This is a genomic window from Shimia ponticola, from assembly GCF_007995215.1.
Classification (GTDB): domain Bacteria; phylum Pseudomonadota; class Alphaproteobacteria; order Rhodobacterales; family Rhodobacteraceae; genus Shimia_B; species Shimia_B ponticola.
In genome coordinates this window covers 1-54,394 of record NZ_VCDK01000009.1, presented here as the reverse complement: position 1 = coordinate 54,394, position 54,394 = coordinate 1, and the positions used below count along the sequence as shown (strand labels likewise).

General features: G+C 60.0%; 53 protein-coding genes. 38 read left to right on the top strand and 15 right to left on the bottom strand.

Annotated features, from left to right (window positions below; genetic code table 11):
• Positions 1-81 precede the first annotated feature (81 nt).
• Both hemA and FE702_RS17785 read left to right on the top strand, forming a co-directional pair.
• Positions 82-1,293, top strand: coding sequence for a 5-aminolevulinate synthase (hemA, locus tag FE702_RS17790; protein ID WP_147127689.1), 1,212 nt, complete (start codon positions 82-84; stop codon positions 1,291-1,293).
• Between the two features lie 101 nt (positions 1,294-1,394).
• Positions 1,395-1,943, top strand: coding sequence for a plastocyanin/azurin family copper-binding protein (locus tag FE702_RS17785; RefSeq protein WP_147127688.1), 549 nt, complete (start codon positions 1,395-1,397; stop codon positions 1,941-1,943).
• A 21-nt stretch (positions 1,944-1,964) separates the two neighbouring features.
• On the opposite strand, the gene FE702_RS17780 is transcribed toward FE702_RS17785, so the two are convergent.
• Positions 1,965-2,567: a hypothetical protein gene (locus FE702_RS17780; protein WP_147127687.1), complete on the bottom strand. Its 603-nt coding sequence runs from the start codon at positions 2,565-2,567 to the stop codon at positions 1,965-1,967.
• A gap of 147 nt (positions 2,568-2,714) precedes the next feature.
• Here FE702_RS17780 and FE702_RS17775 point away from each other — a divergent pair, with 147 nt between their 5' ends.
• Positions 2,715-3,227, top strand: a complete 513-nt coding sequence (locus tag FE702_RS17775) for a c-type cytochrome (protein WP_255449728.1) — start codon at positions 2,715-2,717, stop codon at positions 3,225-3,227.
• 63 nt (positions 3,228-3,290) lie between these two features.
• On the opposite strand, the gene FE702_RS17770 is transcribed toward FE702_RS17775, so the two are convergent.
• On the bottom strand, positions 3,291-3,983 hold the full coding sequence (locus tag FE702_RS17770; protein WP_147127686.1) for a DnaA N-terminal domain-containing protein: 693 nt from the start codon (positions 3,981-3,983) through the stop codon (positions 3,291-3,293).
• 443 nt (positions 3,984-4,426) lie between these two features.
• On the opposite strand from FE702_RS17770, the gene FE702_RS17765 reads away from it, so the two are divergent.
• Positions 4,427-5,719, top strand: coding sequence for an AAA family ATPase (locus tag FE702_RS17765; RefSeq protein WP_147127685.1), 1,293 nt, complete (start codon positions 4,427-4,429; stop codon positions 5,717-5,719).
• Between the two features lies 1 nt (position 5,720).
• Entirely contained in the window at positions 5,721-6,779 is a 1,059-nt protein-coding gene (locus FE702_RS17760) for a ParB/RepB/Spo0J family partition protein (protein WP_147127684.1), read from the top strand.
• A 35-nt stretch (positions 6,780-6,814) separates the two neighbouring features.
• On the opposite strand, the gene bchO is transcribed toward FE702_RS17760, so the two are convergent.
• Genes bchO through crtA form a run of 4 tightly spaced genes read right to left on the bottom strand, consistent with a single transcriptional unit; the run spans position 6,815 to position 11,032 of the window.
• Positions 6,815-7,663 (bottom strand): alpha/beta fold hydrolase BchO, encoded by an 849-nt coding sequence (gene bchO, locus FE702_RS17755; RefSeq protein WP_147127683.1) that lies wholly within the window; start codon positions 7,661-7,663, stop codon positions 6,815-6,817.
• Entirely contained in the window at positions 7,663-9,321 is a 1,659-nt protein-coding gene (locus FE702_RS17750; protein WP_147127682.1) for a magnesium chelatase subunit D, read from the bottom strand. Before FE702_RS17750 ends, bchO begins: the two co-directional genes overlap by 1 nt.
• Positions 9,318-10,322 (bottom strand): magnesium chelatase ATPase subunit I, encoded by a 1,005-nt coding sequence (gene bchI / locus FE702_RS17745; RefSeq protein WP_147127681.1) that lies wholly within the window; start codon positions 10,320-10,322, stop codon positions 9,318-9,320. Before bchI ends, FE702_RS17750 begins: the two co-directional genes overlap by 4 nt.
• Positions 10,319-11,032 (bottom strand): spheroidene monooxygenase, encoded by a 714-nt coding sequence (crtA, locus tag FE702_RS17740; RefSeq protein WP_147127680.1) that lies wholly within the window; start codon positions 11,030-11,032, stop codon positions 10,319-10,321. Before crtA ends, bchI begins: the two co-directional genes overlap by 4 nt.
• 151 nt (positions 11,033-11,183) lie before the next feature.
• On the opposite strand from crtA, the gene FE702_RS17735 reads away from it, so the two are divergent.
• The 5 genes from FE702_RS17735 to FE702_RS17715 are packed head-to-tail and all read left to right on the top strand — an operon-like array spanning position 11,184 to position 14,997.
• Positions 11,184-12,737, top strand: a complete 1,554-nt coding sequence (locus FE702_RS17735) for a phytoene desaturase (protein ID WP_147127695.1) — start codon at positions 11,184-11,186, stop codon at positions 12,735-12,737.
• Entirely contained in the window at positions 12,734-13,762 is a 1,029-nt protein-coding gene (crtB, locus tag FE702_RS17730; RefSeq protein ID WP_147127679.1) for a 15-cis-phytoene synthase, read from the top strand. Before FE702_RS17735 ends, crtB begins: the two co-directional genes overlap by 4 nt.
• A 43-nt stretch (positions 13,763-13,805) precedes the next feature.
• Complete coding sequence (gene tspO, locus FE702_RS17725) at positions 13,806-14,276, top strand: tryptophan-rich sensory protein TspO (RefSeq protein WP_147127678.1); 471 nt, start codon at positions 13,806-13,808, stop codon at positions 14,274-14,276.
• Positions 14,277-14,332: 56 nt separating this feature from the next.
• Positions 14,333-14,587 (top strand): type II toxin-antitoxin system Phd/YefM family antitoxin, encoded by a 255-nt coding sequence (locus tag FE702_RS17720; RefSeq protein WP_147127677.1) that lies wholly within the window; start codon positions 14,333-14,335, stop codon positions 14,585-14,587.
• Positions 14,587-14,997 carry a type II toxin-antitoxin system VapC family toxin gene (locus FE702_RS17715; RefSeq protein ID WP_147127676.1) on the top strand — a complete coding sequence of 137 codons (411 nt, stop codon included), beginning with the start codon at positions 14,587-14,589 and terminating at the stop codon, positions 14,995-14,997. The genes FE702_RS17720 and FE702_RS17715 overlap by 1 nt, the downstream gene beginning before the upstream one ends.
• Here FE702_RS17715 and crtC read toward each other — a convergent pair.
• Together crtC and crtD are read right to left on the bottom strand one after the other, a co-directional pair.
• Positions 14,994-15,836, bottom strand: coding sequence for a carotenoid 1,2-hydratase (gene crtC, locus FE702_RS17710; protein WP_147127694.1), 843 nt, complete (start codon positions 15,834-15,836; stop codon positions 14,994-14,996). The genes FE702_RS17715 and crtC overlap by 4 nt on opposite strands.
• A 26-nt stretch (positions 15,837-15,862) precedes the next feature.
• The gene (crtD, locus tag FE702_RS17705) at positions 15,863-17,389 is read right to left on the bottom strand and encodes a 1-hydroxycarotenoid 3,4-desaturase CrtD (RefSeq protein ID WP_255449727.1); all 1,527 of its coding nucleotides are present in this window, start codon (positions 17,387-17,389) and stop codon (positions 15,863-15,865) included.
• 142 nt (positions 17,390-17,531) lie between these two features.
• On the opposite strand from crtD, the gene FE702_RS17700 reads away from it, so the two are divergent.
• From FE702_RS17700 to dxs, 13 genes are all read left to right on the top strand, one after another.
• On the top strand, positions 17,532-18,401 hold the full coding sequence (locus FE702_RS17700) for a polyprenyl synthetase family protein (protein ID WP_147127674.1): 870 nt from the start codon (positions 17,532-17,534) through the stop codon (positions 18,399-18,401).
• Positions 18,402-18,428: 27 nt separating this feature from the next.
• Positions 18,429-19,568 (top strand): methyltransferase, encoded by a 1,140-nt coding sequence (locus FE702_RS17695; RefSeq protein ID WP_147127693.1) that lies wholly within the window; start codon positions 18,429-18,431, stop codon positions 19,566-19,568.
• Positions 19,569-19,715: 147 nt separating this feature from the next.
• Positions 19,716-20,660, top strand: a complete 945-nt coding sequence (bchC, locus tag FE702_RS17690) for a chlorophyll synthesis pathway protein BchC (protein ID WP_147127673.1) — start codon at positions 19,716-19,718, stop codon at positions 20,658-20,660.
• On the top strand, positions 20,657-21,655 hold the full coding sequence (locus FE702_RS17685; protein ID WP_147127672.1) for a chlorophyllide a reductase iron protein subunit X: 999 nt from the start codon (positions 20,657-20,659) through the stop codon (positions 21,653-21,655). Before bchC ends, FE702_RS17685 begins: the two co-directional genes overlap by 4 nt.
• 3 nt (positions 21,656-21,658) lie before the next feature.
• A complete protein-coding gene (gene bchY / locus FE702_RS17680; RefSeq protein ID WP_147127671.1) occupies positions 21,659-23,236 on the top strand; it encodes a chlorophyllide a reductase subunit Y in 1,578 nt (525 codons plus the stop codon).
• Positions 23,236-24,771: a chlorophyllide a reductase subunit Z gene (gene bchZ, locus FE702_RS17675; protein WP_147127670.1), complete on the top strand. Its 1,536-nt coding sequence runs from the start codon at positions 23,236-23,238 to the stop codon at positions 24,769-24,771. The genes bchY and bchZ overlap by 1 nt, the downstream gene beginning before the upstream one ends.
• On the top strand, positions 24,768-25,022 hold the full coding sequence (gene pufQ / locus FE702_RS17670; protein ID WP_147127669.1) for a cytochrome PufQ: 255 nt from the start codon (positions 24,768-24,770) through the stop codon (positions 25,020-25,022). The genes bchZ and pufQ overlap by 4 nt, the downstream gene beginning before the upstream one ends.
• Before the next feature lie 210 nt (positions 25,023-25,232).
• Positions 25,233-25,388 (top strand): light-harvesting antenna LH1, beta subunit, encoded by a 156-nt coding sequence (gene pufB, locus FE702_RS17665; RefSeq protein WP_147127668.1) that lies wholly within the window; start codon positions 25,233-25,235, stop codon positions 25,386-25,388.
• Positions 25,389-25,403: 15 nt separating this feature from the next.
• The gene (gene pufA / locus FE702_RS17660) at positions 25,404-25,559 is read left to right on the top strand and encodes a light-harvesting antenna LH1, alpha subunit (RefSeq protein WP_147127667.1); all 156 of its coding nucleotides are present in this window, start codon (positions 25,404-25,406) and stop codon (positions 25,557-25,559) included.
• 122 nt (positions 25,560-25,681) lie between these two features.
• Positions 25,682-26,512 carry a photosynthetic reaction center subunit L gene (pufL, locus tag FE702_RS17655; protein ID WP_147127666.1) on the top strand — a complete coding sequence of 277 codons (831 nt, stop codon included), beginning with the start codon at positions 25,682-25,684 and terminating at the stop codon, positions 26,510-26,512.
• A 13-nt stretch (positions 26,513-26,525) separates the two neighbouring features.
• Positions 26,526-27,476, top strand: coding sequence for a photosynthetic reaction center subunit M (gene pufM, locus FE702_RS17650; protein ID WP_147127665.1), 951 nt, complete (start codon positions 26,526-26,528; stop codon positions 27,474-27,476).
• A gap of 12 nt (positions 27,477-27,488) precedes the next feature.
• Positions 27,489-27,728, top strand: coding sequence for an RC-LH1 core complex protein PufX (pufX, locus tag FE702_RS17645; protein WP_147127664.1), 240 nt, complete (start codon positions 27,489-27,491; stop codon positions 27,726-27,728).
• A gap of 237 nt (positions 27,729-27,965) precedes the next feature.
• The gene (dxs, locus tag FE702_RS17640) at positions 27,966-29,882 is read left to right on the top strand and encodes a 1-deoxy-D-xylulose-5-phosphate synthase (protein ID WP_147127663.1); all 1,917 of its coding nucleotides are present in this window, start codon (positions 27,966-27,968) and stop codon (positions 29,880-29,882) included.
• Here dxs and FE702_RS17635 read toward each other — a convergent pair.
• From FE702_RS17635 to chlG, 5 genes are all read right to left on the bottom strand, one after another.
• Complete coding sequence (locus FE702_RS17635; protein WP_147127662.1) at positions 29,879-30,424, bottom strand: glycine-rich domain-containing protein; 546 nt, start codon at positions 30,422-30,424, stop codon at positions 29,879-29,881. The two genes, dxs and FE702_RS17635, sit on opposite strands and share 4 nt — an antisense overlap.
• A gap of 214 nt (positions 30,425-30,638) precedes the next feature.
• Positions 30,639-31,169 carry an isopentenyl-diphosphate Delta-isomerase gene (gene idi, locus FE702_RS17630; protein WP_147127661.1) on the bottom strand — a complete coding sequence of 177 codons (531 nt, stop codon included), beginning with the start codon at positions 31,167-31,169 and terminating at the stop codon, positions 30,639-30,641.
• A complete protein-coding gene (locus tag FE702_RS17625) occupies positions 31,166-32,347 on the bottom strand; it encodes a geranylgeranyl diphosphate reductase (protein WP_147127660.1) in 1,182 nt (393 codons plus the stop codon). The genes idi and FE702_RS17625 overlap by 4 nt, the downstream gene beginning before the upstream one ends.
• Position 32,348: 1 nt before the next feature.
• A complete protein-coding gene (locus FE702_RS17620) occupies positions 32,349-33,629 on the bottom strand; it encodes a BCD family MFS transporter (protein ID WP_147127659.1) in 1,281 nt (426 codons plus the stop codon).
• Entirely contained in the window at positions 33,626-34,528 is a 903-nt protein-coding gene (chlG, locus tag FE702_RS17615; RefSeq protein ID WP_147127658.1) for a chlorophyll synthase ChlG, read from the bottom strand. The genes FE702_RS17620 and chlG overlap by 4 nt, the downstream gene beginning before the upstream one ends.
• A 237-nt stretch (positions 34,529-34,765) precedes the next feature.
• Between chlG and FE702_RS17610 the strand changes: the two genes are divergently transcribed.
• Both FE702_RS17610 and FE702_RS17605 read left to right on the top strand, forming a co-directional pair.
• Positions 34,766-36,142 carry a hypothetical protein gene (locus FE702_RS17610; protein ID WP_147127657.1) on the top strand — a complete coding sequence of 459 codons (1,377 nt, stop codon included), beginning with the start codon at positions 34,766-34,768 and terminating at the stop codon, positions 36,140-36,142.
• Between the two features lie 85 nt (positions 36,143-36,227).
• Complete coding sequence (locus FE702_RS17605) at positions 36,228-37,292, top strand: hypothetical protein (protein WP_147127656.1); 1,065 nt, start codon at positions 36,228-36,230, stop codon at positions 37,290-37,292.
• A gap of 9 nt (positions 37,293-37,301) precedes the next feature.
• Here the strand turns inward: FE702_RS17605 and ppsR are convergent, their stop codons facing one another.
• Together ppsR and FE702_RS17595 are read right to left on the bottom strand one after the other, a co-directional pair.
• Complete coding sequence (gene ppsR, locus FE702_RS17600) at positions 37,302-38,696, bottom strand: transcriptional regulator PpsR (RefSeq protein WP_186827155.1); 1,395 nt, start codon at positions 38,694-38,696, stop codon at positions 37,302-37,304.
• Positions 38,697-38,749: 53 nt separating this feature from the next.
• Entirely contained in the window at positions 38,750-39,550 is an 801-nt protein-coding gene (locus FE702_RS17595; RefSeq protein ID WP_186827154.1) for a cobalamin B12-binding domain-containing protein, read from the bottom strand.
• Positions 39,551-39,873: 323 nt separating this feature from the next.
• On the opposite strand from FE702_RS17595, the gene bchF reads away from it, so the two are divergent.
• The 13 genes from bchF to puhE form a co-directional block, all read left to right on the top strand.
• Positions 39,874-40,383: a 2-vinyl bacteriochlorophyllide hydratase gene (bchF, locus tag FE702_RS17590; RefSeq protein ID WP_147127654.1), complete on the top strand. Its 510-nt coding sequence runs from the start codon at positions 39,874-39,876 to the stop codon at positions 40,381-40,383.
• The gene (locus tag FE702_RS17585) at positions 40,380-41,693 is read left to right on the top strand and encodes a ferredoxin:protochlorophyllide reductase (ATP-dependent) subunit N (RefSeq protein WP_147127653.1); all 1,314 of its coding nucleotides are present in this window, start codon (positions 40,380-40,382) and stop codon (positions 41,691-41,693) included. Before bchF ends, FE702_RS17585 begins: the two co-directional genes overlap by 4 nt.
• Positions 41,690-43,264 carry a ferredoxin:protochlorophyllide reductase (ATP-dependent) subunit B gene (gene bchB / locus FE702_RS17580; RefSeq protein WP_147127652.1) on the top strand — a complete coding sequence of 525 codons (1,575 nt, stop codon included), beginning with the start codon at positions 41,690-41,692 and terminating at the stop codon, positions 43,262-43,264. Before FE702_RS17585 ends, bchB begins: the two co-directional genes overlap by 4 nt.
• Complete coding sequence (locus tag FE702_RS17575; protein ID WP_147127651.1) at positions 43,254-46,793, top strand: cobaltochelatase subunit CobN; 3,540 nt, start codon at positions 43,254-43,256, stop codon at positions 46,791-46,793. The genes bchB and FE702_RS17575 overlap by 11 nt, the downstream gene beginning before the upstream one ends.
• A 175-nt stretch (positions 46,794-46,968) precedes the next feature.
• Entirely contained in the window at positions 46,969-47,892 is a 924-nt protein-coding gene (gene bchL, locus FE702_RS17570; protein WP_147127691.1) for a ferredoxin:protochlorophyllide reductase (ATP-dependent) iron-sulfur ATP-binding protein, read from the top strand.
• Entirely contained in the window at positions 47,892-48,662 is a 771-nt protein-coding gene (gene bchM / locus FE702_RS17565; RefSeq protein WP_147127650.1) for a magnesium protoporphyrin IX methyltransferase, read from the top strand. Before bchL ends, bchM begins: the two co-directional genes overlap by 1 nt.
• A gap of 38 nt (positions 48,663-48,700) precedes the next feature.
• Entirely contained in the window at positions 48,701-50,098 is a 1,398-nt protein-coding gene (locus FE702_RS17560) for a PucC family protein (RefSeq protein WP_147127690.1), read from the top strand.
• Between the two features lie 19 nt (positions 50,099-50,117).
• Positions 50,118-50,900 carry a photosynthetic reaction center subunit H gene (gene puhA / locus FE702_RS17555; RefSeq protein ID WP_147127649.1) on the top strand — a complete coding sequence of 261 codons (783 nt, stop codon included), beginning with the start codon at positions 50,118-50,120 and terminating at the stop codon, positions 50,898-50,900.
• 50 nt (positions 50,901-50,950) lie between these two features.
• Complete coding sequence (gene puhB, locus FE702_RS17550) at positions 50,951-51,613, top strand: photosynthetic complex putative assembly protein PuhB (RefSeq protein ID WP_147127648.1); 663 nt, start codon at positions 50,951-50,953, stop codon at positions 51,611-51,613.
• Positions 51,614-51,618: 5 nt separating this feature from the next.
• A complete protein-coding gene (gene puhC, locus FE702_RS17545) occupies positions 51,619-52,104 on the top strand; it encodes a photosynthetic complex assembly protein PuhC (protein ID WP_147127647.1) in 486 nt (161 codons plus the stop codon).
• 29 nt (positions 52,105-52,133) lie between these two features.
• Positions 52,134-52,430: a hypothetical protein gene (locus FE702_RS17540; RefSeq protein ID WP_147127646.1), complete on the top strand. Its 297-nt coding sequence runs from the start codon at positions 52,134-52,136 to the stop codon at positions 52,428-52,430.
• Positions 52,431-52,579: 149 nt separating this feature from the next.
• Positions 52,580-53,596, top strand: a complete 1,017-nt coding sequence (gene acsF, locus FE702_RS17535) for a magnesium-protoporphyrin IX monomethyl ester (oxidative) cyclase (protein WP_430303262.1) — start codon at positions 52,580-52,582, stop codon at positions 53,594-53,596.
• Positions 53,597-53,675: 79 nt separating this feature from the next.
• A partial coding sequence (gene puhE, locus FE702_RS17530; protein WP_147127644.1) for a putative photosynthetic complex assembly protein PuhE occupies positions 53,676-54,394 on the top strand: 719 nt, incomplete at its 3' end.

Below are 54,394 nucleotides of genomic sequence, written 5' to 3'. Positions count from 1 at the left end.
GCCACTGGCGGACACGAAACTCTGGCGCTGGCTGACGCCCGCGCCCCAACACGACAAAAAGACGACTGAACTGGGGGAAACATGACCTTCGACCATTACTTCAACGCCCAACTGGACGCCCTCAAGGCCGAAGGGAATTACCGTTATTTTGCCGAGCTGGAACGCTGCTGCGAGAAGTTTCCCAAGGCCGCCAATCACGGGCCAGAGGGCGTGCGTGATGTCACCGTGTGGTGTTCGAACGACTATCTGGGGATGGGCCAGAACCCCAAGGTCATAGAGGCGATGCAAGAAGCCGTTGCCCGCTGCGGCACTGGCGCTGGCGGCACGCGCAACATCAGCGGCACGAACCACGATCACCTGCTTTTGGAGCGTGAAGTCGCAGACCTGCACGGCAAGGAAGCCGGTCTTCTCTTTACCTCCGGCTACGTATCGAACTGGACCGCGCTCAGCACATTAGGCGCACGCATCCCGAACGCGGTTATTTTCTCTGACAGTGAAAACCACGCCTCGATGATCGAAGGCATCCGCCATTCCAAGGCCGACAAGGTGATCTGGAACCATAACGATGCCGAAGATCTGGACCGCAAGCTCGCCGCTGTCGGCGACCGCCCCAAGATCGTAGCGTTTGAGTCCGTCTATTCCATGGACGGCGATATCTGCCCGATGGAAGAAATCGTTGAGGTCGCCGAGAAACACGGCGCGATGACCTATCTTGATGAGGTCCACGCCGTCGGCATGTATGGCGCGCGCGGTGGCGGTGTGTCCGAGGAGCTGGGTCTGGCCCACCGCATCGACCTGATTGAGGGTACGCTGGGCAAGGCATTCGGCTGCGTTGGTGGCTACATCACAGGCTCTGCTGCAATGTGCGACTTTGTCCGCTCTTTCGGCTCCGGCTTTATCTTTACCACCGCCCTGCCCCCGGCTGTCGCCGCTGCCGCGCGAACATCTATCGCGCATCTCAAGGAAAGCAGCAGCGAACGCGAAGGTCAGAAACGTCAGGTCGCCCGGTTGCGCGCCGCGCTGGATCGCGCCGGCATCCCGCATATGCCCAACGAGAGCCACATCGTTCCCGTGATGATCGGTGATCCGGTCAAGACGCGGATGATCAGCGACTACCTGATGGAGCAATTCGCGATCTACGTGCAGCCCATCAATTATCCAACCGTGCCCAAAGGCACCGAGCGGCTGCGCTTTACGCCATCGCCGCTACATACCGATGCCGATATCGACACCTTAGTCGATGCGCTTGGAATGCTTTGGAAACAGTGCGCAATCAGCCACGCGGTCGCCTGACCCTCACATCTTCTGAAAATTGCGTAAACGCAACGTCGCAGGGGGTTTACTCATTCCCTCTGCGGCTTAGGTCCAGCGCAATCTGAAAAGAGGAGAGACGCATGAAACTCACACGTCGAGACCAACTGAAGCTTTTGGGTGGCGCAGCCGTTGCAGCCGCAGTGCCAACCGCTCTGCTGGCCGAAAGCCACGCAACCGAAGAGTCCACCGACATGGCCGCAGAAGGCCCGGTCACCCATGAAATCCTGATGCTCAACGCTGACCCCGACAACCCACGGGAACGTCAGGTGTTCTCGCCACCAGTGGTGCGCGCCAAAGTCGGCGACACGCTGAAATTCATCGCAGAAGACCGCGGACACAACGCGCAAACGGACGATGACTGGATTCCAGAAGGCGGGACCGAGTGGAAAGGCCGCATCAACGAGGATGTCGAAGTCGTCGTCGAGGTCGAAGGTGCATATGGCTACCTGTGTCAGCCACACGCATCGGCCGGTATGGTCGGCCTTGTGCTGGTCGGTGATGTCTCGGGCAACTACGAAGACCTCAAAGGCGAACGTTTCCGTGGCCGCGCCAAGCAGCGCATGGAAAAGTACTTTGAAATGGCCGACGCCATGCTGGCTGAAGAAGCCGAAATGGCAACCGAGTCCTAAGACCGATCAGGCGATCTTCGCCTACTGAAACAATCGCTGAAGGCGCCCAAGCCAATTCTCCTCCGCAAGGGCGCCTTCGGCAACGATAAGAATGTCCGAGTTTTTGTCGGCGTCCACGGAATGACGCTGCACAAGCCGACCATCCTCAAAAACCGACACGGCCAGTTCCAGAGGAACCGTATTGGGCATGCTGAGCTTGATCTCACCTGCACCTGTGGCCGGGTAAGAAATAAAGCCGGTATAGAGCACAAGGTCCGTAAGCGCGGGCGGTACAACGGGGTCTGGCACTGTGCAGACCGCCATGGCGATGTTGCCGTCCAGCGGTGTCTCGAATGGCAGCGCATTGTCTGCCGGGTGAACCATCACCGACATCGCCTCAAGTGGCTGTTCCTCACCACCCAGCGACAACCGCGTGCCCGCGATCATGGCATCGCCAAAGTCGAATGTTCCGGTTTCGCGGAGCGCACCGAAATAAACCCTGCCATCGGACGCCGCCAAAGCATCCGGAGTAATGCCGAAGATGGTTTCGGTGTTGCGCGCAGGAAAGCGCATGAACAACTCGATCGACTGAGGGCGACGGTCTACAAGCACATCGATCGCGGCGGTTTTGGTGGCCTGTTTCATCTCCGAGATCGCAGTCCTTCACCCCCGCCGCACATCAAAACTTGGCGGCGACTGTATACGAAAGTTGACAAATCATGCCCCTGATCATTGCCAAGCACGGTTCGCGCTATACCTAAGACAGTACCAAAAAATTCCAAGGTAAGACGAATGAAGATCAAGACCATGAATGTGATGCTCGGCATCACCGCCTCTGTAGCCCTCTCGACTTCTGCGTTTGCAGGCGGACACGCGACAGGCGATGCCGCAGCGGGAGAAGAAGCATTTGGCCAATGTGTCACCTGCCACGTCGTCCAAAACGAAGACGGTGAAACGATCGCCGGACGTAATGCCAAAACAGGTCCAAACCTTTACGGCGTAGTTGGCCGCGCGGCGGGCTCTGTCGAAGGCTTCCGCTATGGTAAGTCCATGGTCGAAGCTGGCGAAGCCGGTCTGGTTTGGGACGAAGCTTCATTCGTTGCCTACGTGCAGGATCCAAACGGCTTCTTGCGTGAATTCCTCGACAGCCGCCGCGCGCGCGGCAAGATGGCGTATCAGGTGCGTGGCGCCGACGCTGAGGCGGAATCGGCCAATATCTATGCGTATCTCGCATCTGTCGGCCCTGAGGTCGAAATGATGGACAAAGACGGCGACGAAGGCATGGAAGAAAGCACCGACAGCTAAATAATCGTCTGTTTATCACAGCATAAGGGCGCGTTGGGACTCCAGCGCGCCTTTTGCGTGGGCCTAGACCGCCTCGATGATGCGAATGTCTGTTACGGTATCGTCCACCGCGCTAACAGCAGCGCTGAGACGCCCCATAAGGTGGCTCAGCACATAAGACGCATGGAACCTGCTGGGCGCTGCCAGTGTGAGTTGCGCTCCTTGGCGTTCGACCCTGCGCAGGCCCTGAAACCACGCAGCAAAGGTGCCTTGGTCTTCTTGATGCAACACGGCCTGCGCCAGCGACCACTCCGTCCCGTCCTGTACGTTAGGGGCTGCGACCTGAGCGGTTCGGAGCGGCACGACATTCGGCGCCGGTTGCGGCGACATGCGGAGTTCGAAATCCGGTCCCACCGCAGGCCATGACGCTTCAGTCGCGCGCCACAGTGCGTCGAGGTCCACTTTGTACTGACTGACTCGCCCCCGCGCCCCTTGACGCTTCACGATGAGCCAGCCCAATGCGCGCAGCTTGGCCATGTCGCGTTTGACGGTGCGCTCATCGACAGACCAAAGCCGCGCTATCTCACGCTGACCACAGGCAAGCTCCTCGCGCGCCCAGTTATACCGGGCCGTCAGCAGTGTGATGAAGCGTAACACCAGCCGCTGGTCATGTTTGTCAGACGCAAGGGCCATCGCACCCAGCGCTGTGATAAGGTCATATTTGACCGTCGCGGCATTGCGCCCAACGGGACGCACCGCATGGATAGGGGACTGCATCGTCACTAACCCTGATGATTAGACCCTATCGGGCCGATCTACTGCCTCAAGCCCTGCGTCGTTTCTCAACGCTATTCCAGGCTGTAGGTACATTTGCGTCCAGTCGCACGATTCTGTCAAGCGCGGTGATGGGCACCCACTGACCATTCCCATTTCATAAGAGAAAGAAAAGGTTTATTGGTATTGGGGGACAGACTGGACGTCCCCTAATGGGCACAAGATGTCCCCTAATCCACCTAGCACAGCCGCAACATGTCCCCCAAATAAAGACCGTTACCTCATCTTGTGAGAATCACAGACGTATGCGGTCGATGCCTTGTTTTGGGCAGTTCATCTCTTGATATCTTCTTTTGCTCTTTTTCCAAATCCGGCGTAAATTCTAAATGAATAAAAATTAGCGTCCCCGCGGGGACAGCAAAACGAGCAGAAAGACAGGACGCAGAATGTTTACGCACGAGGATCTGGCGCGGCTTCAGGCCCAATCGCTCAAGATGCAGGGCGCCATCCGGCAGCAGACCTATAGCCCCGAACACGAGAAAACCTTGCGGCGGTTTTCCAGTTGGGAGGTGGGCGAGCTGATCTTCAAGGTCAATCAATCGACCCTGCGCGGCCGCCTCGCCGCCGATCCCTCGCTCCCCCAAGGCCAGGTTGAGGAAGACGGACGGCAGCGTTGGTACTCACTGGATGAGATCAACGAACTGCGCCGCAAGCTGAAGGTCAATCGCAAGAGCCTGATGCCGCCCCGCCCGACGGGCAAGCGCGCGCTGCGCGCGGCCATTGCCAACTTCAAGGGCGGCGCTGGTAAATCCACCGTGGCGCTTCATTTCGCACATGCCGCCGCCCTTGATGGTTACCGCGTCCTTTGCGTCGATTTTGATCCGCAGGCGACCTTGTCTCACTCCATGGGCCTCAGCGACGTGGATGAGGAATACACCGTTTGGGGCATTATGGCCCGCGACCTCATCCACGAGACCGAACGCATGAACGCGGCTGCCACCGGGGCCGAAAGCGGCACCGCCCTGCCCCGTCGCCAACTGCCTGCTGCGGTCACCGATATGGGCCTCGCCGATCTGCGTGTTGCGGACTTCATCAAGCCAACGTCCTGGCCCACCATCGACATCGTCCCATCCTGCGCCAACGCCGCATTTGTTGAATTCGCCTCGGCCCAGTACCGACACATGAACCCGGAATGGTCCTTCTTCGCGGCCGTGTCGCGTTACCTCGATCAGATTCCCGATGACGCCTACGACCTCGTAATCTTCGATTGTCCCCCTGCCATTGGCTACCAGTCGATGAACGCGGTTTTCGCCGCTGACGTGCTCTACATCCCGTCTGGTCCTGGCTATTGGGAATATGATTCCACGACCTCCTTCATCGGTCAGCTATCCGAGGCTCTGGAAGACCTCGCGCGGTTCCGCAATGTCCCCGCGGGGACAATGAACCTGCCCAAGGCGTTTACGGACGTGCGGTTCCTGCTGACTCGGTTCGAACCGAACAACGACCTGCACCGCGCGATGCAGTCAGCCTTTGGAAAGGTCTTTGGCGACAGGGTCACTGAACACCCGATTGAGATGACACGGGCGGTCGAGCAATCCGGCCGCTTCCTGTCTTCGATCTATGAAATCGATTACCGCGACATGACTCGGGACACATGGCGCCGCGCGCGCGCGTCGTTCGATCGTGCCTATGAGGAATTCCGGGACCATTGCGTCGCCGCTTGGGAGAAGGTGAACTGACATGACCAAGAAGAAACGCCGCGTCTTTGACATCGACTTCGATAGCCCTGCCCCAGAGGTCAAATCCGCTGTCCCCGCGGGGACAGATGCACCGCAACGCCGCGGGCCGATGGCCACCGCCATCTCGGAAACCGCCGAGGCCTTGGACGAACGCGCCGAGGCAGAAGCCGCCATCCGCGCCGAAAACGACCGCCTTGCGCATGAACATGTCCGCCTCAAGAAACTTGGCCTGATCACCGACCTGATCCCGGTCGCCGAGGTGATGACGACCAAGCTGACCCGTGACCGGTCTGAGGGCGTCGATCCAGAGCTAGAAGAACTCAAAGCCTCAATCGCCGCTGTCGGCTTGTCGAACCCGATCCGGGTCGAGCAGACCGAGAATGGATACGAGTTGATCCAAGGCTTCCGCAGACTGTCGGCGTTCAAAGCGCTGCACGAGGAAACCGGTGATCCGCGCTATTCCCGCATTCCTGCCGGTCTGGTCCCACGGGGTGAAAGCCTTCAGTCGCTTTATCGCAAGATGGTCGACGAGAACCTAGTCCGCAAAGACATCAGCTTTGCGGAGATGGCGATGCTCGCCATGGCCTATGCTGATCAGGAAAATACGGATTACCCGACCGCGATTGCTGCGCTCTACGAATCCGCCGGGCGGCAAAAGAAGATCTACATCCGCAACTTTACCCGCCTCCTCGCCCGGTTAGGCAAGGGTTTGAAATTCGCCGAAGCGATCCCGCGCGCGCTGGGTCTTGAGCTTGACAAAAAGCTTGAAGCTGAGCCCGGCAGCACGCGTCAGCTGATGGCCGATCTTGCCAAGTTGGATGCGCAATCGGCTGAGGAAGAAATTGCTGCGCTGCGCAATTTTCTCACTGCGCGTCCCAAATCTGCGGCGCGCCCCACATCGGCCAAAACGACCCTGCGGCTGCGCCGGAAGGCTGGCGAAGCGAAATGCTTGGCGGCAGATGGGAAACTGACCTTGCAGGTGAACAAGGATTTCTCGGCCATGGACCGGCACAAGCTGGAGGCTGCGCTACTCCAATTCCTCGACGCGCTGGATAGCTAATCTTCTTGCTGAAAAAACTTCCGCCGGAGGCGTAGCTAGAGTTCCGAAAGAACGGCCTCTAACACTGTCTCCGGCGCTTCCTCATGCGCAAGATGCCCAAGGTTGGGCAGTCGGAGCACATGGGCATTCGGCATCCGTGCCGCTGCGGCGTCGGATGTCCCCGCAGGAACCGTGCCGTCATTCTCACCCACGATCAGCACGGTTTCGACCGTGTTTTGCGGCAAGCGGTTGAGCAGCCCGTCGAGCGACCAGTTTGCCATCATGCGTAGCGTCCCGTTCACATGGCTCGCCGATCCGACCAACCGCGCATAAAGCGCGAGGCCGTCGTCATCGAGTTTCGATCCTGTACTGTCCAGAATACGGGTGACGGATTGTTTGTTGGATGTCGCAGCCACCATGGGCGCGGTCAGCGGGTTGAGCGCCATGGCCTTGGCCGCCATTGGAAAGGCCCAGCCCGCGACACCTTTGAATGGGGCCAGAGCCGCATTCAGCCCAATGACTTTCCACGGCGCAGGGCGCGCCAGTTCCGATACACGCAACGCCACGGCGGCTCCTGCCGAATGCCCGATGATCGCTTTAGGCTCCCATCCCTGGCCCTGCATCAAATCCCAAAGATCGCGGGCCATTTGATCCAACCCGAACCGTCCCGGCGCTCTGGGTTTGGAGAACCCCTGCCCGGGCAAATCAATCGCGATCACGCGATGCGTCCGGGAAAGGAGCGGCATCAGATGTCGCCAACTTTGCGTCGCGCCCCCGGCCCCGTGGATCAGCAAAAGTGTCGGTCCTTGCCCCATTTCCTGAACGTGCCAACGACCTGTCCCCGCGGGGACAAATCGCGAGTGGTCTGCATGCGGCCAATGCGCTTTGTGCTTGCCCCAGTCCATCAATCCAGCGCGGCTGTGACGGCTTTGGACACCTTTTTCGCATCGGCGCGCGGCAGCGGGATATAGGGTGCGTCCATGACCTGAGCCAGCGCTTGTAGGCTGCGCTCAGGGCGTTTGCTGACGTCGATCACCAAAGCGGGAATGCCCTGCCCCCAAGCCTGGCGGGCCATCGCCGTGGCGTCCGACCCGGCTTCGGCCCGATTGGCATCACCGCTCAGCGCGATGTTGGCGCGCCCGTCGGTGAGAAGAACGATAGTCGGCGTGAGGCCGCGGCCCTTGGCGACCAGCGCCTGTTCGATCGCGGTCTTGATGCCTGATGCCAGCGGTGTGCCGCCTCCACCGGGCAAGGCGGCAAGGCGGCGTTTGGTTTGCACAAGTGATCGTGTTGGCGGCAAAAGCAGTTCCGCGTCTTCGCCCCGGAACGCCACGAGGGAAACGTGATCGCGGCGCGCGTAGGCCTCAGCCAGCAAAAGCTCGATCGCCCCCTTGGCCTCTGCCAGACGGGCGAGGGCCGCAGAACCCGATGCATCAACGGTAAAGATCAGAAGGCGATCAGACATTTCCTGATAGCGTTTCAGACGAATGTCAGAGCTGCGCACCTGCACGTTTTGTCCCCGTGGGGACAGCGCCTTGCGCATCGGTTGCCATGGTGCGGCAGAGCGCAGTGTTGCCACCAGATCCACCCGTGCGCGCCCATCCATGCGACCCGCGCGAGAGGGGAGGGGGCGACCGCGTCGGTTGCCTGTACGTTTGCTGCCTGAGCCAGAGCCTTTTGCGCTCCGGTTGGCTTTTTGCCCAGCCAGGTTAGCAAGCAAGTCCGGCGGGAGAACAGCCAGTGCGGCCTCAAGCAACATCTCATCCGGGATGAGTTGCTCAGTCTCTGCTTCGCCCTGATCCTGCGTTTGGTCCTGAGTTGGTTCGGGTTGTGGTTGGTCCGGTTCTTCTGTGTCGTCTGCGGGGAGTTGCGTGGCGCGCGGGGCAAGGATCAGGGCAACCGCCACCTCAAGGTCTTCGGTAGACACTGTTTTCCGGTTGTTTAGTGCCGCATTGGCCCGTGCGCAGCGCATTGCAAAAAGGGGTGCGCGCAGGCCTTCGATGCCTAGCTTTGCGCAAAGGGCAATAATTTGCGCGGCGGCGTATTCAGGCAGGTTAGGCTGTGTTTCTGGCGGCTGTCCCCGCGGGGACAGATCGGCGGTGGCCTCTCCATAGGCTATCTCTTCGAGATCGATATGAAAGGCCAAACGGTCCCGCAGCGCGGGGGGCAGGCCCTCATCCGCGTTCGCGGCTTCGTCCATTGCGATCAGGCAATGACCGGTTTTTGTATCGAGAGCCTGTGCCAAACGAGCGGCAAGACCAGGTTCACAGCGTTCGGCCATCGGCAAGACAAGGGTGGCTGATTGATCGAGAAGACCGACGCTGCGCACCTCACGACCGGCGGCAAGTGTCGCGCCAAGGTCAATGCCTCCAAACAGCTGATCATCACTGATCGCGTTGTGCAGTTTTCTGGTGGCATAGGGCAGGGCGCTCAGCCCGCGTAGCCATTGGTCCCTGACAGGCCCTGTGCGCGTTTTCAGCCAGACGCCACCCAGACCGAAAGGGTCCAATGCCAGTAACCGCAACGCCAGCTGCGCGCGGCCCCATGGCGTTTCAGGGATCATCCCGCAAAGACCTCTTCGACGATGCGGGTCACGCGGGTGCCTGATCCGGCCTCGTCCAGAGGGTCGCGGCGCAGGCGGTGGCGCAGAGCGGATGGTGCGATTTCAGCCAGATGCCGGTCTGACAGCGTTTTGTCGCCGCGCCATGCGGCGAGCGCGCGTCCCGTTTTCAGCAATGTCAGTTCGCCGCGCAACCCATCGGAGCCGAGTGCGATGCAGAGTTCCGCGCACCGGCGCAGCACCTCTGGCGGCGTCGAAACCTTTGGCAAGATTGCGCGCGCGGCGAGGATTTGCTGACGGATTTTCATATCTTCTGGCCCCCAAGTGGCCATGAAGGTCTTGTGGTCACTTTCGAACGCATCGCGGCGGGTGATGACCTCAATCCGCGTGTCGATATCGCTGGGGCTAGTGACGTCTACCGACAGGCCGAAGCGGTCGAGGAGCTGGGGTCGCAGTTCGCCCTCTTCCGGGTTGCCCGAGCCAACAAGGACGAAGCGGGCGGGGTGTCGGATGCTCAGCCCCTCACGCTCGACTACGTTTTCACCGGATTGGGCGACGTCGAGCAGGAGGTCGACGATGTGATCCTCCAGCAAATTGACCTCATCAATGTACAGATAGCCCCGATTTGCGCGGGCCAGCAGACCGGCTTCAAAAGCCTTTTCACCCTTGGTCAAAGCCTTTTCGATATCCAGCGCACCGACGACACGATCCTCGGTCGCGCCCAAGGGTAGGTCGATAACGGGCGTGGGTTTTTCAATCACTGTCCCCGCGGGGACAGTGGCCCAGTCGGGTACATCTTCGACCCGTTCAGAGTTCACCGGGCAGCCCTCAACCGCCTGAATGCGCGGCAGCAAGGCTGCCAACCCACGCACGGCGGTGGATTTGCCTGTGCCCCGGTCGCCAAAGACCAGCACGCCGCCGATCTTGGGGTCGATGGCCGTCAGGATCATCGCGCGTTTCATTTCGTCCTGTCCGACGATGGCGGAAAACGGGAAAGGGGTCATGCGGCGTCCTTCAGGTTTTGCAGGGGGCTCTTGCCCTCCCACGTGCCGACGTCGCCGGTGACGGCGAAGCGGGCGTAAAGCTCTTCTTTGAACCAGCCGCCTTCGCGCACGGCGCGGATCGCCTGCGCGTGGGGGCCAGAGGGTTTGCGGGCGAATTCGGCCATGGTTTGTGCATCGGGCCAGATCGAGAACGTGACCTGATGCAGCCATGGCACCTCTCCGATGCCGATCTTGAAGGCGACATTCGGGTCCTTGCCGATCACGTCCGAAATATTGGGGACACGGCCCCAGAACTGGGTGGCGACCTTGGGTTTGATGGTGGCCCGCGTCAGGGCTGCGAGGGGTCCGTCAGTGTTTGTCCCCGCGGGGACAAATGGCTCTGCGCCCGACCAATTGCCCTTGGCCGAGGTGGGTTTGAGGAACACGGTCCAGCTTTCGACCGCCTTGCGGCGATAGCGCTGAAACAGAGCCTGATTTTCGATCCTGTTCCGCGCGATGTCGGCGTCGGGCCATGTGCAAAGGATCGCGTAAACAGCCGTGTTCGGAATGGGCGTGAAACCTTCGCCGATGCCTGAGCCGCATAGCTTCCAGAACCCGATATCAGGAATGCGTGGCATGGACGCGCGGGCAAATCCCATCATCGCAAAGGCCCATGCCTTGGCGGCTACTCCGGAGAACCGGAAGAAACTGATGGTGACGCTCTGCGGCATGTTGGAATCGGCGGACCCAAACGAAAAACTGTCAACTCAGTCTGACACATATCTGAAAATATTGAAAGACAAGGGCGACAGAACACCTAAGTAGGTGTAAACAAGAATAGACAGATTGGGAGTCGCGCGCGTGACACAGCATGATCCGCATATGAATGCACCCACAAACAAACCAACACAGGCTGTCGTCATCGGGGCTGGCCTCGGTGGACTGGCCTCGGCGATGCGTCTGGGCGCCAAGGGTTATCAGGTCACGGTGATCGACCGTTTGGACGTGGTGGGCGGTCGTGGGTCGTCGATCACGCAGGACGGTCATCGGTTCGATCTTGGGCCGACCATCGTGACGGTACCGCAGGTCTATGAAAAACTCTGGGCCGAATGCGGGCGAGATTTTCACGCCGATGTCGATTTGCGCGCGCTGGACCCGTTCTATGAAATCCGCTGGACAGATGGGTCACAGTTCTTTGCGCGCCAAGATGACGATGCGATGGAGGCTGAGGTTGCCAAGTTCAATCCTGCTGATGTTCCGGGCTATCGCAAGTTCCTGAAGGACGCCGAGCGGCGCTATGTCGTCGGCTTCGAAGGCATGGTGGCCGAGCCTATGCACAGGCTGTGGGACACACTGAAGGTGCTGCCGACTTTTGGTCTGCTGCGCGCGGATCAGTCGATCCTGGGGCTGGCACGTCGGCGTGTGAAGGACGAGCGCCTGCGCATGGCTTTGTCGTTCCATCCGCTCTTCATTGGCGGTGATCCTATGCATGTGACGTCGATGTACGCGCTGGTCAGCCACTTGGAGAAAGAGTTTGGCGTGCATTACGCGATGGGTGGCGTGCAAGCGATTGCAGACGCGATGCAGCGCGTGATCGAGGATCAGGGTGGGCGAGTCCTTTTGGGCCGCGAAGTCGATGAAATCCTGACAAGCAAGAACGCGGTGCGCGGCGTGCAACTGGTGGACGGTGAAACGCTGCATGCGCCTATTGTGATTTCGAACGCGGATGCCGGGCATACCTATGACCGCCTGCTCAGGAACCGGACGAAACGGCGCTGGTATCCCGCAAAGCTGAACCGCAAGCGGTGGTCGATGAGCCTATTTGTTTGGTACTTCGGCACCAAGCATACGGCGGGAAAATGGGACGATGTGTGCCACCACACAATCCTGTCCGGTCCGCGCTATGAAGGGTTGCTGAAAGATATCTTTATTGATGGATGGTTGGCCGACGACATGTCGATTTATCTGCACCGTCCATCGGTGACAGACCCAAGCGTGGCCCCTGCGGGCGATGATACGTTCTATGCGCTCAGCCCCGTGCCGCATTTGGGCCATGACAACCCGGTGAATTGGAACAAGGTGGCCGGTGCCTACAAAGCCAAGATGGCCAAAGTGCTTGAGGATGTGATCCCCGGTTTTCAAGACAAGTTGTCGACCGAGGTTGTGTTTACGCCGGAAACCTTCCGTGACCGGTATTTGTCGCCCTTTGGGGCTGGGTTCAGCCTTGAACCTCGCATCCTGCAATCGGCTTGGTTCCGGCCTCATAATGTAAGCGAAGAGGTTCAGGGGCTGTTTCTGGCCGGTGCGGGGACGCATCCCGGGGCAGGGGTGCCGGGCGTGATTTCGTCGGCTGAGGTGCTGGCCAAGATGGTGCCGGATGCACCTGCGCCGCTAAGCGCGGCGACCCCAATTGAAATGAAGATGGCTGCGGAATGATCGATCCAAAAGACATGGAGCATTGCCGAGAGGCAATCCGGCATGGGTCCTATTCGTTCCATGCGGCGTCGCGGCTTTTGCCGTCTGATGTGCGGGACTCGGCGCTGGCGCTATATGCGTTTTGCCGCTGTGCGGATGATGCGGTGGATGAAGGCGACGACATGGTTGGCGCGGTTCTGACGCTGCAGGACCGGCTGGATTTGGTGTATCAGGGCAAACCTTTGAACACGCCGACCGACCGTGCCTTTGCCGCCATGGTCGAGATGCACGATATGCCGCGTGAATTGCCCGAGGCTTTGCTAGAGGGGTTTGCCTGGGACGCGCAGGCGCGGCGGTATGAAACGCTGTCTGGCGTGATCGACTATTCCGCGCGCGTGGCAAGTGCCGTTGGCGCGATGATGACGGTGCTGATGGGTGTGCGCGATCCCCATGCGCTGGCGCGCGCCTGCGATCTAGGTGTTGCGATGCAGCTGACCAACATTGCCCGTGACGTGGGCGAAGATGCCCGCGCACGGCGCATCTATCTGCCGCTGGAATGGTTCGACAACGTGGGTCTTTCGGTCGATGCGTTCTTTGCGGAGCCTTTGCCGACGCCGCAGATCCGGCGCATGGTCAAGCGCCTGCTGGCCGAGGCCGAGCGTTTGTATATCCGGTCCGAGGCCGGCATTCCCGCTCTGCCCCTCAAGGCGCGGCCAGGCATTTATGCGGCCCGGTTTGTCTATGCAGGGATCGGAGGCGAGGTTCGCCGGAATGGGCACGATTCCATCTCGATGCGGGCGACGACATCCAAAGGTCAAAAGGTCGGTTGGCTGGGTCAATCAATCCTGCGGTCGGGCGTTTCGATGATCATGCCACAGTCGGCTGTGCTTTTTGCCGCGCCGCTTCCAGAGGTCGCTTTCCTTGTGAATGCGGCTGCTGATCGGACGGGCGATTTGGGTTGGGGCCCGGGGCGGTTTGGGGCCGCGCTTGAGGCTGTTGCGCAGCTCCGTGCGCAAGAGACCGCCGTGCGCACGGTTGCGGAATAGGCAATCCGCACTACCTCAAAGGCTCACCGGATAGGAAGCCGTGATGGATTGGTCTGTCTTTGTCATTTACCTCGGCGCATGCTGTGCCGCCGCCGCGACGGGGAGTCTCTTTCCGCCGGATAAGTGGTATTTTGAAGAGCTGCGCAAACCGTCATGGACGCCTCCGCCTTGGCTATTTCCGCTGGCTTGGACCACGCTCTATATCGCATCGGCCTATGCGGCTGCCCTGGTGGCAGGGGTGCAGGGCACGGCGATGGCGACCGCCTTTTGGGCGCTTCAGATTGCGCTGAATACGCTGTGGTCGCCGGTGTTCTTTGGCCTGAAAAGGCTGGGCGCGGCGATGGTTGTTTTGTCGTTCTTGTGGCTGGCCGTGGTAGCCACGGCCTACGCGTTCTGGCTGGCGGTGCCTTTGGCGGGTTGGCTGTTTGTGCCGTATATCATCTGGGTCAGTTATGCCGGCGCGCTGAACTTCTGGATTTGGCGCAAGAACGAGGCCGTCCCTCAGGAAGCTTGAGACGAGGCCGTCGAAGGACTATATCTGGCTAGCCAGCTAGCTAGACAGGTGCGCCCATGTTGACCCTTCAGGATGCCAAAAACCGATTTAGTGCGGTGGTCGAGGCCGCGATCAACGGGACTCCGCAAAAGGTGTCGCGACGAGGGAAACCTGCTGTGGTGGTGATTTCTGTGGAGGAGTATGCGCGGCTGAAACAGGGAGAGGCGCAGCCCAAGCCCAGTTTCAAGGATCACTTGCGCGCAATGCCGGACGGGCCGGAAGACTTTGAGTTTGACCGGACGCCCGAGCCGCTGCGCGACATCGAATTTTGATGCTTCTTCTCGACACTAATGTCGTCTCGGCCATCCGGCGGCCGGGACGGTTCCCCGCAGTGGATGCCTGGTTTGAGGCGCAGCCCGAAGATTCGCTTTATCTGAGCTCATTGGTTGTGGGTGAAATTGAACGCGGAATTAGCAAGCAGCAGACGCTTAATCCCGATTTTGCGCGTGATTTGCGGCTGTGGTCTGATCGATTGTTTCACGCATTTTCGGATCGGATCTGGGGCTTTGAACGTGAAGATGCGGTGGTTTGGGGTCAGCTCATGAACCGTCTTGGCCATTCGACGCCGGATGTCATGCTGGCGGCTCAAGCCGTGTCTCGCGGGGCAACGATTGCCACGCGCAACGTGGCGCATTTTGAGCCAACCGGCGCGCGGGTCATCAACCCTTTTGAACCGGCCTAGAACTTCCAACCCGGTCTGCGGGGTACCCTGACAGCGAGCATCGGTTTCAGCAGAGGTGACCGGAAGCGGGTGAGGTCCAGTGCTTCGTGGACGCCGACCGTCTCTTCGCCTGCGAACTGCGTGCGGACCATCGACCGCGAATAGAATGGCGCATCGAGCATGTTTTGCACTTGATGCGGTTGAAAGCAGGCGTCAGCGCGGGTCTCGCGGGCGACCTGCCAGCCTGAGCGTTTGAATTTCTTGCGCGGGGGAGGGGTCTCCATCACCGTTGGATTGCCCATCGCGTCGAATTTCAGGCCGACACCAAGGTGCGAACCGTCGAGACGGTCGGCGTCATAGAAACACACGGAGCCGTCTTTGTGCGGATAGCGGCCCCACGTCCAATAGCTGAAATCCTGTTCCAGCGCTCGGGTGCCGAAGTTGGCGTCGAAATATCCGTGGCCTTCCCATTGCCAGCCTGCACCTTCCAGATCGACTTCGATATGGGACGTCGGTGCAAAGGGGCGCCAGATATGAGCGCCATCGTTGGAGAGTGGGAGTTCAACGCCCGTGATCGCTTTGGGTGTGACCCGAACCTGCCCGCGCACGCGGGAAATGAGGGGAGGGGAGGAGACCTCATTGATGTCGATGATCAGCTGGTCCCCTGTCCAGTGCATCCGGCTGGGGCCGACCTGAAAGGTATCACGCGATTGGCGCAGCGCGCTGGTGCCACGGTCCGTCATGGTGAACCGTCCGCCAGGGCCATAGGTGGCGACGTTGATGCAGACGTTGTTTTCTGGGTTCCGACGGCCGGACCACGCATACCATGGCGAAAACACCGACCCGATGAAGCCGATGATCGAAATCGCGCGGCCACCGCCGTCTTTTACGCCGTCGACATACCACCACGCATAACCGTTTGGCGGGACTGCGAGGTCGAAGTTCGGTCGCTCAGCATCGCCTCGACCGCGTGCCGGGCGGAGAGGGTGGCCATCGGGATGCCCGCCCCCGGATGGGTCCCGCCGCCCACGAGATACAACCCCGGAACCTTGGTGCGGGCCGTCGGGCGCTGAAACGCGGCCATCATCCCATGTGGGCTCTGCCCGTAGAGGGATCCGGTTGTCGCGGGAAACAGGCTGTTGAATCCCGCCGGTGTCGTGAGCGCGCGATCGGGAGGTGAGCTGTCGAAGGTCAAACCGAATTGGGCGAGGGTCCCGAAAGTCTGTTGCCGACATGTGTTGATCTCCTCTGCGGAAGGATGCGTTTTTGTGGTGGGTGCGCCGTTCATGATGATCTCGAACCGCTCGGTCGCGGGCGGTGTGCGCCCGGTGCCGCGATCCTCGGCGCAGATATAAAGGGTCGGGTCGTGGGGCTGTTGGCCCCCCGCTATCGGGCCGAACTCGGTCGTCGGGTCCTGTCCGAAAAACACGTTGTGGTGCGCAAGGTCCGGGCTGCGTGGGTTTGCGGCGAAGGACCAGACATAGGCCGATAGGCTGCGGGCTTCGAGCGGTTTGGCTGGCGTCGCCTGCTCGACCGAGGAGCCCAGTAATCCCGTTGTCAAAGCGCGCGGATCGCCGTTGAAGACAGCCTCAGCACAGGGGTGCCGCCCGTCGCCTGTATGGACGGCTGCGACCCGCCCGCTTTGGGTTTCGATCCGGGTGACATGGGTGTTCAGGATGAATTCAGCGCCGAGGTTTTGCGCCAACGCCTTCATCGAGAGGGCCAGCTTGTGCATGCCGCCGGTCACACGCCAGACGCCTGCGGCCTCTGCGTGGGAAATGAGCGACAGGATGGCGGGCGACTGAAACGGGTCGCCGCCTACATAGGTGGCGTAGCGTCCATAGAGCTGTCGCAGTCGCGGGTCGCGGAAGCTGCGCGCCAGTTTCTTGGACAGAGTAGAGAGCGGGGCCATCAGGGCGATCAATCCAGGTTCGCGCAAAACCCGCAGTGTCAGAGCCGATTGAGATGGCTTTGCCGTGTGCATCATCGGTGCTTCGAAGGCCTCATAGAGACGCTGTGCCTCGGCAGCGAAGCGGCGATAGTCAGCCTCTGCTGCGGCACCGCCCATTTGGCGGATCGACTGTGCGGAGGCTTCCCGATCTGCAAAAAGATCAAGCTCTGCGCCGTCGCGCCACCAGTGGCGGGCAAGCAGCGGTTCCTGTTCCAGTGCAACGTGATCTGTCAGCCGTTCGCCTGCGGCGGCGAAGACATCCTCAAAGACCGGACGCATGGTGAAGACGGTTGGGCCAGCATCCACGGGACCGGCTGTTGAGGGCAGCGTGCGCATCTTGCCGCCCACCTCTGATGCGCGATCAATAACGATGACCTTGCGGCCCGCCGCAGATAGTCGGACCGCCGCCGCCAGCCCGCCGATCCCTGCGCCGATGATGATGGTGGGGTCGTTTCTTTGCAACCACGCCTCCCTGCAAGATCCGTCAAATGGACCACGATCCATAGTTGACTCCGCCACCTAGAGTGTCCACTGTTATTTACAAGCATGGTGTCCAGTCTAGTTTACGGTCCGCAAACACCGAATTCCTGGGAAGGCGATTGACATGCAAGAACGGATTGAACGCGCGATCCGAAACGCCATTGCGGCGGGGCAGGGCGCGCGTGCTCCTAAACGACTGGCCTCTGCGTTGGATTATGCTGTGTCTCCGGGTGGGGCACGTATCAGGCCGACCATCCTGACGTCTGTCGCGATGGCCTGTGGCGATGACCGCCCCGAAGTGACGGATGCTGCCGCGGCTGCGCTTGAGCTGATTCATTGCGCGAGCCTTGTGCATGACGATCTGCCTTGCTTCGACGATGCGGATGTGCGGCGGGGCAAACCATCGGTCCACAAAGCCTATTCAGAACCGCTTGCTGTTTTGACGGGCGATAGCCTGATTGTTCTGGCCTTTGAAATTCTGGGCCGCGCTGCTGTCCATGACGCAGGGCGCGCGGCGCAACTGGTCGTATCGCTGGCGCAGCGCACAGGGAGCCCGAACGGCATCTGTGCCGGGCAGGGCTGGGAGAGCGAAGAGACGGTTGACCTTGAGGCCTATCATCAGGCCAAGACCGGCGCGCTTTTCATGGCGGCGACTCAAATGGGTGCGATTGCCTCGGGCCAAGACCCGGAGCCGTGGCAGGAGCTGGGCGACCGGATTGGTGAAAGCTTTCAGATTGCCGATGACTTGCGCGACGCACTTTATGACGAGGCGACCTTGGGCAAGCCGGCGGGTCAGGACGATCTGCACGGGCGACCAAATGCTGTCAGCACCTTGGGGCTGAAAGGGGCGATTGCGCGGCTCGATGATTGTCTCGCTGGGGCCATTGCGTCGATCCCGTCTTGTCCGGGTGAGGCCATGCTGGCCGAAATGGTGCGCAAATATGCGGAGCGTCTGACGCCTGTATATTCTGCTGCGCAGACGGCAGCCGAGTAAATGAACGCGGGCGTCAACCTGCCCAAGATGGCGGCGACCGACGGCGCCAGTCATGCGCAATCGCTTGGCCGGTTCGGCTGGGGTTTGCGCGGGTGGGTGCATCGCCTTGCCGCGTCACCAAGGTTCCAAAGCTGGGCGGCACGCACACCCGGCTTTGCGCGGGTTGCACGCAAAGAGGGGGAAGACCTCTTTGATCTGATCAGCGGCTTTGTGCAGACTCAGTCTCTGTTTGCGCTGGTCGAACTCGGCATCCTTCATCAACTGTCAGAAGGCACGCGCCGCGTCGAAGTGCTCCGCTGTGATCTACCGCAGGATCGGTTGATGATTTTGCTCAAGGCCGGTGCCGCGATTGGTGTGTTGCGCTTGTCTGGCGACTCGGTTGGCTTGACGCGCAAAGGGGCTGCATTGCTCGGGGTGCCTGGGCTTGTGCCGATGATCCGGCACCACGCGGTGTTTTACCGGGATATGGCTGATCCTGTCGCGCTGTTGCGCGGAGAGGCCGAAACCGAACTGGCGCGATTTTGGCCCTACGTGTTCGGAGCCGATGGTGCGGTCGATCCCGAGGTTACCCAGACTTATTCCGACCTGATGGCCGACAGTCAGGCGATGGTTGCCGAAGACACGCTGCGCGCCGTTGATCTATCTGATGCGCGCGAGGTTCTGGATATTGGCGGTGGCACCGGTGCCTTTCTGACAGCAGTTGGTCAGCGCCATGCGGACCCTGCCTTGCATCTTTTTGATCTGCCTGCCGTTGCGCCGGGGGCCGAGAGCCGGTTTCGCGCGGCAAACCTGTCAAACCGTGTGACGATCACGCCGGGATCATTCCGGGATGATCCGCTGCCGCAAGGCGCGGATGTCATCACGTTGATCCGGGTTCTCTATGACCATGCTGAAGATACCGTCGTGGCCCTGCTGCGCGCGGTGCATGATGCCCTGCCGGACGGTGGGCGGTTGGTTGTGTCCGAGCCGATGAGCGGAGGCAAGGTGCCGACACGTCCCGGTGATGTTTACTTCGCATTCTACACGCTGGCGATGCAGACCGGGCGCGCCCGCAGTGCAGCAGAGATTGCCGCGCTGATGGCAGATGCAGGTTTCACCAACATCAAAACGCCCAAGCCCAACAGGGCTTTCATCACATCGGTTGTGACCGGTGTCAGAGGAAACTGACAGATGTCACAGGAAAAATGTCCAATTAATTTGACAGCAGAGAGTGTCAGGCTAAACTGACACTCAAGGCGTATACACTCGTGGACTGAGTCTCTTGGGTCTGAGCGAAGCGCAAAAAAGACGAAACACAGCCGGGAACGATCTACCGTGACACAAACGACCGCAGTCCTCTTGCAAGCCCCCAAGACCCTTGGGCTTGAAACCGTTGCGCTGACCGCGCCCGGTGCCGAGGACGTGGTTGTCGACATTCATCACTCTGGGATTTCGACTGGCACCGAAAAGCTTTTCTACACGGGAGAGATGCCTCCGTTCCCAGGAATGGGGTATCCGTTGATCCCTGGCTATGAGGCGTCCGGCGAAGTTGTTGAAGCTGGCCCGCAGGCCACCGTGAAGGTTGGTGACACGGTCTTTGTGCCTGGTGCGAATTGCTATGACGGGGCCTTCGGTCTCTTTGGCGGCGCGACGCGCCGGCTGGTGTCGTCCTGTGATCGCCTTACACGTATTGATGCGGGCATGGGTGCCTCTGGCGCTTTGCTCGCCTTGGCCGCAACGGCGCGTCATGCGCTGGCCGGACCGCGAGCCGAATTGCCTGATCTGATTGTTGGCCACGGTGTGCTGGGTCGGTTGCTGGCGCGGTTAACGCTGGCGGCTGGTGGGCCTGCGCCCACTGTCTGGGAAATCGATGCGACGCGCGCCACTGGTGCCGAAGGGTACGAGGTGGTTCATCCCGATGCGGATGAACGCCGCGACTACACATCAATCTACGATGCTTCCGGCAATGGCGATCTGCTCGACAGTCTTGTGGGCCGGATCGCGAAAGGCGGCGAAGTTGTGCTGGCGGGTTTTTACACGAAGCCGCTGCAATTCGCGTTTCCGCCCGCGTTCATGAAAGAAGCGCGGTTCCGCATCGCTGCCGAATGGCAGGGTGACGATCTGACCGCGACCCGTGCGCTCGTCGAAAGCGGCGCATTACGACTAGACGATTTGATCACCCATCAGGCTTCCGCGCGTGACGCGGCCACGGCGTACGAGACCGCGTTCAGCGATCAGGCCTGCCTGAAGATGATCCTGAATTGGGAGCACGTCGCATGAAAGACGTACCAAACCTGAAAGATTTTGATCAGCGTCTGCGGGACGAGGCCAACGAAGATCTGGCTGACATCATCCCCGAAGAGGCGACGAAAAAGACCCAGATCATCGCGATCTACGGGAAGGGTGGGATCGGCAAATCCTTCACGCTGGCGAACCTCAGCCACATGATGGCCGAGCAGGGCAAGCGTGTGTTGCTGATCGGGTGTGATCCGAAATCGGACACCACGTCCTTGCTCTTTGGCGGCAAGGCCTGCCCGACGATCATCGAGACGTCGACCAAGAAGAAACTCGCCGGGGAAGAGGTCGCCATTGGCGACGTTTGCTTCAAGCGTGGCGGTGTCTACGCAATGGAACTTGGCGGACCAGAGGTGGGTCGCGGCTGTGGCGGTCGCGGGATCATCCATGGGTTTGAGCTTCTGGAAAAGCTTGGCTTCCACGATTGGGATTTCGACTACGTCCTGCTCGACTTCCTCGGCGACGTGGTGTGTGGCGGGTTCGGCCTGCCCATCGCGCGGGACATGGCGCAGAAGGTGATCCTTGTTGGATCGAATGACCTGCAGTCGCTTTATGTGGCTAACAACGTGTGTTCGGCGGTGGAGTATTTCCGCAAGCTGGGCGGGAACGTCGGCGTTGCGGGTCTGGTGATCAACAAGGATGACGGCTCGGGCGAGGCACAGGCCTTTGCCAAGGCTGTCGATATCCCCGTGCTCGCGTCGATCCCGCAGGATGACGACCTGCGCAAGAAATCCGCGAACTATCAGATTGTCGGCACGGCTGAATCTCAGTGGGGCGCGCTCTTTGCCGAACTGGGCATGAACGTGGCCGATGCGCCGCCGGTGCGCCCTGCGCCGCTGTCGCAAGACGGTCTGCTTGAGCTGTTTGATGGGTCTGAGACCGGAGCCGGGGTCGAGCTGGTCCCCGCCACGCAAGAAGACATGCGTGGCGCGAATGCCAAGCCGGTCGAGTCCCTTGAAGTGATCTACGACGAAGCCTGATTAATGGACCGCGAAGTCACATACGACACCGCCCAAGAGGTTGACGTGATCGAAGGCGAAGCACGGGACGAAACCGTCTCGAACGCGCCTGCATCCGCACCTGTGGACGGGATGGGCTGTCACGCCTCAGCCACGCAGATGGAGGCCGCCGCGCGGGCTTCTGGCAACGCCGAAGTGTTGGATCAGTTCGCCAAGGATTATCCGCAAGGTCCGCATGACAAACCACAGTCGATGTGCCCAGCCTTTGGATCACTGCGCGTGGGTCTGCGGATGCGCCGGGTGGCCACGGTTCTGAGCGGTTCGGCCTGCTGTGTGTATGGTCTGACCTTTGTATCCCACTTCTACGGCGCGCGCCGGTCGGTTGGGTATGTGCCGTTCAATTCCGAGACATTGGTCACTGGCAAGCTGTTCGAGGACATCCGCGAAAGCGTTTATGCAATGGCGGACCCCGAGAAATACGACGCTGTTGTGGTGACGAACCTGTGTGTTCCGACCGCCTCTGGTGTACCGCTCCGCCTCTTGCCTGATGAGATTAACGGCGTGCGCATTGTCGGCATCGACGTGCCGGGCTTTGGTGTTCCAACGCACGCCGAGGCCAAGGACGTTCTGGCTGGCGCGATGCTGAATTACGCGCGGGCCGAGATTGAAAACGGTCCGGTGCCTGCGCCAGTGGGTGGCAAAGATGACCGCCCGACAGTGACGCTTTTGGGTGAGATGTTCCCAGCCGATCCAATGATGATCGGCGGAATGCTGGCCCCGATGGGTCTGGCTGCTGGTCCTGTTGTGCCCTGCCGGGAATGGCGCGAGCTATATTCTGCGCTCGATTGCGGCGCGGTCGCGGCGATCCATCCGTTCTACACAGCCGCCATTCGTGAGTTCGAGGCCGCTGGTCGGCCCATCGTCGGATCGGCCCCGGTGGGCCATGACGGCACAGCCGATTGGCTGGCCAATATTGGTGACGCATTCAACGTGCCTGCGGCCCAGATTGCGGCGGCGCAAAACGCCTTCCTCCCGGCGATCAAGGGCGCCCTGCAAGGGTCCCGGATCAACGGGCGTGTGACGCTTTCAGGGTATGAGGGTTCCGAGTTGCTGGTCGCGCGGCTCTTGATCGAATCCGGGGCAGAGGTGCCTTACGTCGGCACAGCTTGTGCGAAGACGCCTTGGTCCGCCGCGGATGTGGCATGGCTGGAAGAGCGCGGCGTCAGCGTGAAGTTCCGCGCGTCATTGGAAGATGACTGCGCGGCCATGGAGGCCTTCCAGCCTGACCTGGCCATCGGCACGACACCTGTTGTGCAAAAGGCCAAGGAACTGGGTCTGCCCGGTCTTTATTACACCAACCTGATTTCCGCGCGGCCTCTGATGGGACCCGCCGGGGCAGGCAGCCTGCAGCAGGTCGTGAACGCGGCCATGGGCAACAAGGACCGGATGGATCACATGAAGGCGTTCTTTGAGGGCGTCGGCGAAGGGGATACCGCGGGTGTTTGGGAAGGTGATCCGAATGTCCGTGACGATTTCCGCGCGCAGAACCTAAAGAAACTGGAACGGCAGGCCAAGGCCGCCAAAGCGGCGGAGATGATCTGATGTTGATCCAAGATCACGACCGCGCTGGCGGATACTGGGGAGCGATCTACGCATTCTGCGCCGTCAAAGGCCTGCAATGTGTGATCGACGGACCCGTCGGATGTGAAAACCTCCCCGTGACATCCGTGTTGCATTACACCGATGGCTTGCCGCCACATGAGTTGCCAATCGTAGTGACCGGTTTGGGCGAAGAAGAACTGGGCCGCGACGGCACCGAAGGTGCGATGAAACGGGCATGGGACACACTTGATCCCGCGTTGCCTGCGGTCGTCGTGACCGGCTCTATCGCCGAAATGATCGGTGGTGGTGTGACACCGCAAGGCACCAATATTCAGCGGTTCCTGCCGCGCACGATTGACGAAGACCAATGGGAAGCCGCCGACCGGGCGATGACCTGGATCTTTACAGAATTTGGCATGACCAAGGGTCGTATGCCGCCCGAGAAGAAACGCGAGGAGGGCGCAAAGCCCCGCGTGAACATCCTTGGGCCGATGTACGGCACCTTCAACATGCCCAGCGACCTCGCTGAAATCCGCCGCCTGATCGAAGGCATCGGAGCAGAGGTCAATATGGTCATGCCTCTTGGCGCGCACGTCGCCGAGATGCGGAATTTGGTAAATGCGGATGTGAATATCTGCATGTACCGCGAGTTCGGGCGTGGGTTGGCAGAGCTTCTTGCGAAGCCCTATCTTCAGGCGCCCGTCGGGGTCGAGTCCACCACCAAGTTTTTGCGGACCCTTGGTGAACTCCTCGGACTTGACCCCGAACCTTTTATCGAACGCGAGAAGCACTCGACCATCAAACCGGTCTGGGATCTTTGGCGTTCGGTTACGCAGGATTTCTTTGCCACAGCGTCTTTCGGGATCGTTGCAAACGAAACCTATGCGCGTGGGGTTCGCAATTACCTTGAGAACGATCTCGGGTTTCCATGCGGATTTGCCGTGGCGCGCTGCCGCGGCAAGAAAACCGACAATGACGAAGTCCGCGCGCTGATGGCTGAGAAACGGCCGTTGGTGGTGATGGGCTCGATCAATGAAAAGATGTATCTGGCCGAGCTGAAGGCCGGACATGGGCCACAGCCTGCATTCATTCCGGCGTCGTTTCCTGGTGCTGCGATCCGCCGTGCAACTGGAACTCCCTTCATGGGATATGCGGGCGCGACTTACATCCTGCAAGAGGTGTGCAACGGGCTTTTTGATGCGCTGTTCCACATCCTGCCGCTGGCCACAGAGATGGACAGCGCAGAGGCAACGCCAACGACATTGCGCCGCGATTTCCCATGGGATGCCGATGCGCAGGCAGAGCTTGATGCCATCGTCGCGACCCACCCGATCCTGACGCGCATCTCTGCTGCCAAGCAGCTGCGCGACGCCGCCGAGAAAGCCGCGCTCGAAGATGGTGCGACCCGCGTGGTCGTCGAAACCATCCGCGCGCTTCGGCCTCAACAGACACAACAAAAGCCAGCCGACCAGGGCGCAGGCTCCAACAGCGAGACAGCGGGTACTCCCCGCGAAACCGAGGAGGAATCCGCATGACGGATCTCACCACAGACGCACCGATGATCGAGACGGCTGACGCCTCGACGATCGACAAGGTGCGCAAGGCGACCCCGCCGCGTCGGGAATACTACGCCTATTTCACGATCATTTTCCTGGCCGCGTTGCCCCTGTCATTCCTGACATGGGCGCTGGCGGCTGGTCGGCAGATGGCGATCCCTGAAAAGGGTCCGATCGCCCGGGCCTGGAGCCAGGCCCGCATCATCACGCCGATGATCTTTTCGGCCTAGGCCGAAACAAACAACGGGTTTCGGGGCCTCAATCCCCGGCATCCACAAACGGTGGCAGTTGGTCCGCCTGCCGTCTCGGCCTTGCCTGGGGGCCTTTGATCCCAGGCATTGAAGCGCCTGTTCCCGAAAGGGGCAGGTACCTGAAGGGTGTGAGGCCCGGAGGGAACCCAGCCGCGGGGTGCGCGGCGTCAGTCAACCGGAGGAATTCCAATGGCTGATAAAGCTGACCTGTCATTCACGGGTCTCACAGACGAGCAAGCGCAAGAGCTGCACTCGGTTTACATGAGCGGTCTCACGGTCTTCACGATCGTGGCTGTTGTCGCTCACGTACTGACGTACATCAAACTGCCTTGGTTCGCCTGGTAAGAGGAGCAGAAAATTATGGCACAGTTCTACAAGATCTGGCTGGTTTTCGACCCACGTCGCGTTTTCGTGGCGCAGGGCGTCTTCCTGTTCCTGCTGGCAGCAATGATTCACCTCGTTCTGCTCAGCAATCCTGACACCAACTGGTTCACTCTCGCCTTCTCGGGCGAATAACCAGCGTGTTCAAACACGCGGTGGGCAGGGGGTCTGCCTGCCCACCGCATTCCTTGAAACGGTCGCCCCAAGCCTGAGGTCCGCAAGCCTTCGGGACGCCACAAAGCGGAGAGTTTGGAAGCATGGCGTTGCTTAGCTTCGAAAGAAAATATCGCGTCCGCGGAGGGACGATCGTCGGTGGCGATCTCTTCGACTTTTGGGTCGGTCCCTACTACGTGGGCTTCTTTGGGGTCACGACGATTTTTTTCGCCGCCCTTGGTACACTGCTGATTTTTGTCAGCACGGCACAATCCGGCGTGTTCAACCCATGGCTGATTTCGATCGAGCCACCGGCGCTTGAATACGGGTTGGGTGCCGCGCCTTTGAAAGAAGGCGGGTATTGGCAAATCATCACCATCTGCGCGATCGGGGCCTTCGTGTCCTGGATGATGCGAGAGATTGAGATCTGCCGCAAACTTGGCATGGGATATCACGTCCCGTTTGCCTTTGGGGTCGCAATCCTCGCCTATGTAACGCTGGTCGTCATTCGTCCTGTTCTGATGGGCGCGTGGGGTCACGGTTTCCCATATGGGATCTGGTCGCACCTGAACTGGGTGAACAACGTGGGGTATGCCTATGGCAACTTCCACTACAACCCGGCCCACATGGTCGCGATCACGTTCTTCTTTACCACCACACTGGCCCTTGCGCTGCACGGCGCGCTGGTTCTGTCGGCGGCCAACCCTGTGAAGGGCACCGAGTCAAAGACGCCGGATCACGAAGACACGTTCTTCCGTGATTTCATCGGCTACTCGGTTGGCACGCTGGGCATTCACCGCCTGGGTCTGTTCCTCGCGTTGAACGCGGGCATCTGGTCGGCGATCTGTATCGTCATCAGCGGCACGGTCTGGTTCGACCAGTGGATTGTCTGGTGGGATTGGTATCTCGAACTGCCCTGGTGGGCGGATCTGTAAGGAGGGATATGACATGGCATATACCAACATCTTCACAGCTGAGAACCAGTACATGGTCACTCAGGTCCAGGTCCGCGGTGAACCCGAATGGGGCATGGATAACGAAAACAACCTGATCGAAGAGCGCGCGGGTCGCCCCGGCTTCTCGACGCTGCTGGGTTACTTTGGCAACGCACAGATCGGTCCGATTTACCTCGGTGGTCTGGGTGTGGTGTCCATCGCCTGTGGCTTTGCGTGGTTCTTCATCGTCGGCATGAACTATTGGGCGCAGGTGGACTATTCGCCGGCTCTGTTCTTCCGCGAGTTGTTCTACCTGTCGCTGGAGCCGCCAGCGCCGGAATACGGTCTGGGCTTTGCCCCGCTGAATGAGGGCGGATGGTGGCTGATTTCCAGTTTCTTCCTGCTTGTGTCCGTCATGACATGGTTCGCCCGGTCATGGGTGCTGGCAGACCAACTGGGCATGGGCAAGCACGTTTGCTACGCCTTTGCGTCCGCGATCTGGTTGTTCCTTGTTCTGGGTCTGATCCGTCCGATCCTGATGGGATCATGGAGTGAGGCTGTGCCTTATGGCATCTTCTCGCACCTCGACTGGACGAACCTGTTCTCGATCACTTACGGGAACCTGTTCTATAACCCGTTCCACGCGCTTTCGATCGTGTTCCTTTATGGCTCGGCCCTGCTCTTTGCGATGCACGGCGCGACCATCATGGCGGTGTCCCGTTTCGGCGGCGACCGCGAGCTGGAGCAGATCTATGACCGGGGTACGGCGACGGAACGTGCGGCTCTCTTCTGGCGCTGGACCATGGGCTTTAACGCCACCATGGAAGGTATCCACCGCTGGGCTTGGTGGTTTGCGGTTCTCACCACGCTAACTGGTGGCATCGGCATCCTGATCACCGGCACGGTTGTCGACAACTGGTTCGCCTGGGCTGTCGAGCGCGGCTACGGCTTTGAAACCTACTAAGGAGCGCAAGTGATGGCTGACGAAAACAACAACATGCTTGGAATGTCCGACACGCAGCGACTGCGCATGGATATTCTGGGTCTGATGCTGAAAGGCGCCTCATATGCAGCGCTGCTGGTGATCGGAGCTTGGCTCTTTGTCTATGTCTTCGTGATCATCGGTTGGTTCCTGCCAGAGGACAGCAAGTTTGCACCCGATCCGACCCCGCTGGGGTCCGTGATCGAGTTGGTCGACACCAAGACCTATGCCTAAGGCTTTGTCCGGGCCGCGCGTGATGCACGGCCCGGGCGTTTCGGTTTGGTCCGGATTTCCGGGCTGATCCCTCGGGGTTCTGACACCCCGGTTCCCTTCCTGTTGGCTACAGGAGACTGCGCCGCGGAGGGTCTTCCCCTCTCGCGGCGTTTTTTTCGGGCCGCCGATCAAGGTGTCGCAGCACCTGTAAATGATCCGCCTGATCGCCACCCATTGGACTACGAGGAGGACACGTCCATGACCCGCCCCCATACCCCGCTCTTGGATCGTGTGACGGTTCCCGCTGACCTGAAACAACTGACTGATCAGGAGCTGACACAAGTCGCAGATGAGTTGCGGCAAGAGGTGATTTCAGCCGTGTCAGAGACGGGCGGACACCTTGGGTCATCGCTGGGCGTGGTCGAATTGAGCGTGGCAATCCACGCGGTGTTCAACACACCACATGACAAACTGGTCTGGGACGTGGGCCATCAATGCTATCCGCACAAGATCCTGACCGGCCGACGTGACCGCATCCGCACCCTGCGCCAGGAAGGTGGTCTGAGCGGTTTCACGAAACGCGCTGAATCGCGGTTCGACCCTTTTGGCGCGGCGCATTCATCTACGTCAATCTCAGCCGCGCTTGGGTTTGCAACGGGCCGTGATCTGGGCATGGATACTGGCGACGCCATTGCCGTGATTGGCGATGGATCCATCAGCGCAGGCATGGCCTATGAGGCGATGAACAACGCGGGGTCCGAAGGCCGCCGCCTGATCGTGATCCTAAACGATAATGAGATGTCGATTGCGCCGCCGGTGGGGGCGATGTCGAAATACCTGTCAGGGCTTTATTCCAGTAATCCGGGGCAGGCGATTGCCACCATGGCCGAAGGGTTCGAGGCGGCATTGCCCGGTCCCATGCGCGACCATGCCCGCCGTGCGCGACAGCTTGTGACCGGGATGGCCGGTGGTCAAAGCACGCTCTTTGAAGAACTGGGCTTCCAATACATTGGCCCGGTGGACGGCCATGACATTCCGCAGCTGTTGCAAGTACTGCGCACCGTGCGCACCCGTGCAGATGGCCCGGTCTTGATCCACGCTTGTACGGTCAAGGGCAAGGGATATGCCCCGGCAGAGGCGTCGAACGATTGCTATCACGGAGTTGCGAAATTCGATCCGAAAACAGGCGAACAAAAGAAATCCAAGCCCAATGCGCCGAGCTACACATCTGTCTTTGGCAAAGCGCTACTGGCCGAGGCAGAAGCGGACAGCCGGGTTGTCGGCATCACGGCGGCGATGCCGTCAGGGACTGGTCTGAACATCCTGGCCGATGCGATGCCCAAACGGGTCTTTGACGTTGGCATCGCGGAACAGCACGCGGTGACCTTCGCGGCCGGTCTGGCTGCAACTGGGATCAAACCCTTTTGCGCGATTTACTCCAGTTTCTTGCAGCGCGGCTATGATCAGGTGGTCCACGATGTGGCACTCCAGAACCTGCCGGTGCGCTTTGCTATCGACAGAGCAGGGCTTGTCGGAGCGGATGGTCCGACCCATGCCGGTGCTTTTGACGTGGCCTATCTTGCCAATCTTCCGAACATGGTTGTGATGGCCGCATCGGACGAAGCCGAACTGGTCCACATGGTTCACACGGCTGCGGCCTATGATGATGGTCCCTGTGCGTTCCGCTATCCGCGCGGAGAAGGGGTGGGGATCGATCTGCCAGAGGTACCGGAGGTGCTTGAGATTGGCAAAGGGCGGGTCCTGCAGGAGGGGAGCGACGTTTGCTTGCTGTCCTTTGGTGCGCATCTGTCAGAATGCTACCTCGCAGCAGAGCAGTTGGCTGAGCGTGGCGTGTCGGTGACGATCGCCGACGCCCGATTTGCGAAACCCTTGGACAAGCCATTGCTTCATCAACTGGCCCGCCATCACAAGGCAATGATCACGGTCGAACAGGGGTCACAGGGTGGCTTTGGCGCGATGGTGTTGCACGAGCTGGCGAATGCAGGCGTCTTTGACAAAGGCTTTGCGTTCCGGACCATGACTCTGCCGGACCGCTTTATCGATCAGGCCAGCCCCGCTGCGATGTACGCAGATGCGGGACTGACCGCGACTGATATCAGTGCGACGGCGCTTCAGGCCATTGGACAGACCCAAGACCTGACGCCCGCGCGCTAGGCCGCGACCGCATTCAGACGGGCCAGCACGTTTCCACGATTGATGCCCCAGATCCGGTCATCGGGCGCATGTCCGAAGGCCGCTTCGTAGACCTCAAGCAGGTTGAGCAGGCGATCGACGGTTTCCTCGGTCGTCATCGAAGGCGGATTGGGGCGGTGCTGGACGTAGAAGCCACACATGTTTTCGCAGAAAGCGAAATACTCTGGCGAATAGAGCAGGAAGCAATGCCAGAACCGGTCCACAGGTCCCGACATCCCGATGCGGAAATCGCCATCTTTGGCAACATGGTCCACTGCGCCGCGGACAGCCATGAAACGCACGGTTTCCTCGGCCCGTTCACGGGCGGTTTTCAGATCAATGCCATCCTCTTTGGCGTGAGCGTTGATGATTTCAGGGTCAATCGACGTCCACAGGCCTGTGTTGCCGGCCGAGTCCGTCAGCGGCACGCGAGAGATATACTGCTGCACAAGAAGTGCCGCTGCAGCCTTTTCCGATTCACTTACACGGGCGTTTCTTACGGGAAGCGGCTGAAGATCGAGCATATGTTTGGTCCTCATCTTTAAAGGGTGATGAGCAAACAATGCCGGATTCCCATTGCCGTCGCTGTGCGGGCGAAAACAGACAAATTAAAAGAAATGTGTATAGGCCACGCGACTCAGGTTCCGACTCGGTCTTTGGCGTGCGCGCTGTTTAAGGCATAAGAGACACAGACACCTTCGCGCAAATGAAAATGTCTGTTTTGCAGGGGCTTAGGCCCTAGGCTTTTGCCATGGCGCCGAAAATACGATCAGAATACTCGGCCAGATAAATTCGAAGCCAAGGTGTGAATTTTTCCGGATGGCGCAAAGTTTCTGCTTTCAGATCGTACAAATCCACCCATCGCGTCGCCATTACCTCGGACGGGTTCGGTTCAATCCTGAGTTGCGACGTCGCAGTTGCCAAGTAAATCTCAACCAATTCGTGCTCGATCAGCCCATTACCAACGTCTGCGCGGTATTCAATCTGATCGCGATGCGAGGGATAGAGGCCGGTGATTCCCAATTCCTCTTTCAACCTGCGGGTGGCACAAATTGCGGGGTCTTCGTCCCAGTGGGGATGGGTGCAGCAGGTGTTCGCCCACTGACCCGGCGTGTGGTATTTGGACAGTGCGCGCTGTTGAAGAAGCACCCGTCTGCCATCCATCACAAAGACGCTTATCGCCTTGTGACGCAAGCCACGTTGATGCACTTCGAGCTTCTCAACGGGTGTCAGCTTTCCATCTACCCAGGCGGGGATCATGTCCATCAGGTGTACTCCGGTCGCACGATCCCTGTCAGATGTGCGAGATTCTTAATGCCAATCTTAATGTGCGCCAGTGGCCGCGCGGCCACGAGCTTCTTGTTCATATACGCCTCAAAGGTGAGTCGCTGCACGTCGACATCATGACACAGCGACACAAAGCGCTCGCGGCGCTCATCGCTTCGGTAATAGGCATCCTGCATGGCACCGAGCACTTTGAAGACATTCTTGTGCTCTTTCATAAACAGCTTACGGGCGAGTTTCAGGTCAGACGCGTTGGCGGTCGCAAGCGCCTTTTCGGCAGCCAAACCCGCGACGCGGCCACCCATCATGGCGTAATAGATACCTTCGCCTGAGGATGGCGCGACCACGCCTGCCGCGTCACCAGCCAACACCACATCGCGGCCATTGTCCCAGCGATCCAGTGGCTTCAGCGGGATAGGTGCGCCTTCCTTGCGGATGGTCTCGCAGTCTTCCAATCCGCTGGATTTGCGCAGGTCGGCGGTCGCCTTTTTCAGATCGATCCCGTCGATGCCGGTGCCCATGCCAACGGATGCCGATGATCCGTGCGGGAAGACCCAGCCATAGAAATCGGGGCTAATCTGGCCATCATAAATGACGTCGCAGCGTTCGGGGTCGTAGGATCCGATCTTGCCCGGCGCTTTGATGATTTCGTGATAGGCGATGACATAAGGGATGGTGTCGCCGCCGGGCACCTCTGCGCGGGCCACGTCCGAACGCGCGCCGTCGGCCCCGATGATCAGCTTGGTCGGCAGGCTGCGTTCCTCGCGCGTGGCCTTGTCGCGGTACACGATGCGGGTCTGGTCGCCGCGCTCGATGCGCAGGAAGGTGCCGGTAAAGCGGTCTGCGCCCGCCTCGGCGGCGCGGACGCGCAGGTATTCGTCAAAATGCTCGCGGTCGACCATGCCGACATAGCCGTTCTCGATCGGGATATCGACCTGACGCGCTGTGGGCGAAATCATGCGGGCGGTGTTGATCTTGGCCACGATCTGACTGTCGGGAATGTTGAAATCCGAAATCAGGCGCGGCGGGACAGCACCACCGCAGGGTTTGATGCGTCCGGCGCGATCCAGCATCGCCACACGTTTTCCTGCGCGCGCAAGGTCTTCTGCTGCTGTGGCACCGGATGGGCCACCACCGACGACAACAACGTCATACTGGGTCATTTCATTCTCCTGCAACGAGGGAGGCGGACCGGTCCGGCGCGCCCATAACTTTGACCGCCATCAAGGCAGCGGCGACAAAAAGGAAAGCTTCGAGGATAAAGACGACCCCGAACGCCTGCGGGTCACTCAGCGGGCCGCGTGCGAGGTCGACAGCGGCTGCCCCCAAGAGACCGCCAAATCCGGCGGCAATGGCCTGCGCGGCACCCCATAGACCCATGCGTGTGCCTTCGCGCCGGTCGCGGCCTTGGCCAGCAAGGGCCATCATCGAGCCAATGGCTGCGACGGCGAACATGCCGTTAAAGAACCCAAGCGAAACCACGGCGGGGACAAGCGGCAGCGTCTCTGCCGTCGTCCCCATAACTGTGATTATGGTAAGCGAAGCAGCAGACCCAAGGCACCCGGCAATCACCCAATTGCGCAAGCTGCCCCATTTCAGGCCAGTCGCAGCAATACCAACAGTAAGCATCCCGACAAAGACACCGCCATTCTGCGCACCGCTGAGCGCAGTGGACTGACCGGGCGTGAAATCAAAGACGAGACCAGCGAATGGCTCAAGGATCAGTTCCTGCATGAAGTACGCCGTCATCGACAGGAACACGAAAATGGTAAAGCGCCGCGCCTTGGGTTCGGCCCAGACTTCGGCCAAGGCCTTCATAAACGGGGCGCTGTCAGGCTCGGCGCGGGCCTGCAATCCTCGCTCAAGCCGGAACACAGCCAAAACCGTCAGAACAACGGCCGCACCGCAAACGACCATCACAACATTCAACAGACGTGCGGGCGAATACGGGTCGAGGAAGCTGCCTGCGATCCCTGCTGTCATTGCGATACCAAAGATCATCATGAGCCACGTGATCGTAGCCGCCGCAGCTCGCCGACGTTCGACGGTGGTGGTCGCGAGCAACGCCAGCAGCGAGGTGCCTGATGCGCCGACGCCAAGCCCGATCAGGGCATAGGCTACGATCGAAATCGCCAAACCGGCGGCAAAGGAGGATTCCAACAGGACAACGCCAAATGCCGCGCCCAAGCCGCCCGTGGCGAGCACCAGCATGCCGCCGATGATCCATGGCGTGCGGTTGCCCAAGGCGTCAGAGCGAAAACCCCAGGATGGGCGCGTAATCTGAATCCCGTAGTGCAGCGCGACCAGCAGACCGGGCAGCACCGCAGGCAGCGCTAGTTCGACCACCATAAGCCGGTTCAGTGTCGACGTGGTCAACACAACCACCGCGCCAAGGGCCATCTGCACAAGGCCAAGCCGCATGATGCCGAACCAGGACAGGGTCATAGCGGAAGCCCCCGGATCGCAATCGCGGCGGTCATCATGCCGGCGACATAGGCACCAACACCCGGCCCGTTATACCAAGGTGCCTTGCCCTTGGGATCACGCAGCATGACCGACATCGCCCAGAACTGAACGGCAAGAAAACCGCAAATCACGAAAGCATGGATCGGACGCCCCCACTCGAACAGCAGAGCGATCACGACCACCTGAGCCGCGGCCATGATCAGGCAGGCAATCTGCGCCGCAGCCGCTGGGCCCAGTGTGACTGGCAGGGAATTCACGCCCATTTTTCGGTCGCCTTCGAGCGCCTTGAAATCGTTCAGGGTCATGATGCCATGCGCGCCCAATCCATAGAGGATCGCGACAATGACGACTTCGGCGCGTGGCGCGCCCGCGCTGAGCACGGCGGCTCCTGTGAACCACGGCAGGCTTTCATAACTCAGCCCGACAAGGCCGGGTCCCCACCAACCAGATCGTTTCAAACGGATCGGTTCAACCGAATAGGCCCATGCGGCCAAGACGCCCAGCACCGTCGCGCCAAAGCCCCAAGGGCCAAGCAGCGCCCCGACAGCCAACGACAGCGCCGACATGGCCAGCGCAATCCAAAGGCCCCATCGCCCGGGAATCCGGCCAGAGGGGATCGGTCGATCCGGTTCGTTAATTGCATCGACATGCCGGTCGCACCAGTCATTGGCAGCCTGGCTCATGCCGCAGACGATTGGCCCCGCCAAAAGAATGCCAACCACGACAAGCCACCATGACCCGGAAGGCGAAACACCCGACGACACGACGCCACAGACATAGGCCCACATTGGGGGAAACCAGGTAATCGGTTTGATCAGCTGAAGCGCTGCCGCAGGTTCTGGAAATCGCCGGAAGTGTAAACTTGTGCTGACAGTCATGATGTAACGTAGTCCGAACGCGCCGAGTCTCGCAAGGAGATTCAGCGGTTTCTCCATCCGCGGGATCACTCGCGGTGTGACTGTGGGCACATACGATTGATACAACTCAAGGTATCATGGCTGACCATGGGGGGTGCTCATTTTTCGAGAACCAACACCCTGTGCCGCCAGCCAATTTGTCCAGGCAGCACCGTATTTGTCGATGTTTTGTTTCACGCGTAGACGAAAGGATTTCGTATGACTCCCGAAAAGGAAAGACAGGTTCTTGAAAGCCTGTATGACCGCCTGCATGACGCCATCAGCTATTCGCCAGAAGGCAAAAATGCCGCCTTCAACCCGGCGACCAGCTATATTCAAATGGCCAAGAATGTCGTCCTGAACCCTGACGATTTCAAAAACATGATGACGCCGCTGAACCCCGGCGGCGATTTGCGTCAGGCCGAAGCGTTCTCGGCGCTGGTGGATGCACAGCCAAACCCCGAGCCGCTGTGGTCTGACAGTGGCAAACAGTTGTCAGCCACCTATTCGACCATCGTCAACGGGGCGAACACCGATGCCACCGTCAGCGAAGAGCAAAAGAAGATCTACGAGATGGCGTTCAATTATCTGAACACCACCTCAACGGTCACCGGCTTCGACGGCTCTACGACGACGCAGACAAATCCAAGTCAGATCGCAACGGCCTATGACAACAACCTCGCCGCCTATGTGACGGCAGTCGGCGGCTATCGCACGGCCTATAACGGCTATGACCTGTCGGACGTCAAAGACCAACGCGCGTGGAACGCGGTGCAGCCGGGTCTGCAACTGACCGTCGATCAGGCATGGAACAAGTGGAACAACGAAGGCCGCAAACAGGTCGATGAGGCCCAGGCCGCAATGGCATCGTCCATCAACAACGCCATTGCCTCGACGATTGCGAATAGCCAGGCGCTCGTGAACGGACAGCACCAGATGGCGCCGAGCACGGCGGGCGGCAATCCTTGGCTGCCTTCCTATGCCCTACCCAGCAACTGGATGGATCCGTCGATCAAGGCGACGGAACTCACACTGAAAAGCTCGTATTTGAACAAGACGGCGTCGTCCTCGGCAACGAGCTATGCGGCGTCTGCCTCGGGGTCATGGGGCCTGTGGCATGCCTCGGCCGGTGTGTCCGGCAGCCATGAGGAAAACCATGCCCACATGGACGCCGAAAACCTTGAACTGTCAGCAGAGCTTGTCTTTGTTCAGATCAAACGGCCTTGGTTCAACCCACTGCTCTTCTCGATGAATGACTGGTGGGTCGATGGTTTCAACAAGAACGGTATCTCTGATGGTCTGAACCCGCCGTCGGGCGCGTTGCCGCTTATCCCGACCGGCATGATTGTGGCGCGTAATGTGTCGATCACGGCTGATTTCTCGAGTGAGGACAAATCCTTTGTCGCCAACTCGATCAAGACAGAGGCCTCTGGCGGCTGGGGTCCGTTCAGCGTCTCGGGCAGCTATTCCCATAGCGATAGCAAATCGACCTTTGCGTCCAAGTTTGACGGCGGCACCCTGAAACTGCCGGGCCTGCAGGTCATCGGCTGGGTCAGTGCGATCAACCACGCATCGGCCCCAATGGACCCAAAATAGGCGGTTCCATAGCAAGTGATCTGCCCGGGCCGCGCCATGTCGTGGCCCGGGTGTTTTGACTTGGATTGAACCTGCGGAGACAGCCATGAGATTAACCGATGCCTTCGCCGCCGCGCTGGAAGACGACCTGTCGGCCCTTCAACAAGCCCACGTTGCAACCGCGCCGCAATTCGAAACACCTGATGATGCCTTGCGCGCACCCAGTTTTGAGTTCGGCGGGGCGATGGCCGATGTGCAAACGGCCACCCCCATGACAACCACGACGATCCCCTCTGTCGGCGAAAACCAAGTGCTGCAGATGGCAGAGGTACCCATCACCATCAATCCGACGCAATACGCCAATGCGCATTCTAATCAGAACCCGACTGGCGATATGCGCTCGCTCTTTGCCTTTCGCGAACTGGTCGATCCGCTACCCAGCGTCGGTCCCACATTCATCCCGTCAGCATCATCGACGGAAATGACCTATGACCTTGTCGTCAACAACGCCAACGCCTTGTCCGGTAATCCCTTTGCCGCGCAGACGCTGGCCATGGCTCAGCGGGGTTTCTCGAATTCAAAATTCGCAAATCTGGATGGGACAGCCGGCGATTGGCGCGCCGTGTATGCCGCGCCAGAGGATTGGTACGACTCGACCCAGACAAATCGCTTTCGTCCATTGACGCTTCCGCTTGGCTCGGGTGTCGCCTCCAAATCGATCAAGGTGCCCGAAGGGTCGGAGACACTGAAACTGTCAAACGACGATAATGACAAAACGCTTGAGGTCCCGACATCCCAGGTGACGCAAGTGTCGTTCAAATATCTCATGGTGTCGTTGCACCGGCCTTGGATGCTGCCGCAACTCTTCTCGACCAATGGCTGGTATCTGGGTCAGCAAAAGCGCGGCTTTTGCTCGAACGGCAAGACATCCAAGAACAAAGGCGTGCTGCCTCTGATCCCCTCGGCCTTGATTGTCGGATTGGACAGCAAGGTCCAAGCGACGTGGTCGAAAAAGGAAAAAGCTTTCTTGAAAGAGGCCAAGGATGCAAAGGCGTCGGCTTACCTAGGTCCGTTCAAGGTCCAGAACGGCGCCAATCCCCCGCCCCTGCAGGTGGTCGGGTGTATATCTGACGTGACACCCCTGTCGCCACAGGAGACGAGTCCAGGCTAATTGTCGGGCTTAACCGTCTTTTGCCAACAGGCCGTATTTGCGCAGTTTCACGTAAAGAGACTGGCGTGACAGGCCCAGCATTTCGGCTGCGGCAACGCGATTGTTGCGGGTCAGCTCCACGGCCGTTTCGATGCACATCTTTTCGACGACATCGGTCGTTTCGCTGACAATGTCCTTCAACGAAGCCGACCCGACCAACTCCATCACCGAGCGCACAGCGTCGTCGGTCACGGCCACACCCGGTTTGCGCACGGCCTCAACCCGGCTCGCGTCACGAATGACGAAGACATAGGACGGATGCGCGCGATCATTCAGGTAGGTCACCGAAATCTCGACCGAGATGGTGGACGAATATTCACCCGCCAACTTGGTCGCATACATGCGCATCTGACCAGCGCGTGCAGCGTTTTCCAAAAGCACCTTCAAGTCGACCGTGCCACGCGCCAGGAAATCACCCAGCGACTTGCCCTTGGCACCTGTCAGATGCGCAAGATCGGTTAGGTTGAGGAAGCTTTCATTCGCAGACCGGATGATGCCCTCTTTGTCGGTAAAGACGATGGCATCCACGCCCTCTTGATACAGGGCCGAAAGGTTTTCGCTCAGCTCGTCTGTCATGACCTCGCTTTGATCAGCAAGCTCGACACGGCAAAGAAGCAACCTCTCGCCCGAGGCGCGGAACACCGTCGGAATGATGTTGATGCGCTTGCGCGACCGGCGCGCCTGAAGCGTCAAAGGACGGGCGCGATCCGACAAAGCCGCATTGGTCAGGCTCTCAAGAAACTCGCCACGGCGGCGACCTTCGAACTCTTGCGCAAAGGCCTGACCGATCAAGTCATCGCGCGTTCCACCCAGCAAATTTGCAGCAGAAGGGTTCACATCCGTGACACGTCCATTGCCAACTTGGACAAACACGACCGCCTCGCGGGTGGTGTCCATCAGCACCCGATAACGTGTGTCAAATTCACGCTGCGTTTCGTAATCTCGTTCCAGCGCAATCTGCGCTTTGACGAGTTGTTGCTGCATTTCCGCGATCGGACGCAGGTCACGACCAAGCATCAACAGCGCCCCGTCGGGCCCGATTCGATGGAACGTATAGCGGATCGGGAATTCCCAAGCCGTCTGATCAATGTGGTTCAGTTCGACCGCACGCAACCCCGAAGGCGAGTCCAGCGTTTCAAGTTTTTGATCCAGCTTTGGAACGGACTCGGGCGTCAGGAAGTCGCGCACATCACGACCTTCCCAGTGTTCCAACTTGCCCAGCGACCGATGCTCTTGGTTCACCAGCACGGACATGATCTTACCGTCCGCGTCGATCACCAGCGCCAGGTCTGACGCAGACGAAATGATCCCACCCAAAAGCTCGGGCGCGATCAGAGGGATCGAACCCGTGGACCAGTATTTCATCCCTCGGGATGTCACGGGTCCGAACTCGTTTGAGGTGAAATCGTCATCCGCATCTAGCCCCTGGTCAAATCCGGAGCTGCGCGCGATACGTCGTCTGGCGTTTGGATCGTCAGCCCGCATATTCGCAATGCCTCTTCAGCGTTGTTGGCGATGTGATCTGCACCGGTCAGTGACCTTATATCCGTTTCCTGATCCAACACTGTTCCGCCCAGAACAACTGGCGGGCTGCTGTGCGCAGCGGTTTTAACAGTTTTGACCAAATTACGTATGGTTTCAAGCCTTTCACAGGCCGCTGCAGAGATGAGAACCGCATCAAAGTCATGTGTTTTGAGCAGTTCCCTTAGGTCCTTTTCCGAATACCCCATGGCCAGTTTGACCACCACGCCATGGCGGCGCAACTGGTCTGCAACCACGGTCGCACCCAGCGTGTGATAGGCTTCGGCGGGGACCACAAGAAGGATCGCTGGAACGTCCAGCTTATCCGTTTGGGCAGCCCGCAAATCGCGGGTCAGACCCTGCAATCTGGCCACACCGATTGTCACATCGGCAAAGCTCAGACTGTCTTCACACCAGCTGTCGCCAAAGTGGCGCGCAGCGGCGGGAATATACACGTCAATGATATCCTGAGGCTGCACTCCGGCGGCATCAAACCGCTCCAGAATGGCGTCCCGATGGATGGGGTCGAACGCCTGAACAGCCGCGACAAGACCTTCGAAAAGGTCGTCTTTCAGCACGTCAGATCGCTCTTGAGTTTTGGACGCAACAAGAGAGAGCACTTGCGTTGCAAATGCTTCCACCGTGCCTGTCGCGGCAGGGGACCCGGTGCCGGGACCCTTATTATCGCCTTCAGACATCTGCGCGTTCCTTCGAACCAACTGCAGCCTTTGACGCCAAGCAGATGGCATCTCGTCGGCGTTTGTTGCGTCCGTGTCCTTAGTGTCCCGCAGGCACGGCTGATTGTCAAAATGATTTGACATGCGGTCTTCCTTCTTTGCGGGCGCAACCGTGCTTTCCATCACGTGTCGCGCCGCCTCCCTTCACTTTTTTGAATGTCCAAAATTGACACTCTGCCTCACGCATCTAGCTCGACTGTCAACTTATCAAGTGTAAGTTCAAGTTGACACATGGAGGGGGCAGGCGTAGCGTTCAAGTGCCACGACCTGTCAGGGAGTCGAGGATGTCTGTGACGAAACAAGAGCGGGGTTCGCCCTCTCTACTTTATACACCCGAGGAACGCGCACGGCGGGATGCCACTGTCTGGACCTTGATCCAGGGGCTTCTTGCGCCGCTTCAGTTTCTTGTCTTTCTGATCTCTTTGGGATTGGTGCTGCGCTATCTGATGACAGGCGCAGGGTACGAGGTTGCGACCCAGTCGATCCTCGCCAAAACCGCATTCCTCTATCTGATCATGATCACCGGTGCGATCTGGGAAAAGGTCGTGTTTGGCCAATATCTCTTTGCGCCAGCGTTCTTTTGGGAGGATGTTTTTTCCTTCCTCGTGATCGCCCTGCACACTGCATATTTGTGGGCCGTCTTCTCGGGTGCTGTTGGCCCAATTGGTCAAATGTGGATCGCTCTCGCGGCCTATGCGGCCTACGTGGTGAATGCCGGGCAATTCATCTGGAAACTGCGTCAGGCCCGGCTTCAGTCGGAACATGCCAACGCCGCACTTGAGGTCGCCGCATGAAGGATCTCGCCCCCACCCCAACCACCGGCTGCCGCGACGTCCCGATTCTCAAGGAACGTGGTCAGCGCGAAGTGTTTTGCGGCCTGACCGGGATCATCTGGCTGCACCGCAAGATGCAGGATGCCTTCTTCTTGGTTGTCGGCTCACGGACCTGCGCACATTTGCTGCAATCTGCAGCGGGCGTGATGATCTTTGCCGAGCCACGCTTCGGCACGGCGATTCTCGAAGAGAAAGACCTCGCGGGGATGGCCGACGCACATGAGGAACTTGACCGCGAGGTGTCACGTCTACTGTCAAGGCGGCCTGACATTCGGCAACTTTTCCTCGTCGGCTCCTGCCCTTCCGAAGTGATCAAACTGGACCTTGCGCGCGCCGCAGAGCGCCTGTCAGGCGTCCATGGTCCGGACGTGAATGTCATCAACTTCACGGGCTCTGGCATCGAGACAACCTTTACCCAAGGCGAAGACGAATGCCTCGCCGCGCTGGTCCCTCAGCTTCCGGAAACGGACGCTCGGAACCTCGTCGTGGTCGGCGCATTGCCCGATGTGGTCGAAGATCAGATGCGCGGTTTGCTCGATGCCATGGGCGTCGAAAACGTATCGGTTCTGCCCGGGTCCCGTGCAGGCAATCACCCCGCCGTCGGACCCCAGACCCGCTATATCCTGGCACAACCTTTTCTGGGTGAAACACATTCCGCTCTGACCCGTCGCGGGGCCCATCATTTGCCTGCGCCTTTCCCCTTCGGAGAAGCCGGAACAACGGCGTGGCTTCAGGTCATCGCTGACGCTTTCGATGTCCCGTCTGAGCGGTTTGCTGCGGCCACAGACGCCCCCCGCGCGCGCGCCAAAAAGGCCATCGCATTGCAGGCTCAGGAACTGCAGGGACGCTCGGTTTTCTTCTTTCCCGACAGTCAGCTCGAGGTGCCTTTGGCCCGCTTTTTAACCGCTGAGTGTGGCATGGAAGCCATAGAAATCGGCGCGCCCTACATTCACAAGGACATCATCGGCTCGGATCTGGACCTGATCCCCGAAGGACCGACCGTGTCGGAAGGTCAGGACGTCGATCTGCAACTCGACCGCGTCCGTGCCGCACGCCCTGATATCACGGTCTGTGGTCTTGGACTGGCCAACCCGCTCGAAGCCGAAGGCCTAACCACCAAATGGGCCATCGAACTCGTGTTCTCGCCTGTCCATTTCTACGAACAAGCCGGCGATCTTGCCGGGCTCTTCTCGCGCCCCATGCGCCGTAAGGCGGCCATTCAGGCCATGCACCCCAACCGCCGGGGACCCGCCATGGAGGCCGCAGAATGAAACTGACCGTCTGGACATATGAAGGCCCGCCCCACGTGGGCGCGATGCGCGTCGCCACAGGCATGAAGGGGTTGCATTACGTGTTGCACGCCCCCCAAGGCGACACTTACGCAGACCTGCTCTTTACAATGATCGAACGGCGTAACCACCGCCCGCCAGTCACCTACACGACATTTCAGGCGCGCGATCTGGGGGCCGACACTGCGCATCTCTTCAAGGATGCCGCGCGCGACGCCTACGAACGCTTCAAACCAGAGGCGATCATCGTCGGCGCATCCTGCACGGCGGAACTCATTCAGGACGACCCCGGCGGACTGGCCGAAACCATGGGCCTGCCGGTTCCGGTGATCCCGCTTGAACTGCCCTCCTACAGCCGCAAGGAAAACTTCGGCGCCGATGAGACGTTCTATCAGATCTGCCGCGCGCTTGCTCAGCCGATCGAGAAAACCACGCGCATCGCCTGCAACTTGATAGGCCCCACGGGTCTGGGCTTCCGCCATCGCGACGATGTCGAGGAACTCACCGGGCTACTTTCTGAAATGGGCATTAACGTAAATGTCTGCGCACCCATGGGCGCGACGCCAACAGACATCACCCGTCTGGGCGCGGCGCATTTCAACGTTCTCATGTATCCCGAAACCGGAGAAGCCGCCTGCCGCTGGATGCAAAAGGAACTGGGCCTGCCCTACACCAAAACCGTGCCCATCGGCGTCGGTGCCACCCGCGATTTTGTGGCCGAAGTACAATCCATCACTGGCCTGACGACCGCCCCGGATGAAAGCCGCCTGCGCCTGCCGTGGTGGTCCGCGTCCGTCGACTCGACCTACCTAACCGGCAAGCGCGTGTTTGTCTTTGGCGACGCGACGCATGTGCGAACCTCCGCTCGTATCGCGCGTGAGGAAATGGGCTTCGAGGTCGTCGGCCTTGGCTGTTACAACCGCGAGTTCGCCCGCGACATCCGTGCCTTGGGCAAGGAAATCGGTGTCGAGGCGCTGATCACCGACGATTATCTGGAAGTCGAACAGGCCATCGAGGCGCTCGCGCCCGAAATGATCCTTGGCACCCAGATGGAACGCCATATCGGAAAACGCCTCGGAATCCCCTGCGCGGTCATCTCTGCCCCGGTCCACGTTCAAGATTTCCCGGCCCGCTACTCGCCACAGATGGGGTTCGAAGGCGCGAACGTCATTTTCGACACGTGGATTCACCCGCTGGTCATGGGGCTGGAGGAACACCTCTTGGCCATGTTCCGCGAGGATTTCGAATTCCATGACGACAATGGCGCGAGCCATCACGGTGGGAAGATTGATCTCAAGTCAGTGACAGCTGAGGCCTCGGATGCCTCCGGCGGAAGTATTTCCGGCAAGAAGATTGAGACTGCGTCGGTTCCGGAAGTTCAGACTGATGGCACCATTGTCTGGATGCCAGCGGCCGAAAAAGAGCTGAAAAAGATCCCGTTTTTTGTGCGCGGCAAAGCCAAGCGCAACACCGAGAAATACGCAGAAGAGCAGGGTGTGACGCAGATCAGCGTCGACACGCTCTATGAGGCCAAGGCGCATTATGCGCGATAACCTGGATCATACCCCAGGCTACCGCATGGCCTTTATCACGCTGGACCACCGGGCGGCGGGTTCCGTCGCGCGTGCCCTGCCCGCGTTGGAGGAGGATTTTCCCGGCCTGCATGTCACCGTGCACGCAGCAGGGACATGGAATGAAGACCCTGCCGCGCTGGAAGAGGCACGCATGGCCGTCGCGCAGGCGAATATCGTGGTCGTAAACTTGCTCTTCATCGAGGATCAGGTTGAGGCGATCTACGCCGATCTTGTCGCGCGCCGTCCGCATCTGGATGCTCTCATCGGCGTGGTTGCCGATGAAAAGCTCGTCAATCTGACAAAGATGGGCGATCTGGACCTGTCCAAACCGGCCTCTGGCGCACTCAAATATCTCAAGAAACTGAAGCCGTCCTCCAAGGGCAAAACCAAGGTCAAAAGCGGCGAAGGCCAGATGCGCATCCTGCGGCGTCTGCCCAAAGTGCTTAAGTATCTGCCCGGCAAAGCGCAGGACCTGCGCGCCTATTTCCTTTCGATGCAATACTGGCTGTCGGGCTCTGACGACAATGTCCGCGAGATGGTGCGCTTCCTCGTGAACCGCTACTCTGGCAACCGCTTTGCAGCGGTTAAGGCAGAGCTGCCGCAGGACTATCCGGAGGTTGGGCTGTACCACCCGACCACGGGCATCGTGACGGACATAGCAGACCTGCCGGCAGTCGAGACACCGGTGGCGACCGTCGGTGTATTGATGCTGCGGTCCTACATTCTGTCCAACGATGCTGCGCATTATGACGCCGTCATCGACGCGCTTGAGGCCAAGGGCGTGCGCGTGATCCCGGCCTTTGCCGGTGGTCTGGATGGTCGCCCCGCGATTGATCGCTATTTCCATGGGATCGATGCAATGATCTCGCTGACGGGGTTCAGCCTTGTTGGGGGCCCTGCCTATAATGACGCCGAAGCGGCTGTTGAAGCGTTGCAAGCGCTCGACATCCCCTATCTTGCCGCGCATCCGCTGGAATTCCAGACTTTGGGTCAATGGGCCACGTCGAGCCAGGGCCTTGGTCCCGTAGAAACGACAATGCTCGTCGCCCTGCCCGAGATCGACGGTGCAACAAACCCCACCGTCTTCGCGGGCCGCCACGGCGAAAACGGCTGTCAGGGCTGCCAATACCAATGCCCTTGCGCGTCACACACCAAAGCGATGGCGCCATGCCTCGAACGCATAGACGTTCTGGCCGAAAAGGCCCTGCGCGCAGCGACCCTGCGGCGCAAGAAAAATGCCGAAAAGAACGTCGGTGTCGTGCTGTTCGGCTTTCCGCCCAATGCCGGGGCAGTCGGCACCGCCGCGTATCTTTCGGTCTTCGAAAGCCTGCACAACACGCTGCACCGGATGGCAGCCGAAGGGTATGACATCACCCCACCCGCTACGGTCGATGACCTTCGCGACGCGGTGTTAAAAGGCAATGCACAGCAATATGGGCAAGAGGCCAACGTCGCCGCCCATGTCGATGCGGACACCATCGTGCGCCAGACCCCACCGCTCAAGGTGATCGAGGATGTCTGGGGCCCTGCCCCCGGCAAAATCCAATCAGACGGACGCGGTGTCTTCGTCTTGGGTGCGCAGTTCGGCAAGGTCTTTGTCGGCGTCCAGCCCACCTTTGGCTACGAAGGCGACCCGATGCGGCTCCTGTTCGAAAAGGGCTTCGCACCAACCCACGCCTTCACGACCTTTTACCTCTGGCTGCGCAACACGTTCCGCGCGGATGTGTTCCTGCATTTCGGAATGCACGGCGCGCTGGAGTTCATGCCCGGCAAACAGGCGGGCCTTGGCGCGCGCGACTGGCCCGACCGCCTGATCGGCGAGGTGCCGAACGTGTACCTTTATGCCTCGAACAACCCGTCCGAGGCGTCGCTGGCCAAACGCCGCTCAAACGCTGTCACCATCACACATATCACGCCGCCGCTGGCGACGTCCGGTCTGTATAAAGGTCTGTCTGAGCTGAAAGACAGCCTGACCCGCTGGCGCGCGATGGAGGATGGCGCGGGGCGCGATGACCTCGCCACCCTGATCGCCGACCAAGCCGCAGCCGTCGATATGGACGGCGCGCCCGAGGACCTGTGGCTGGCGCTGCTGGAAACCGAGGATGCGCTCATCCCGGACGGCCTGCATGTCATGGGGCGTACACCGACCCCAACCGAGGTCGAAGAGCACCTGAAGGTCATGGCCGATCAATCCCCCGAAACACAGGCGCGCGTGCGCGACCTGCTGGTGGGTGACGACGAAATGGCTGGCGTCATGCGCGCGTTGGGTGGCCGTTACATCGAACCCGTTCCCGGCGGCGACCTGATCCGCAGTCCAGAGGTTCTGCCAGCAGGCCGCAACATCCATGCCTTTGACCCGTTCCGGATGCCAACCGCCTATGCCCTGCAAGAAGGCTGGAAACAGGCCGACATCTTGCTGGCCGCCCAAGACACCCTGCCCCGTTCGGTCGCAATCGTTCTTTGGGGATCAGACAATATCAAGTCGGATGGCACGCCGCTGTCTCAGGCGCTCGCGCTGATGGGCGCGAAGCCCCGGTTTGATGGCTACGGTCGCCTTTCTGGTGCCGATCTGATCCCGCTGGAAGAGCTTGGGCGTCCGCGCATCGACTGTGTGATGACACTGTCGGGCATCTTCCGCGATTTGCTGCCTTTGCAGACCAAGATGCTGGCCGAAGCTGCGTTCAAGGCCGCCACTGCCGACGAACATCCCAGCCAGAACTACCTGCGCGCCAATGCGCTGGCCTATGCCGAGAAAACCGGCTGCGATATGGAAGAGGCGGCATTGCGCGTGTTCTCAAATGCCGAAGGGGCCTATGGGTCGAACGTCAATGTTCTGGTTGACCAGAGCGGGTTCGACAACGAAGACGAACTGGCCGACGCCTATCAGGCGCGCAAATCCTTTGCCTACGGGCTGAATGGGAAACCAACCGCGCAAAAGGACCTTCTGGACGACACATTGGCGACCGTCGATGTCGCCTATCAGAACCTTGAGAGTGTCGAACTCGGCGTCACCACGGTTGATCACTACTTTGACACGCTGGGCGGCATCGCCCGCGCAGTCAAACGCGCCAAGGGTGGCGAAGATCCGGCTGTGTTCATCGGCGATGCGACCACCGGCGACGCCAAGGTGCGCACGCTCAAGGATCAGGTCGCTTTGGAGACCCGCTCCCGCAGCCTGAACCCCAAGTGGTTCGAAGGCATGCTGAAGCACGGGCACGAAGGCGTGCGCCAGATCGAGGCGCAGGTGACCAACACTTTGGGCTGGTCCGCCACGACCGGTCAGGTGGACCCGTGGGTCTATCAACGCATCAGCGAAACCTTCGTTCTGGACGAAGAGATGCGCAATCGACTGGCGGATCTGAACCCGCAGGCCAGCGTCCGCATGGCGCAACGACTGCTTGAAGCGTCTGATCGTGACTACTGGGCGCCTGACGACGCCACGCTTGAGGCGCTGCAGGATGCCGCAGACGCGCTGGAAGACAAACTGGAAGGGATCGCTGCCGAATGACCCTTCTTCACCGCAATACACGCAACGCAGCCCCGGACTTGATCCGGGGCCTCCACCCCAGCGCTAAGCAAGAGGTCCCGGATCAAGTCCAGGACTGCACAGCGCAAAGGAGCACGCCATGAGCCCTTACGACGACAAACCCGACCTGCGTCAGCCGCCCGCCCAACGCGCCAACATGCGCGAAGCGGCAGGCTTGGCCAAACGCGGCCTCGGTGCACCGCCTGTTCTGAACAAAGGCGAAGATGGCGAAGGCTCGGTTCAGGTCCATCAGGACATGTCCACCGTGATCGAAGGCGCGAAGGTGTTTTCCGTTTACGGCAAGGGCGGCATCGGCAAATCGACAACCTCGTCGAACCTGTCGGCGGCGTTTTCCAAGCTGGGCAAGCGCGTTCTGCAAATCGGCTGCGACCCAAAGCATGACAGTACCTTCACCCTGACAGGTCAGTTGCAGCCAACCGTGATCGACATCCTCAAAGAGGTCGATTTCCACGCCGAGGAACTGCGCCCTGAGGACTTTGTCACCGAAGGTTTCAACGGCGTGCAGTGTGTCGAGGCAGGCGGTCCGCCAGCGGGCACCGGCTGCGGCGGTTATGTCGTGGGCCAAACCGTGAAGCTGCTGAAACAGCACCACATGCTGGAAGACACCGATGTCGTGATTTTTGACGTGTTGGGCGATGTGGTCTGCGGTGGCTTTGCGGCCCCGCTTCAACACGCCGACCGCGCTGTCATCGTTACGGCCAACGACTTTGACTCGATCTACGCGATGAACCGCATCATCGCGGCGGTGCAGGCCAAATCGAAGAACTACTCGGTTCGTTTGGCGGGCTGTGTGGCCAACCGGTCGAAAGACACCGATGAGGTTGACCGCTTCTGCGACACCGTTGGGTTCAAGCGTATCGCGCATATGCCCGACATCGACGCCATTCGCCGCTCGCGTCTGAAGAAAAAGACCCTGTTCGAGATGGCCGACGAAGAAGACATCGTCATGGCGCGCAAGGAATACATCCGGCTTGCTGAAACGCTCTGGAACGGAACCGAGGCGATGGCCCCAGCGCCCCTGCCCGACCGTGAAATCTTTGAATTGCTTGGGTTCGATTAATGCCGTCTGACGCACAGACATACGAGTCCACGCGCAACCGCGTCGAAGACTATTTCGACCGCAGCGCCACCAAGGTGTGGGAGCAGCTGACCAGCGACGCGCCCGTGTCCAAGGTGCGCGCGACTGTACGTGCGGGCCGGGACCAAATGCGCGCGCAGATGCTGTCGCGCCTGCCAGACGATCTGCGCGGCAAGCGCATCCTTGATGCGGGCTGTGGGACTGGCGCGATGTGCGAAGCGCTGGCACTGCGCGGGGCCGATGTCGTAGGCGTCGATATCTCGCCTTCGCTGATTGAGATCGCAACGAAACGCCTGCCTGACGCGCTCAAGGATCAGGTGAAGTTTGAGGCTGGTGATATGCTGGCCCGTCGCGGACATTTCGATGCCGTGATGGCGATGGACAGCTTGATCTATTACACCCCAACCGACCTCAAATCGGCACTGGGTCAGCTGGGCACGTCGTCCAACAAGATCATCTTCACCCTCGCGCCGCGCACGCCATTTCTCATGACGTTCTGGTACGCCGGAAGACTCTTCCCCCGCAAAGACCGCAGCCCTGTGATGATCCCTCAGGACACCCGCCGTCTGTCGCGCGAGATCGCCGGATTGGCCGAGTTAGAGACAATTCAGAGCGGGTTTTATACGTCGAAGTGTTTGGAGTTGGTCTCCACACGCCCCGGGCGTGACCCGGGGCCTCGCGCCGCTGGGACCAACAGCGCTCAAACCATCGAGGTCCCGGGTCAAGCCCGGGACGTGGGAGGCGCAAAGTGACCAAGAAACCGCATCCCCTGACCCAATTCACGCTGAAGATGCTGCCCTTCACGGATGCAGTCTCCGAGGACCTGCCATTGAAGCAGCTTCTGCGCCTCAGCCTGTTTCAGGTCAGTGTCGGGATGGCAGCTGTCATGCTCTTGGGGACGCTCAACCGCGTCATGATCGTGGAACTGAACGTGCCTGCGATGATCGTTGCAGTCATGATTGCCTTGCCCGTGCTCAGTGCACCGTTCCGCGCGCTGCTGGGATTCCGGTCTGACACGTATCGTTCTGCAATTGGCTGGAAACGCCTGCCCTATCTCTGGTTCGGGTCGCTTTATCAGTTTGGCGGACTGGCCATCATGCCGATGGCTCTGGTTCTTCTAGGTGACGGACCACAGGCCATCGACGTGCCCTATGCGGGTGAGATCGGTGCAGCCGTGGCCTTCCTGATGACCGGCCTCGGAATGCACATGACGCAAACCGCCGGTCTGGCGCTTGCGGCTGACCGCGCGAGCGAAGAGACACGCCCCCGGGTCGTCGCCCTGCTCTATGTCATGTTCCTGATCGGTATGGCCGTCAGCGCCGTCATCATAGGCGCGCTTCTGCGCGACTTCAGCGAATTGCGTCTGGTTCAGGTCATCCAAGGCACCGCAGTTGTCACCATCGTCTTGAACGTCATCGCGCTCTGGAAACAGGAACGCATGGCCCCGATGAGCAAGGAAGAGCGCCAAGCGAAACGTCCAAAGTTCAAAGACGCCTGGGCCGATTTCACCAGCGGTGGCGATGCAGGTCGCCTTTTGGTCGTCGTGTTCATCGGCACGATGGCTTTCAACATGCAGGACGTGTTGCTGGAACCCTATGGCGGCGAAATCCTTGGCCTTTCTGTCTCTTCCACCACGCTGCTGACGGCTGCATGGGCCGCAGGTGCGCTGGTTGGCTTCGGCCTTGCCGCCCGCTGGCTGGCCCGTGGTCTGAACCCTTACCGCATGTGCGCGCGCGGTCTGCTTTTTGGCCTCGTTGCCTTTACCGCCGTCATCTTTGCTGCCCCATTCGAGAGCGCACAGCTGTTTTTTGCAGGGGCGACGCTGATCGGCTTTGGTGGCGGTCTTTTCTCGGTCGCCACGCTGACGGCGGCCATGACCATGCCAACCGACGGCCTTGCCGGTCGCGGTCTGGCGCTTGGTGCTTGGGGCGCGGCCCAAGCCACCGCTGCGGGGCTGTCCATCGCCCTCGGCGGTACAATCCGCGATCTCGTGTCGTCTGCTGGATCAACGGGTGCCTTCGGCCCCGTCCTGGCAGACCCCGCAACCGCATACTCGGTGGTCTACCACATCGAGATCGGCCTGATGTTCGCAACTCTCATCGCCTTGGGGCCGCTCGTGCGGTTCCGGGGTGCACCACAACACCAACAGGGGGACGGTCGGCTTGGCCTGGCCGACTTCCCCACCTGACCCACGAAAGGAACATCCCATGGTCGGAGTTGAATTCTGGGGAACAGTAGATCTCGCCAGCGTGGCCATTTGGTCATTCTGGGGCTTCTTCGCATTCCTCATTTACTACCTGCAGACGGAAAACATGCGCGAAGGCTACCCACTGGAAGCCGACGGCGGTGGCGAAGCCCCCAACCAGGGCCCCTTCCCTCTGCCATCGCCTAAGACCTTCACCCTTCCCCATGGCCGGGGCGAGGTGACTGTCCCATCGATGGAAGTCGAAGATGCACACCGCCGCGAAAACCTCGCACTGGTTCAGACCGGCACCATTCAGGGTTCGCCATTTGAGCCCACCGGCAACCCGATGGTTGACGGTGTGGGTCCGGCTTCGTGGGTGCCACGCAAAGACGTGCCAGAACTGGACGGCAAAGGTCACCCCAAGATCCAGCCGCTCTCTGCGCTGGAAAGCTTTGTAGTGTCTGCCGGTCGTGACCCTCGCGGTTTGACCGTTCAGGCTGGTGACAAAGAGCCGGTTGGGGTCGTCACTGACATGTGGGTCGACGAACCAGAACAGCTGGTGCGGTATCTTGAGATCGAACTGACCACCGAACTTGGTGGCGGCAAACGCCTGCTGCCGATCGCACTGGTCAAGATCAAGCGCGACCGCGTCTACGTCGACAGCATCTTTGAAGAGCATTTTGCGGGCATCCCGCAAACCAAGTCGCCGACGCAGGTGACGCTTCTCGAGGAAGACAAGATCTCGGCCTACATCGCCGGCGGCAAGCTTTATGCCTCTGCCGCGCGCCTTGAGCCACAGCTCTAAACACACCCCGAGGACACACCCCCAAAGGCCCGCAGCCTGAAAGAAGTACCATGGAAGATCACGACGATTTCGCATTCGAACCCATCCCCGGCCTGCCAGAGGCCTTGCCCGAGGGCGAGGAAATCCTGTGGCAGGGACGACCGAGCACGCTTGCGCTTGCGCAGCAGTCGCTCTGGTTCAATTGGGTCGTGGGCTATTTTGTGCTTCTAGTGATCTGGCGGGTGGGTGTGTCTTCAACTCAGTTCCCATTGGTCGAGGCGCTCGGCCATGGGGTCCCCTTCCTCGTGTTGGGGATGATCTGCGCGGGCGTAATCCTAGCGATTGCATGGCTGCAGGCACGCGGCGCGATGTACACCCTGACAACTCATCGCGTCGCGATGCGCATTGGCGCAGCGCTGCAAATGACCCTGAACCTGCCTTATCAGTGGATCGAGAATGCCAGCCTGGATTTACGTAAATCCGGCGTCGGCACCATCGCGCTCGAACTCAAGGGCGACAGCCACGTCAGCTACATGACCGCATGGCCCCATATCCGGCCATGGAAAATGGCCAAACCCCAACCGGCCCTGCGCTGCATTCCTGATGCAGAGAAGGTTGCCAAGATTTTGGCGGAGGCGGCTGAAACCCGCATCGCCGATGCCTCATCCATCAAAGTCGGACCCGCGCCGCAGCCCGAGGGCAGCGACACCGGTACGGCGGTCCCAGCGGAGTGAGATCTATGTCCGATTTTCAAACCACCCTCGAAGCCGAACAGCAAAAGCTGGGCAAGCGCGACAAGGAAATGATCCCGCTCGTGCTCGTTCGGGCAATGTTTGGGCTGGCGCTCTTGTCGGTCATCATCGTCGCCATCGCGCGGTTTACCGACCGCCCGCTGGTCGGCGTCGCCTCCCTGCCGCCTGTGGTGGCTGAAAAGGCGATCCTGTTCACACCGGGTCAGGATCGCGGCAGCTACATCGTGACCGATCTCGACGGCAAGACGCTGGTAACCTCGTCGGACCACCTGGCCGGATTCATCGGTGTGATGGGGCAAGTGCTCGACCGCAAGCGCATGCTGGCGGGTGTCGAAGATGGCACACCGCTGCGCGTTGTCCGCCGCGAAAATGGCCGCATCGACATCGTTGATGACGCCGCAAACTTCACCGTCGAACTGATGGGCTATGGGGCGGACAATGTTCGCGTCTTCGCCAACCTGCTCGACATCTGAATACCCACTGACCAAGAGGAGTTGGCACAATGGGACTACTGACCCGCGATAAGGAAACGGTGCCTTGCACCGTCACCATTTCCCACCGGTTCGAAGAACTCAGCGCGCATGTGCGCTTTAACGATGGCTCGGTCATCTATCCCGGCGACAGCGTGCTCGTGCACGGGTCCGAGATCATGGCGCCCTACGGCGAGATCGTGAGCGAAGACCGCACCGCCACCATCACCCGCGCCAGCGGTCTGGAGCGTCTGTGGACCCGCGCAACCGGTGACCTTGAGTTCATGGAACTCTGCGAATTTTCGTTCTCTGAGGAGATCATGGCATGAATATCCAATCCCCCAAGCCCAAGCTGAATGGCCACACCAATGGTCACGCATCCGCTGTTGCCCGCCATGGCACGAACGAGGCCGAAGACGTCAGCGCAATCGCTGCCCGTGGCGCGGTTGCCTCTGACGAAGCCGCAACCGAAGTGGCCATGCAGGACACCCTGCTGACGCCCCGCTTTTACACCACCGATTTCGACGAGATGGACGCCATCGACGTCAGCCCGGTGCGCGAAGACTGGGACAAGCTGATCGCGCAGATGGTCGCTGATCCGAACAAGACTCACTTCAAGAAAAACGAGGACTGGGACCACGTCGACTGGGACAAAATGGAGCCCAAGCTGAAGGCCGAGTTCATCGACTTTTTGATCTCAAGCTGTACGGCCGAATTTTCGGGCTGTGTCCTGTACAAGGAGATGAAGCGGCGTGGGAACAATGACGACATCACGCAGCTCTTTGCGCTGATGGCCCGCGACGAAGCCCGCCATGCGGGTTTCATCAACGACGCCCTGCGCGAGGCCGGGATCAAGGTGAACCTTGGCTTCCTGACCCAGCAAAAGAAATACACCTACTTCCGTCCGAAATTCATCTATTACGCGACCTACCTGTCCGAGAAGATCGGTTACGCGCGCTACATCACCATCTTCCGCCATCTGCAGGAAAACCCGGACAAGCGCTTCCACCCGATTTTCAAATGGTTCGAAGAGTGGTGCAACGACGAATTCAGCCATGGCGAGGCCTTCGCCCTGCTGATGAAAACCGATCCCAAGCTGACAAGCGGGATGAATGTCTGGTGGATCAAGTTCTTCCTGACAGCGGTCTATTCAACCATGTGGGTCCGCGATCACCAGCGCCCGGCCTTCCATGATGCCTTGGGTGTCGACATGGAATGGTACGGTCAGGAAGTGTTCAAGAAGACCTCTACGCTTTCCAAGCAGATCTTCCCGATCACTTTGGACATCGACCACCCCGCCTGGAAACCCGCCCTGCGCAAGATGGAGGCTGCAAGCCGTCAGGTTGCCGAGGGCAAGGCCGCTGGTGGTGTCGGCGGCACGCTGAAACGGGTCGGTGGCATGGCCAAGGCGGCGTCGGCCTTTGTCCGGCTCTATACCATTCCGTCGGTCAAGCACGACGTGCCTGTCAGCACGCGGCTGGAGCCGGTCTATTGATCCAGAGCGGTGGACATAAAGGGGGCTTTGCCCCCGTCCTTCGGACTCCCCCAGAGTATTTGGGGAAAGATGAAGGGACATGGCAGACGTGAGTGTTTTGGCGGCCCTCTTTGCGCTTTTTGCGTGGTGGTTTTCCACGGGTATCATCCTCTTGGCTGTGCGCCGGTCGGATAAATGCGGCGGCGTTGCGCCTACGCTTTGCGTGCTGTGGGGCCTGCCCTTTCTTGGATTTGGGCTGGCCGCGGCATGGGCCGCGCGCATGGATGGAACCGTTCTTGGGGTCTATCAGGGGTTCGTGTCGGCATTGGCGCTTTGGGGCTGGATCGAGCTTGCGTTCCTCACTGGCGTGATCACCGGACCCAACCGGACCCCCCTGCCCCCGCGCACGTCGCGACGGGGCGCGTTCTGGGCGGCATGGCGAACGGTCGCCTATCATGAGCTGGCGCTGCTCGCTGGGCTGACGGCCCTGATCTGGATGGCCGTTGGAGCGATCAACGCCACGGCGGCGCTGACATTCGGCACACTTTGGATCGCGCGGGTCTTGGCCAAGCTGAATCTCTTTCTCGGAGTGCCCGGTATCAACCTCGAAGCCATCCCAAGCCGCCTGTCCCATATCCCCAGCTATTTCCGCCAGGATGAGCCGTCATGGCTCTTTCCGATCTCGGTCCTGCTGCTTGGCGGCGGTACGGCGTTTTGGATCGCCCAACTGGGGGCTGGCACGCCCGAACAATCCGTCACGGCGGCTCTTCTGGCGGCTCTGACCGGGCTTGCCCTGATCGAACACTGGATGATGCTTCT

Excerpts from the sequence above, each read along its gene's own strand:
- puhC (WP_147127647.1), top strand. The coding sequence starts at position 51,619 with ATGTCCGATTTTCAAACCACCCTCGAAGCCGAACAGCAAAAGCTGGGC.
- FE702_RS17785 (WP_147127688.1), top strand. The coding sequence starts at position 1,395 with ATGAAACTCACACGTCGAGACCAACTGAAGCTTTTGGGTGGCGCAGCC.
- FE702_RS17760 (WP_147127684.1), top strand. The coding sequence starts at position 5,721 with ATGACCAAGAAGAAACGCCGCGTCTTTGACATCGACTTCGATAGCCCT.
- pufX (WP_147127664.1), top strand. The coding sequence starts at position 27,489 with ATGGCTGACGAAAACAACAACATGCTTGGAATGTCCGACACGCAGCGA.
- FE702_RS17685 (WP_147127672.1), top strand. The coding sequence starts at position 20,657 with ATGAAAGACGTACCAAACCTGAAAGATTTTGATCAGCGTCTGCGGGAC.
- puhB (WP_147127648.1), top strand. The coding sequence starts at position 50,951 with ATGGAAGATCACGACGATTTCGCATTCGAACCCATCCCCGGCCTGCCA.
- crtA (WP_147127680.1), bottom strand. The coding sequence starts at position 11,032 with ATGCCGCAGAGCGTCACCATCAGTTTCTTCCGGTTCTCCGGAGTAGCC.
- FE702_RS17775 (WP_255449728.1), top strand. The coding sequence starts at position 2,715 with ATGAAGATCAAGACCATGAATGTGATGCTCGGCATCACCGCCTCTGTA.
- FE702_RS17610 (WP_147127657.1), top strand. The coding sequence starts at position 34,766 with ATGACTCCCGAAAAGGAAAGACAGGTTCTTGAAAGCCTGTATGACCGC.
- ppsR (WP_186827155.1), bottom strand. The coding sequence starts at position 38,696 with ATGAAATACTGGTCCACGGGTTCGATCCCTCTGATCGCGCCCGAGCTT.
- FE702_RS17700 (WP_147127674.1), top strand. The coding sequence starts at position 17,532 with ATGCAAGAACGGATTGAACGCGCGATCCGAAACGCCATTGCGGCGGGG.
- pufM (WP_147127665.1), top strand. The coding sequence starts at position 26,526 with ATGGCATATACCAACATCTTCACAGCTGAGAACCAGTACATGGTCACT.
- FE702_RS17765 (WP_147127685.1), top strand. The coding sequence starts at position 4,427 with ATGTTTACGCACGAGGATCTGGCGCGGCTTCAGGCCCAATCGCTCAAG.
- FE702_RS17770 (WP_147127686.1), bottom strand. The coding sequence starts at position 3,983 with ATGCAGTCCCCTATCCATGCGGTGCGTCCCGTTGGGCGCAATGCCGCG.
- FE702_RS17715 (WP_147127676.1), top strand. The coding sequence starts at position 14,587 with ATGCTTCTTCTCGACACTAATGTCGTCTCGGCCATCCGGCGGCCGGGA.
- bchL (WP_147127691.1), top strand. The coding sequence starts at position 46,969 with ATGCGCGAAGCGGCAGGCTTGGCCAAACGCGGCCTCGGTGCACCGCCT.
- dxs (WP_147127663.1), top strand. The coding sequence starts at position 27,966 with ATGACCCGCCCCCATACCCCGCTCTTGGATCGTGTGACGGTTCCCGCT.
- FE702_RS17575 (WP_147127651.1), top strand. The coding sequence starts at position 43,254 with ATGCGCGATAACCTGGATCATACCCCAGGCTACCGCATGGCCTTTATC.
- FE702_RS17605 (WP_147127656.1), top strand. The coding sequence starts at position 36,228 with ATGAGATTAACCGATGCCTTCGCCGCCGCGCTGGAAGACGACCTGTCG.
- FE702_RS17750 (WP_147127682.1), bottom strand. The coding sequence starts at position 9,321 with ATGATCCCTGAAACGCCATGGGGCCGCGCGCAGCTGGCGTTGCGGTTA.
- pufL (WP_147127666.1), top strand. The coding sequence starts at position 25,682 with ATGGCGTTGCTTAGCTTCGAAAGAAAATATCGCGTCCGCGGAGGGACG.
- bchB (WP_147127652.1), top strand. The coding sequence starts at position 41,690 with ATGAAACTGACCGTCTGGACATATGAAGGCCCGCCCCACGTGGGCGCG.
- FE702_RS17720 (WP_147127677.1), top strand. The coding sequence starts at position 14,333 with ATGTTGACCCTTCAGGATGCCAAAAACCGATTTAGTGCGGTGGTCGAG.
- FE702_RS17540 (WP_147127646.1), top strand. The coding sequence starts at position 52,134 with ATGGGACTACTGACCCGCGATAAGGAAACGGTGCCTTGCACCGTCACC.
- bchM (WP_147127650.1), top strand. The coding sequence starts at position 47,892 with ATGCCGTCTGACGCACAGACATACGAGTCCACGCGCAACCGCGTCGAA.
- FE702_RS17625 (WP_147127660.1), bottom strand. The coding sequence starts at position 32,347 with ATGACCCAGTATGACGTTGTTGTCGTCGGTGGTGGCCCATCCGGTGCC.
- FE702_RS17560 (WP_147127690.1), top strand. The coding sequence starts at position 48,701 with ATGCTGCCCTTCACGGATGCAGTCTCCGAGGACCTGCCATTGAAGCAG.
- tspO (WP_147127678.1), top strand. The coding sequence starts at position 13,806 with ATGGATTGGTCTGTCTTTGTCATTTACCTCGGCGCATGCTGTGCCGCC.
- hemA (WP_147127689.1), top strand. The coding sequence starts at position 82 with ATGACCTTCGACCATTACTTCAACGCCCAACTGGACGCCCTCAAGGCC.
- FE702_RS17620 (WP_147127659.1), bottom strand. The coding sequence starts at position 33,629 with ATGACCCTGTCCTGGTTCGGCATCATGCGGCTTGGCCTTGTGCAGATG.
- pufQ (WP_147127669.1), top strand. The coding sequence starts at position 24,768 with ATGACGGATCTCACCACAGACGCACCGATGATCGAGACGGCTGACGCC.
- FE702_RS17780 (WP_147127687.1), bottom strand. The coding sequence starts at position 2,567 with ATGAAACAGGCCACCAAAACCGCCGCGATCGATGTGCTTGTAGACCGT.
- bchI (WP_147127681.1), bottom strand. The coding sequence starts at position 10,322 with ATGACCCCTTTCCCGTTTTCCGCCATCGTCGGACAGGACGAAATGAAA.
- FE702_RS17735 (WP_147127695.1), top strand. The coding sequence starts at position 11,184 with ATGAATGCACCCACAAACAAACCAACACAGGCTGTCGTCATCGGGGCT.
- pufB (WP_147127668.1), top strand. The coding sequence starts at position 25,233 with ATGGCTGATAAAGCTGACCTGTCATTCACGGGTCTCACAGACGAGCAA.
- crtB (WP_147127679.1), top strand. The coding sequence starts at position 12,734 with ATGATCGATCCAAAAGACATGGAGCATTGCCGAGAGGCAATCCGGCAT.
- bchF (WP_147127654.1), top strand. The coding sequence starts at position 39,874 with ATGTCTGTGACGAAACAAGAGCGGGGTTCGCCCTCTCTACTTTATACA.
- bchO (WP_147127683.1), bottom strand. The coding sequence starts at position 7,663 with ATGGACTGGGGCAAGCACAAAGCGCATTGGCCGCATGCAGACCACTCG.
- FE702_RS17635 (WP_147127662.1), bottom strand. The coding sequence starts at position 30,424 with ATGCTCGATCTTCAGCCGCTTCCCGTAAGAAACGCCCGTGTAAGTGAA.
- acsF (WP_430303262.1), top strand. The coding sequence starts at position 52,580 with ATGCAGGACACCCTGCTGACGCCCCGCTTTTACACCACCGATTTCGAC.
- bchZ (WP_147127670.1), top strand. The coding sequence starts at position 23,236 with ATGTTGATCCAAGATCACGACCGCGCTGGCGGATACTGGGGAGCGATC.
- puhA (WP_147127649.1), top strand. The coding sequence starts at position 50,118 with ATGGTCGGAGTTGAATTCTGGGGAACAGTAGATCTCGCCAGCGTGGCC.
- FE702_RS17695 (WP_147127693.1), top strand. The coding sequence starts at position 18,429 with ATGGCGGCGACCGACGGCGCCAGTCATGCGCAATCGCTTGGCCGGTTC.
- bchY (WP_147127671.1), top strand. The coding sequence starts at position 21,659 with ATGGACCGCGAAGTCACATACGACACCGCCCAAGAGGTTGACGTGATC.
- FE702_RS17595 (WP_186827154.1), bottom strand. The coding sequence starts at position 39,550 with ATGTCTGAAGGCGATAATAAGGGTCCCGGCACCGGGTCCCCTGCCGCG.
- FE702_RS17585 (WP_147127653.1), top strand. The coding sequence starts at position 40,380 with ATGAAGGATCTCGCCCCCACCCCAACCACCGGCTGCCGCGACGTCCCG.
- chlG (WP_147127658.1), bottom strand. The coding sequence starts at position 34,528 with ATGACTGTCAGCACAAGTTTACACTTCCGGCGATTTCCAGAACCTGCG.
- pufA (WP_147127667.1), top strand. The coding sequence starts at position 25,404 with ATGGCACAGTTCTACAAGATCTGGCTGGTTTTCGACCCACGTCGCGTT.